The organism is Pseudomonas cremoris (assembly GCF_014230465.1).
Genome location: NZ_JAAXCY010000006.1, coordinates 1 through 56765 on the forward strand (window position 1 = coordinate 1; position 56765 = coordinate 56765).

The window sequence follows — 56765 nt, forward strand, 5'->3', positions numbered from 1 at the left end:
AGTAACTTGTGATGCTGATAATCTTGTTGACTATCAGTCTGACCCCACAAGCACCCACACGAATTGCTTGATTCAGTTGTTAAAGAGCGGTTGGTTAAGATCTTTCGTCTCAACCGAGGCGCGCATTCTACAGCAGCCTCATTTGCTGTCAAGTGATTATTTTCAGAAGTTTTCGAAGATTTCTTCAACAACTTCAACCACTTGCGCTTCCGATTACTCGTTAGCGGGAGGCGAATTCTACAGCGTTACACGCTGCTGTCAACACCTCTTTTTCAACTTCTTGCGGGCTTCGATGAACTGAAGCAACTGACTGCCGAAATCTACATAACTCATTGTTTACCAAGGAGTTTTCCGTTTCGACTGCGCCGGAAGTGGGGCGAATTATAGGCCTCCAGAATCTGCCGTCAACCTTTAATTCAGGTTTTCTATCAAACACTTCTGATTGATTAAAAAACGACCAACCCCAAGCCCCACGTATCTATATAGAAGGAACCACTCAGATAACGCCCGCAACCCTCAACGCATCAACACTCGCCACATCCAGCCCCAATACGCTCTGTAGCACCTGAACCGTATGCTCCCCCAACAAAGGTGGCGCACTACGGTATTCCACCGGCGTCTTCGACAACCGTATTGGACTAGCCACCTGGGGCACAGCCCCCGCCAGCGCATGAGGTAGCTCCATCGCAAGCCCGCGCGCCTTGACCTGCGGATCAGCAAACACCTGCGCCAGATCATTGATCGGCCCACACGGCACACCAACCTGCTCCAGCTGTGACACCCACTCAGCCGTTGTCTTGAACACCGTGGCCTGGCGTATCAGCGGAATCAACTCAGCGCGATTAGCCACCCGCACCTTATTAGTCGCGAAACGAGGATCGTCCGCCCAATGCGGCTGACCCGCCACCTCAGCGAACTTACGGAACTGCCCGTCATTACCTACCGTGAGGATGAAGTCGCCGTCGGCCGTAGGAAAGTCCTGATACGGCACAATATTCGGATGTGCATTGCCCAAGCGCTTGGGCGGCACTCCCGTCGTCAGGTAATTCATTGCCTGATTCGCCAGGCAAGCCACCTGCACGTCCAGTAATGCCATATCAATATGCTGCCCGCCCCCATCATGATCCCGATGAGCCAGCGCCGCCAAGATCGCCACGGTCGAGTAAAGCCCGGTGAGAATGTCAGTCAGCGCCACCCCCACCTTCACCGGCCCTGCACCCTCGTCACCCTCAGGCCGGCCAGTCAGGCTCATCAGCCCGCCTAACCCCTGGATCATAAAGTCATAGCCGGCACGTGCGGCATAGGGCCCTGTCTGACCAAACCCCGTGATCGAGCAATAGATCAACTCCGGGTTGATCTGCTTGAGCGACTCATAGTCCAGCCCATACGCCGCCAGACCACCGACTTTAAAATTCTCGATCAGGATGTCGGACTTGGCCGCGAGATCCCGCACCAGCTTCTGCCCCTCCGGTCGCGTGAAGTCGATTGTCACCGACTCTTTATTACGGTTGGCCGACAGGTAGTACGCCGCCTCGCTGGTGTTCTCGCCATAAGCGTCCTTGAGAAAGGGCGGCCCCCAGGCGCGCGTGTCATCACCACTCCCCGGTCGCTCGACCTTGATAACCTCGGCCCCAAGGTCTGCAAGTATCTGCCCGGACCAAGGCCCCGCCAGCACTCTCGACAAATCCAGTACTCGCAGATGCGAAAGTGCGCCCATGCCAGCTCTCCTATTAATAGAACGCTTGAAGACCGGTTTGCGCACGACCGAGAATCAAGGCGTGCACGTCATGGGTACCTTCGTAGGTATTGACCACCTCCAGGTTGACCAAATGACGCGCCACCCCGAACTCGTCAGAGATACCGTTACCACCGAGCATGTCGCGCGCCATCCGTGCGATATCCAGGGATTTGCCACACGAATTTCGCTTCATGATCGAGGTGATCTCGACCGCCGCCGTACCTTCATCCTTCATACGCCCCAGACGCAAGCAGCCTTGCAGGGCCAGGGTGATCTCGGTCTGCATGTCGGCCAGTTTTTTCTGGATCAACTGGGTAGCTGCCAACGGACGACCGAACTGCTGACGATCCAAGGTGTACTGGCGAGCGGTGTGCCAGCAGAATTCGGCAGCGCCCAGCGCGCCCCAGGAGATGCCGTAGCGCGCCGAGTTAAGGCAAGTGAATGGCCCTTTCAAGCCACGCACGTCCGGGAAGATGTTCTCTTCCGGCACAAAGACGTTATCCATCACGATCTCACCGGTAATGGACGCGCGCAGACCAACTTTGCCGTGAATCGCCGGAGCACTGAGACCCTTCCAGCCCTTCTCCAGGACAAACCCGCGAATATCACCGGCATCATCCTTGCCCCACACCACAAACACATCAGCGATCGGGCTATTGGTGATCCACATCTTCGCGCCGGTCAAGCTGTAGCCACCGTCTACTTTGCGCGCACGAGTAATCATCGCGCCCGGGTCCGAACCATGGTTAGGCTCGGTCAGACCGAAACAACCAATCCACTCACCCGAGGCCAGCTTCGGTAGATACTTTTGCTTCTGCGCTTCGGTACCAAACTCATTGATAGGCACCATTACCAGCGATGACTGCACACTCATCATCGAGCGATAACCGGAGTCAACGCGCTCGACTTCACGGGCAATCAGCCCATAACTGACGTAGTTCAAACCGCTGCCGCCGTACTGCTCGGGAATCATCGCGCCCAGCAGCCCGGTTTCGCCCATCTCGCGAAAGATCGCAGGGTCGGTCTTTTCATGACGGAAGGCTTCGAGCACACGCGGCGCCAGCTTGTCCTGGGCGAACTGCTCGGCGCTGTCACGCACCATGCGCTCTTCTTCGGTGAGCTGTTGATCCAGCAGCAGTGGATCGATCCAGTTGAAGCTTGCCTTGCCAGCCATGAATAAGTCCTCGCGAAGATAAATCAGATGTCGTGGATGCAGCCTAGGCCCGCTGACCGAGGAGGGCAAACGAGGTTTCCGCATAGGCTTGTGCTAATTTCTCACTTCGAAACATCCAAAAGCACCGCTGGTGCGCTTTATATGTGAGGACAAGGTACATGCGCAGAAAAATCCCCAGCACCACCGCCCTTGTCAGTTTTGAAGCGGCAGCCCGTCACGAGAGCTTTACCAAGGCGGCGCTTGAACTTTCCATCACCCAAGGCGCCATCTGTCGACAGATAGCCAGCCTTGAGGAGTTTTTAAGTGTCGAGCTGTTTCGCCGCTCACGGCGCGGCGTCAAACTGACGGAAGCAGGGCTGTCCTATAGCCGCCGTATCGCCACACAACTGGATGCGGTGGAGCGCGACACCCTGTCAGTAATGGGCCAGCAGGGCGCTAATGTGATCGAACTGGCGGTGGTCCCGACATTTGGTACCCAGTGGCTGATTCCGCGCCTCAAGGACTTCCAGCGCCAACACCCGGAAGTCACAGTCAACCTTACCAACCGCACGCGGCCCTTTCTGTTTGCCGACACTGAATTCGATGCGGCGATCTACTTTGGCGATGCCGACTGGTCAGGTACTGAATCCCACCGCCTTATGGGAGAAAACCCCGTCCCCGTATGTAGCCCGCGCTTACTCGGCAACCATGTGCAATTCAGCCCCCAGCAAATCGCGGAACTGCCACTGCTGCAGCAAACCACCCGCCCTTATGCCTGGCGCCAGTGGTTCAACGCCCAGCAACTGAATATCCCCCGCGACATGACGGGACCGCGCTACGAGCTATTCTCGATGTTGTCCCAGGCCGCCATGCATGACATGGGCGTCGCGCTGATTCCACCGTTCCTCATCCAGCGCGAACTGGAGGAGCACCAGTTGGTCATCGCGAGCCCCGAAGCGCTGACCAGCTCGAAGGCTTACTACTTGATGATTCCCGACAGAAAAGTCGAATCAGCCTCGCTGCATGCCTTCAGGGACTGGTTGATTGATCAGTCGCAGCGCTACAGCCCCAGCGTTTAAAGGCCAAAAGCCAATTGCTGACTTTGTAGTCAGTTAAATTAAGATCCTACAGATATACGTATATGTCGCATTTAAACAGACTGTACCTGTTGGCTAAAAATCAGCTTCAACGCCATGATTATCATGGCTTGTAGCGACTATCGCAGGTCAATGCACGACTATTCACATTGGCGATGACGAAAGACACCATAAATGCCTACAGCCCTTTAAATCTTTGTATTTGAAGAGGTTATTTCAGAGTGTTGCGACAATCAGTCACAGGGTGACTTGTAGTTAATTTTTCGTCACCCGTCATAATCCCTTGAAGGCCGTAAAGTTCGCCTGCAAAATGCCGCGCCCCGCTGTCATTTCAGCGGGATCGTGCTGATCGGCCGCCCCAGTTGCGCCACTCGCGGTGCACTGGCCTTTTTACAAAAAGATCAAAAGCAAAAAGATCATGCAGGAGATTTGACGTGCACATTGGTGTTCCTCTCGAAACCCAGACCGGTGAAACGCGGGTGGCTGCCACCCCGGAAACCATCAAGAAGCTGATCGGCCAGGGCCATAAGGTCACTGTACAAAGCGGAGCCGGCATCAAGGCCAGCATCACTGACAGTGCCTATGAAACGGCAGGCGCAACCATTGGCAGTGCCGACGATGCGTTTGGCGCCGAGCTGATTCTCAAAGTGGTAGCCCCCAGCGACAGCGAACTCACGCTGATCAAAAGCGGCACCGTCTTGGTGGGCATGCTCAACCCGTTCAGCAACGAAACCATCGCCAAGCTCGCCGAACGCGGCATCACCGCCTTTGCCCTCGAAGCCGCGCCGCGCACCTCGCGGGCCCAAAGCCTCGACGTGCTGTCGTCCCAGGCCAACATCGCCGGCTATAAAGCCGTACTGCTCGCCGCTCATCACTACCCGCGCTTTATGCCGATGCTGATGACAGCCGCTGGCACCGTTAAGGCTGCTCGCGTGCTGATCCTCGGCGCAGGCGTTGCTGGCCTGCAGGCCATCGCTACGGCGAAACGCCTGGGGGCAGTCATCGAAGCGTCCGACGTGCGTCCCGCCGTGAAAGAGCAAATCGAATCCCTCGGCGCCAAGTTCGTCGACGTGCCGTACGAAACCGATGAAGAACGCGAATGCGCCGTCGGTGTCGGTGGCTACGCCCGCCCGATGCCCACCAGCTGGATGCAGCGCCAGGCCCTGGCCGTGCACGAACGCGCCAAGCAAGCCGATATCGTCATCACCACCGCGCTGATCCCAGGCCGCAAGGCACCCACCTTGCTCAGCGCCGACACCGTCGCGCAGATGAAACCCGGCTCCGTGGTCATCGACCTCGCCGCCGCCCAAGGTGGCAACTGCCCGCTGACCGTCGCCGACCAGGTCGTTGTGGAAAACGGCGTGATCATCTGCGGCCCGACCAACCTCGCCGGCGCTGTCGCCGCCGACGCCTCGGCCTTGTATGCGCGCAACCTGCTGGACTTCCTGAAGCTGGTCTTCACCAAGGAAGGGCAGTTTGAAATCAACCTCGAAGACGACATCGTCGCCGCGTGCCTGATGTGCCGCGACGGCCAAGTCATCCGCAAAAACGCCTAAACAGGGATTCAGACGATGGAAGAGCTTATCTCCCCCGGTATCTACAACCTGATCATCTTTGTGCTGGCGATTTATGTCGGTTACCACGTGGTCTGGAACGTCACCCCCGCGCTGCACACGCCGCTGATGGCGGTGACCAACGCGATTTCCGCGATCGTGATCGTCGGCGCCATGCTGGCCGCCGCCCTCACCGTGACGCCGCTGGGCAAGACCATGGGCACCCTGGCCGTGGCCTTGGCGGCGGTGAACGTGTTCGGCGGTTTCCTGGTTACACGTAGGATGCTTGAGATGTTCAAGAAGAAAGCGCCCAAAGCTGTGAAAGAGGTGCAGAAGTAATGAGCATGAATCTGGTAACGACGCTCTACCTGATCGCGTCGATCTGCTTTATCCAGGCTCTCAAAGGCCTGTCGCACCCCACCACGTCGCGACGCGGCAACCTGTTCGGCATGCTCGGCATGGCGCTGGCGGTACTCACCACCGTGGGCCTCATCTATAAGCTCGGCGCTGAGCTCGCAACCGCCGGTATCGGTTATGTGATCGTGGGCCTGCTGGTCGGCGGCACCGCCGGTTCGATCATGGCCAAGCGCGTAGAAATGACCAAGATGCCGGAGCTGGTGGCGTTCATGCACAGCATGATCGGCCTGGCCGCGGTGTTCATTGCGATTGCCGCCGTGGTCGAGCCGCAGTCCCTGGGTATCGTTAAACACCTCGGTGATGCGATCCCTGCCGGTAACCGCCTGGAGCTGTTCCTCGGCGCAGCCATCGGCGCCATCACCTTCTCCGGTTCGGTGATCGCGTTCGGCAAGCTGTCGGGCAAGTACAAGTTCCGCCTGTTCCAGGGCGCACCGGTACAGTTTGGCGGCCAGCATAAATTGAACCTGGTGCTCGGCCTGCTGACGCTTGGCCTGGGCCTGGCATTCATGTTCACCGGCAACCTCACCGCCTTCGCGCTGATGCTGGCGCTGGCGTTCGTGCTCGGCGTGCTGATCATCATCCCTATCGGCGGCGCCGACATGCCGGTGGTGGTGTCGATGCTCAACAGCTACTCCGGCTGGGCAGCGGCGGGTATCGGCTTCTCGCTGAACAACTCGATGCTGATCATCGCCGGCTCCCTGGTGGGCTCCAGCGGCGCGATCCTGTCGTACATCATGTGCAAGGCGATGAACCGTTCCTTCTTTAATGTACTGCTCGGCGGTTTCGGCAATACGCCGGATGCAAGTGCCGCTGCCGGTTCCAAGGAAGCACGCCCGGTCAAATCCGGCTCGGCCGACGATGCGACCTTCCTGCTGACCAACGCTGACACCGTGATCATCGTTCCAGGCTACGGCTTGGCAGTGGCACGGGCGCAACATGCGCTCAAGGAACTGACCGAGAAGCTCACCCACCGCGGCGTCACCGTGAAGTACGCGATCCACCCGGTGGCGGGCCGTATGCCCGGCCACATGAACGTCCTGCTGGCCGAGGCCGAAGTGCCTTACGACCAGGTGTTCGAGATGGAAGACATCAACTCCGAGTTCGGCCAGGCCGACGTGGTGCTGGTGTTGGGCGCCAACGACGTGGTCAACCCGGCCGCCAAGAACGATCCCAACTCGCCGATTGCCGGCATGCCGATCCTCGAAGCCTTCAAGGCCAAGACCATCATCGTCAACAAGCGCTCAATGGCCAGCGGCTATGCCGGTTTGGACAACGAGTTGTTCTATCTGGACAAGACCATGATGGTCTTTGGTGACGCGAAGAAGGTCATCGAAGACATGGTCAAAGCCGTCGAGTAACACTGCTACAGCGCAATACTCGAAACCCCGGCCTCCCGTAGGCTGGGGTTTTTTATTACTCCATGAAACCCGACCAAAGGCTCTAAATCGCTGCCCGGCATTCGACCATGGTAGCGGGCCGAAATTTTTTGAAATCACTAAACTGCGCACCTTGCTTCCGTAGCCTGAGATAAGAATCCATGTACCGTGATCGCATCCGCTTGCCTTCGTTGTTGAACAAGGTCATGAGCGCGGCAGACGCCGCCGCACTGATCGAGGACGGCATGACCGTCGGCATGAGTGGCTTTACCCGTGCCGGTGAAGCCAAGGCCGTCCCCCACGCATTGGCCGAACGCGCCAAGACGTCACCGCTGAAAATCACCCTGATGACCGGTGCCAGCCTGGGCAACGACCTGGACAAGCAACTGACCGAAGCGGGCGTACTGTCCCGACGCATGCCGTTCCAGGTCGACAGCACCCTGCGCAAGGCGATTAACGCCGGCCAAGTCATGTTTATCGACCAGCATTTGTCGGAAACGGTTGAGCAACTGCGCAACAACCAGCTCAAGCTGCCGGACATCGCCGTCATCGAGGCAGTCGCAATCACCGAGCAGGGCCACATTGTGCCCACCACCTCCGTGGGCAACTCGGCCAGTTTCGCGATCTTCGCCAAGCAGGTCATCGTCGAGATCAACCTGGCGCACAACCCGAACCTGGAAGGGTTGCACGACATCTATATCCCAACTTACCGCCCGACCCGCACACCGATCCCGCTGGTGAAAGTCGACGACCGCATCGGCAGCACCGCGATCCCGATCCCACCGGAGAAGATCGTCGCCATCGTGATCACCAACCAGGCCGACTCTGCCTCCACGGTGACGCCGCCTGACAGCGACACCCAAGGCATCGCCAATCACCTGATCAACTTCCTCAAGCAGGAAGTGGACGCCGGGCGCATGACCAACAAGCTCGGCCCGTTGCAGGCCGGCATCGGCAACATCGCTAACGCGGTGATGTGCGGCTTGATCGAATCGCCGTTCGAAGACCTGACGATGTACTCTGAAGTGTTGCAGGACTCCACATTCGATCTGATCGACGCCGGCAAGCTCAGCTTCGCCTCGGGCAGCTCGATCACCCTGTCGGAGCGGCGCAATGCCGACGTGTTCGGCAACCTGGAACACTATAAGGACAAGCTGGTACTGCGCCCGCAAGAGATCTCCAACCACCCTGAGGTGGTGCGTCGCCTGGGTATTATCGGGATCAATACCGCGCTGGAGTTCGACATCTACGGCAACGTCAACTCCACCCACGTCTGCGGCACGCGGATGATGAACGGTATCGGCGGCTCAGGTGACTTCGCGCGCAACGCGCACCTGGCGATCTTCGTGACCAAGTCCATCGCCAAGGGCGGCGCGATCTCCAGCGTGGTACCGATGGTCAGCCACGTGGACCACACCGAGCATGACGTCGACATCCTGGTGACCGAAGTCGGGCTGGCCGACCTGCGCGGCCTGGCGCCACGCGAACGGGCGCGAGTGATCATCGACAACTGCGTGCACCCAGCGTATCGCGATGCGCTGAACACGTACTTCGATGCCGCGTGCGCCATCGGCGGGCACACACCGCACATCCTGCGCGAAGCACTGAGCTGGCACATCAACCTGGAAGAAACCGGGCATATGCTCAAGGCGTGATTGATACAGATCCGAGCTGATGCAAATACAGTTTCATCAGCTCGGCTGCACCTCTAAGCGTTTTGAAAAAAACTGTACTGCTGTACCGGTCATTTCTTACCGAAATATCCTACTCAACTCACCGAAAACGCCTATTTCGCACTGTTTCAGTGCGGACAGGTACAGTTGCCCCATTTCTGTACAGTACAGCACCCTTAAACAGTTAACTGGCCCCTCACAATACAGGTGAACTGTATCTAGAGAGTCTTGCGGCGGAGGAGGATCATTGGCATCAGTTAAACCACTACCTAATCCCGCCACAAGCGGAAGGATGTCATCATGGAACGTACACTCAGTTCCGATCTCTTCTTCGAAGAAAAAGCTGTAAACACCCAGGCCTCCCTGCCTTTGCGCGTTATCGCCAACCTGATGTTGTGGCAGCGCCGCATCTCCAGCCGCCACCAACTGGCTCGTCTGGATTCGCGTCTGCTGGCTGACGCTGGTATCAGCGAAGCTCAACGCTACGAAGAGCTGAGCAAGCCGTTCTGGCGCTAATTGGCGCTCGCTGGCCCTGACCTAACGGGTCCACCGCCAGCAACCAGATTCGTCAAAACAAAGCCCGCCCCGGGTAACCGGAGGCGGGCTTTGTTGTTTCTGGCATCCGGGTTTTGGACGGTCGAACAGAAGCCATTCATAGCGACAGGTACAGTTTAAAAAACAAAACAGTTAGACGGTACAATTTAGATCCGGTGTATCTGTATTGGTCATGGCGACTCCCCCAACATGGTGTTCCAGTAGCTCATGAAAGGTGCTCGCCATGGATACCCAACCCCCTCTCTATAGACGGTTACTAAACAAGACGGGCTGCACGCTGGCACGCTGGGCACGCCAAGCCCATGAGCGACGCCAGCTGGCTCAAATGGATCGTCGGGAATTATCCGACGTGGGCATCAGCCCCAGCGACCGTCTGAGCGAATTGTCCAAGCCCTTCTGGCGTGACTAGGCGGTCAAGAGGCTTTCCGAACGGATAAACGGCGGCTTAATATCCAGCCACTGCGTGGCGAACTGTTTAAAGCAGGCGTCTGATCCACATTGGCGGCCCTGCGCCACGTTATCCGTTCATTTAAAGGAGTCATCCCATGTCCCGTCTTCGCCTGCTGAGTGCCGCTGCCCTGTTGGCCGTGGCTGCCAACGCCAGCGCAACCAGCCTTATCGTGACCACTGACTCGATCGTCGGCGCACTCAAAGCCACCTCCGATGCGACCTCCGATGCCACATCGTCCCTGCGTGACAACAAGGTCGTACGCGCCGCCCGTGACGACGCTGCCAGCTTTGTCGCCAGCGAAGGCGCCATTCGTGGCGTGAAGCTGGAAAGCGCCCTGGCCCAGATCCGCCAACAAGCGCCACAACTCAATACCGCGACTGACGCACAGCTGGCCCAAGCGATCCTGGCTATCTGACAACGGGCCCGATACCCCGGCGCTGGCTCTCGCCCGGGCATTGCGCTAGCCTTGGCGCTCGTTTTCAGTTGTCGAGTCCCATGGCTTTTTCATACCGCCTGTTAATAGTCCCTGTTTTGTTTTGCGCTGGCTGGTCGCCATTGGCTTCGGCCTTTGACGTGACCACCCAGAGCACTGTCGCGAGCGCGTACGCCACCAGCAAGGTGACGTCTGCGCCCTTCGACCGCAAAGTGATCGTCGCTGCCCAGGATGATGCGGCCGCGTTCATTGCCACAGACGGCCAATGGCGGGGGGCAAGGCTTGAGTCGGCGCTGGATTACCTGCGCCGTACCCAGCCAAAACTTAACGCCAGCGACCGTGAACTGGCGCAAGCAATTCTCGTCCAATAATCATCTTTGTATTTCCATCTTTGTATTCGGAGTTATTCCATGCGTAGCCCGCTGATCGCCGCCACCCTTGGCCTGCTGTTGTTGGCCGACGTCGCCCAGGCACATACCCTGGTGGCCACCAGTAACATCATTGTTCGCGCCTCCGGTCGCACCATCGATTTCACCTCGGACACCACCACCTCCATCCGCGACTCCAAGGTCGTGCGTGAAGCCCACGATGATGCCGCCAGTTTCGTCGCCACCAACGGCGAGATCCGTGGCGCACAACTGGAAGCGGCTTTCGACACCATTCGTACGCGCATGCCGGAAACGCGTGACGCCAGCGACCAGAGCCTCGCCGAAGCTATCCTCGCTCTGTGAGGCGCCTCGCCGCCTGGCTCTTGGCGTGGGCTGTGCTGCTCTGTGCAGGCGCAGCCCAGGCCGGCCTGCAACTGCGGCTCAAGACCGATGGCTTGAGCCCGGCTGAACAACAGGCCAGCCAGGCATTGCTCGACGAGGCGATGCGCTCATTGCCGCCACGCTTTATCGAGCAGTTGGACCGGCGCATCGATGTCGGCTGGACCGACAAGATGCCCAGCAACGCCTACGGCCAGGCGTCCCTGGTCTCCGAGCTGGACCTCAACAGCAACCTGCTCGCCAGCCTCACTGATGGCAGCGCCGCCACCCAGAAAACCAATCGCCCCCACGGCACTGTGCGCCGGGAAATGCTCGCCACCGTGCTGCATGAACTGACCCACATCTATGACCGTGCGCGCCTGTGGTCCAAGGAAGACCGTGCGCTGATCAACCGCTGCAGCCGCCAGAACAACATCACCGGCCTGATCGGCCTGCCCGATCAATGCCGTGGCCAGAATGACCGCCGCTTCACCCTCAGCGACGACCCGCGCCTGCTGGACCTCGCCGGCTGGCCGCAATACGTCGGGCGCCGTGGCGAACGTGAACAGCACAACCATCAGGTCGCCCGCAGCCCGGACATCTACGAAACCACCAGCCCGCTGGAATTCGTGGCGGTCAACATGGAGTACTTCCTGCTCGACCCCAGCTACGGCTGCCGACGCCCCGCGCTGTTTCGTTATTACAAGGAACACTTCGGCTGGGCACCGCCCGAGCAGGACACCTGCGCCAAGACCTATGCCTTCCTGAACGCAGGCAACGACTTTGCCAAGACGCCGCTGGGCCAGATCGACCCGGAGCGCGTCTACGAAATCGACTACCTGCTGGCCGAAGCCAACCAGAATCTGGTCAGCCGCTGGGGTCACAGCATGCTGCGCCTGGTGATCTGCGCCCCCGGTCGCCCGCGTGGTCCGGATTGTCGCTTGGACCTGGACCAGCATCTGGTGCTGTCCTACCGCGCCTTCGTCGGTGACGTTCAGTTGTCGAGCTGGGATGGACTGGTGGGCAAGTACCCGTCGCGGCTGTTTGTGCTGCCACTGGCCCAGGTGATCGACGAATACACCAAGACCGAGCTGCGCGGCCTGGCCTCCGTGCCCTTGAAACTGACGCGCCAGGAAATCAACGACACCGTCGAGCACGCCGCCGAGATGCATTGGAGCTATGACGGCAACTACTTCTTCATTTCCAACAACTGCGCAGTAGAGAGCCTGAAGCTGTTGCGCAGCGGCAGCGCCAACCCGCAACTGACTGGCCTGGACAACATCACCCCCAACGGTTTGTTGGAAGTCCTCAGCGCTCGCGGCTTGGCCGATACCAGCGTGCTCGACGACAAACGCAATGCCCTGCGCCTGGGTTATCACTTCGACTCCTTCCGCGAGCGCTACCAGGCGATGTTTGAAGTGCTGCGCAAATACCTGCCAATCAAACAGACCCAGGTCGAAGACTGGCTGTCCTTAAGCGCCGCCGAACGCCGCCCCTGGTTCGACCAGGCCGACCTGCGTACCAGCGCCGCGTTGCTGCTGCTGGAGCAAGCCAGCTACCGCAAGCAGTTGATGCTGGCCCAGGACGAAGTCAAACAGCGCTACCTCGGTGCCCGCGAGCTGAAAAATGGCGGCATGGAGAAAGCCAATAACACCCTGCAACAAATCCTCGCCAACAGCGGCTTCCTCAGCCGCCCGGCAGAACTGCTGGACAGCGGTGGCTACGGCTTGCCGCAACCGTCGGAAGCCAAGCGCCTGGAATCGGAAAGTGCCGAGCGCCAGAAGCAACTGCAATCGCTGACTGGCGACTTGGATAAAGAGGTGAGGGCGCTGCTGGACCCGTCCCGTGCGGATGAAATTGCTGCGTGTGAGGCCAACCTCAAGCAGGTGGGCGAACACTTGCGCAAGCTTCACAAGGCGGCCGGCGGCCTCGAACTGCCCTGATAAGTCACTGCCAAACACAGTTCAACATGTGGCAGCGGGCTTGCTCGCGAAAGCGGTGTGTCAGTTGATGACGCGCCGACTGACACACCGCTTTCGCGAGCAAGCCCGCTCCCACAGTTGATCTGCGTGTACCTCAAGACCGTGCGTCTTCCCGTCATCACCTGTTTTCCCAGCGAAAGCTGGCTGAAAGCTTTCCCGTCTAGGATCGCCCCCAACTGCCGGCAACAGACCGGCTGTACACAACAACAATGGTGATTCCCGATGTCCGCTCGTACCCGCCTGTTCGCCCCAACTCCACCCGTACGCCTCGTGCCTTTCGTTCTGCGCTGAGCCCCACCCGGTTCGCCATTCCCTAGCCGCGCTACGCCTGGAGTATTCCTATGCTGACTTTCCTTGGCTTTGCCATGGTCATCACGTTCATGTTCCTGATCATGACCAAGCGCCTGTCCGCGCTGATCGCCTTGATCATCGTGCCAATCCTGTTCGCGCTGTTCGGCGGTTTCGCGCCGGAGATCGGCCCGATGATGCTTGCGGGCATCACCAAGCTGGCGCCGACCGGCGTGATGCTGATGTTCGCCATTCTCTACTTTGCCCTGATGATCGACTCCGGCCTGTTCGACCCGGCCGTGCGCAAGATCCTCAAGATGGTCAAGGGCGACCCGCTGAAGGTTTCGGTCGGTACTGCCGTGCTGGCCCTGGTCGTGTCCCTCGACGGTGACGGCGCCACCACCTACATGATCTGCGTGGCCGCGATGCTGCCGCTGTACCAGCGCATTGGCATGAGCCCGCGGATCATGGCAGGCCTGATCATTCTCGCCGGTGGTGTGATGAACATGACCCCTTGGGGTGGCCCGACGGCACGGGCCGCCAGTGCATTGCATGTGGACCCGTCGGACATTTTTGTACCAATGATCCCGGCGATGGCCGTCGGCGTCGTGGCGATCCTGGTGATTGCCTACATGTACGGCCTGCGTGAGCGCTCACGTCTGGGTGAACTGCACCTGCACGGCGATGAGATCGACCACAGCGAAATCAGCGTGTCGCAATTCCCGGACGCCCGCCGTCCAAAGCTGATCTGGTTCAACGGCGCGCTGACCTTCGCCCTGATGTGCACGCTGATCGCCGGCCTGTTGCCGCTGCCGGTGCTGTTCATGGTGGCGTTCAGTATCGCGATGATCGTCAACTACCCGTGCCTGCAGATGCAGAAAGACCGTATCGCCGCCCACTCCGGCAGCGTACTGGCGGTCACCGGCCTGATCTTCGCGGCGGGTATCTTCACCGGCATTCTGTCGGGTACCGGCATGGTCGATGCCATGTCCAAGAGCCTGCTGGCGGTCATTCCCGACGCACTGGGCCCGTACCTGGCGGTGATTACCGCGCTGGTGAGCATGCCGTTCACCTTCTTCATGTCCAACGATGCGTTCTACTACGGCGTACTGCCGGTGCTGGCCGAGGCCGCCAGCCACTACGGCATCACTGCTGTGGAAATGGCCCGCGCCTCTATCGTTGGCCAGCCCGTGCACTTGCTCAGCCCGCTGGTACCGTCCACCTACCTGTTGGTAGCCCTGGCTGGCATCGAATTCGGCGATCACCAGCGCTTCACCCTCAAGTGGGCAGTACTGGTGTGCCTGTGCATAATGTTCGCCGCGTTGCTGATGGGGATTTTTCCGCTGTTCAGCACTCTATAATCCTACCGACTCACCGCGCGGCGCTGCAGCTTGCGCGGTTTAACACTTGCTCAAAGGAATACACATGGAATGGCTGACCAATCCAGAAATCTGGATTGCCTTCTTCACCCTGACGGCCCTCGAGATCGTCCTGGGCATCGATAACATCATCATGATTTCGATCCTGGTCAGCCGCATGCCCAAGCATATGCAGGCGCGCACCCGGATCTTCGGCCTGGCGCTGGCCATGGTCACGCGCATCCTGTTGTTGCTGTCGATCACCTGGGTGATGCAACTGACCGCCGACCTGTTCGTGGTCTTCGGCCAAGGCATCTCCGGTCGCGACCTGATCCTGTTCTTTGGTGGCCTGTTCCTGCTGTGGAAAAGCTCCCAAGAGATGTACCACGCCCTGGAAGGTGAAGACGAAACCCACGATGAGCCGAAGGGCGCCGGTGGCAAGTTCATCTACACCATCATCCAAATCGCCATCATCGACATCGTGTTCTCCCTGGACTCGGTGATCACCGCCGTCGGCATGGTCTCCCATGTACCGGTCATGGTCGCGGCAATTGTCGTAGCCGTATTGGTGATGATGCTGGCAGCCGGCACCATCAGCGAATTCATCGACAAGCACCCGTCGCTGAAAATGCTCGCGCTGTCGTTCCTGCTGGTTGTGGGTACCGTGCTGATCGCCGAAGCCTTCGACGTGCATGTGCCTAAAGGCTACGTCTACTTCGCCATGGCGTTCTCCCTGGCGGTAGAAGCGGTGAACATCAAGATGCGCACCGCCATCGCGAAAAAGAAGAAACAGCAGGATCCTGTGAAACTGCGCAAGGACATTCCGGGTCAATAAACCCGAGCCAGACCAAAAAGGGGCTTAGACAAGCCCCTTTTTTGCATCCGCAAAAAGCTGATTTCATGACAGTTTTGTTTCAATCCCCACTTTAGCTATGCGATGCTGGCGCAGAGCCTATTCGCCAACTACAGCTTAACTACAAGACGTAGAGCGGCACGCGGCAATTCTTATTTGCTCTTCTTTGAGCTAACCCACACGGGGGGCCGAGCATGCTGACCTTGCTCAATCTGCTTTCCGCCGTGACCCTGCTTATCTGGGGCACGCACATCGTCCGAACCGGCATCCTGCGGGTCTACGGTTCCAACTTGCGCCAAGTCATCGGGCAGAACATGTCCAAGCGCTGGCTGGCCTTTGTCGCCGGTATCCTGGTGACGGCCATGGTGCAGAGCAGCAACGCCACGGCCATGCTGGTCACTTCATTCGTCGGCCAAGGCCTGATGGGGCTGACGCCCGCCCTGGCAACCATGCTCGGTGCCGATGTCGGCACGGCGCTGATGGCGCGGGTGCTGACGTTTGACCTGTCATGGCTGTCACCGCTGCTGATCTTTCTCGGCGTGATTTTTTTCCTGTCGCGCAAACAGACGCGGGCAGGGCAGATGGGCCGGGTCGGGATCGGCCTGGGCTTGATCATTCTGGCCCTGCAATTGATTGTCGAAGCCGCGGGCCCGATTACCCACGCCCAGGGGGTCAAAGTTATCTTCGCTTCGCTGACCGGCGATATCTTGCTGGATGCCTTGGTCGGTGCGCTGTTCGCGATGATTTCCTACTCCAGCCTGGCCGCCGTGCTGCTGACCGCCACGCTGGCCGGCGCCGGTGTAATCGGTTTACACGTGGCCATCGGCCTGGTGATCGGCGCCAACATCGGCAGCGGCGTGCTGGCGTTTCTTAGCACCAATATGCAAAACGCCGCCGGTCGCCAGGTTGCCCTCGGCAGCCTGCTGTACAAACTGATCGGCCTGCTGCTGATCATCCCGGTACTCGACCCCCTCGTACGCTGGATGGACGGTTTGGACTACAGCGCCCAAGGCATGGTCATTACCTTCCACCTGCTCTACAACGTCAGCCGCTGCCTGATCTTGCTGCCGAGCATCGGCCCGATGTCACGCCTGTGTGCCTGGCTGCTGCCAGAACAACAGGAAGCCAACGGCAAGGCCAAGCCGCGCCACCTGGACCCCACAGCACTCGACACACCAAGCCTGGCCCTGGCCAACGCCGCCCGGGAAACCCTGCGCCTGGGCGACCTGATCGACAACATGCTGACCTCGATGCAGGAAGTCCTGCGCGGCAAACAAACGGCCATCACCCAGGAAATGCGCAGTCTCAGCGACGACGTCGAAGCGCTCTACAGTGCGATCAAGCTCTACCTGGCGCAAATGCCCCGCGAAGACCTCAGTGAACAGGACAGCCGCCGCTGGGCCGAGATCATCGAGTTGTCGATCAACCTCAAACTGGCCGGTGACCTGATCGAACGCATGCTGCGCAAAGTCCAGCAGCAGAAAACCTCCCAACGCCGGCAATTCTCCGAGGTCGGCCTGGAAGAACTCAGCGGCCTGCACAGCCAATTGATCGCCAACCTGCGGCTGGGGCTGTCGGTATTCCTCAGTGCCGACCCGGAAAGCGCGCGCCAATTACTGCGCGAGAAACGCCGTTTCCGCGCCCAGGAACGGCGTCTGGCCCACGCCCACGTCAGCCGCCTGCAGCGCAAAATCGTCCAGAGCCTGGAGACCAGCTCCCTACACCTGGAACTGATTGCCGACATGAAACGCCTCAACTCGTTGTTTTGCAGCAGTGCTTATGTAGTGTTGGAAACGTCCGACACCGGCGCACTCTCCGCCGAAGATATTGCCGACATCACACATTCGCCCTGAACGGATGATGGCCCGTGAAGTCAGTTAAAACTGACCTCACTCGCCAGGAAGCTTGTTATGCGTCGCCTGTTATTCGCCTGCCTGCTCATGGGCTCTGCCCATGCCTTTGCCTTTGACCGCCTGCAAGTCGAGGGCTACACCTTGCCCAACGGTCTGCAATTGCTGCTCAAACCGGGCACCGAACGCGGGCATGTGGCGATCCGCCTGGTAGTCGGCGTAGGCCTCGACGACTTCCCATGTGAGGAAAAGGAGCTGCCGCACCTGCTTGAACACTTGCTGTTCAGCGGTATCGACGGCGGCGGCGAAGGCGACCTCGAAGACCGCATGCAAGCCCTCGGCGGCGAGTGGAACGCCTACACCAGCAATGCCGACACCACCTTCGTGATCGAGGCCCCGGCGCAAAACCAGCGCAAGGTGCTCGACTTGCTGCTGGCGATCATCACCCGCACCGAGCTGACCGACGCCAATATCAGCGCCGCCAAACAGGTGGTGCAGCGCGAAGACGGCGGCCATTATTCGCACCTGCAACGCCTGCTGGATCGCCAGGACCTGGGCCACACCGCCAGCAACCAACTGGCCGTCGAACTGGGCCTCAAATGCGCTGAACGCGCCGAAGTCGATCATCTGAGCCGCGACCAGCTGGAGACACTGCGCAAAAACTGGTACGCCCCCAACAACATGACGCTGATCATCGTCGGCGACCTCGACAAACTGCTGCCAGCCTACCTGGAGCGTACCTACGGCCAGCTCGATCCCGTCGACCCCACCGAGCACCTGCCGCTACCGGAAATCCAGCACGCCGCCGCCAGCCACCGCGAACTGATCCACGGCTGGGTAGGCAACAGCGCCAAACTGCACTGGCTATTTCCCGAACCGGTGCTGGACGATCAGCACGACGAAACCTACGACCTGCTCAAGGACTACCTCGATTGGGCGCTGTACCGTCAACTGCGCCTCAAGCACGCGTTGTCCTACGGGCCCTGGAGCGAACGCGAAGTACTCGGCGGCGTCGGTTTCCTCAGCTTGAACGCCGACCTTGAGCGCGAAAACCTGCCTGAAGCCGAGCAAGTGCTACAGGACCTGCGAGCCCAACTGCTCAAGACCGGTCTCGACCCCGCCGTGTTCGCCCGCTTGCAGCAAGCCGCCATCGCCCGCCAAGCCTGGGCCGTGCAGGGCAACAGCGCCCTGGCGGATTACTACTGGGGCGCTTCCGGCGACTACAACAATGGCCACTTCAGCGACCCGGTCAAACGCATCAAGGCGGTGAGCCTGGGCCAGACCAACCAGGCCCTGCGCCAAGTGTTCAAGCAACCCGGTTACTGGCGTATCGAGAAACCACTGCTGAGCTACGACGCCCTCAGTTGGATCGGCGCCGGGGTGCTCGGGCTGATCGCGATTGTATTGATCGGCGTGCGGGTTTATCGCAAACGGATCGCGTAATCGAACACCGGACCGAAGGCTAAGACGTTATTCTGTCGGGGATTTTTTCCTACAAAGACTGCGAACCGCCGAATGCAAAACCTGACCCGCATAATCACCCGCGTCCTCGAACTGATGAAGCGCTACCCAGGGGTGATTGCGCTCGGCGGCTTCATCTCGGGTGTGTGCAGTTTCATCCTGGTGGACCGTCAGCAGGGCATGGCCAGCTGGATTGCGGTGATCATGCTGGTGAGCTGGTTGTGGCTGATGCTCGAAAACAGCTTCACCCAGTTGTTCACCAAGGTCTTCAAACGGGAAATCCCCGAACCGCTGTTGCGTTATGCGACGCAGATGATCCACCAGGAAAGTCTGTTTTTTGTGCTGCCGTTCTTTTTCGTCACCACGGCCTGGAACAGCGGCCAATCGATTTTCACTGGCCTGCTCGGTGCGGCGGCGCTGGTGTCGATCACCGACCCGCTGTACTACAAGTGGCTGGCGCCCAAGCGCTCGCTGTTCCTCGCGCTGCACACCCTCACCCTGTTCGCCGCGCTGCTGACTGCGCTGCCGATCATCCTGCACCTGACCACCGCCGAAAGTTACAAACTCGCCCTTGGCGTGGCCATGGCATTGTCGATTCCGAGCCTGGCCGTAAGCCTGCCACTGCGCAGCGTCAAAGGCTGGGCGATGCTGCTGGGGGTTACCGCTGCGATTGGCTGTGCCGGCTGGTTCCTGCGCAGTTGGGTACCACCGGCTACCTTATGGATGACCGAAGTCGCCATCAGCACCACGCTGCAAGACCGCACGCCGGGGGATGACCTCAAGGAAGTCAGCGCCGCCCAACTGCGCAATGCCGGACTGTACGCCTACACCGCGATCAACGCGCCGCGGGGCCTGGATGAACGGATCTACCACGTGTGGAAATTCAACGGCAAAGAGGTCGACCGCATCGCCCTGGATATCCACGGCGGACGCAAGGAAGGCTACCGTGCCTGGACCCACAAGCAGAATTTCCCGCCTGACGCTGCAGGCCGCTGGCAAGTGCAGGTTTTGACCGAAGACGGACAAGTGATTGGCGTGCTGCGATTCAAAGTGACTGACACAGCACAATCGGACAACCCAAAGTAGGCTGTATCGTGCTATTACGTAGGAATTGTGGATAGCCAAACAAGCTCGGAGCTTATGACCAGTAGTTCAACGGCCGGCGCAGCCCACCTCGATACGTCCACTGTTCCTCCGTTACTCAGGATTACGGGGGACTGGACGCTTGCCCACTACGCAAGACTGAAAAAGCTGTCGGACAAACTCGACGGCCAATACGACGCCGGCGCCCGCATCGACCTCAATGGCCTCGGCGCGCTGGACACCGCCGGCGCCTCACTGCTGGTGGAACTGCTGGGGCCGACCCGCATAGAGCAGTCCGCCGAGCAGACCGATTGCAGCTTGTCCGCCGCCGACCGTGCGCTGCTCAAGACGGTCTACCGCTCCCTCAATGATTTCTGCGTACCCGAAAAAGCCCCCGAAGAGGCCACCGGCATCCAGGTGCTGGCGCGCATCGGCCGGGCTGTGGATAAAGTCTGGCAAGACAGCAAGCAACTGCTGGGCTTTATCGGCCTGATCCTCGAAACCTTCGCTCGCGGCATTTTCCGACCCAAACGCTGGCGCATCACGCCGATGGTCGCGCATATCGAACAAACCGGCCTCGACGCAGCGCCCATCGTGGCGTTGCTGACGTTTCTGGTGGGTGCCGTGGTGGCGTTTCTCGGCGCCACGGTGCTCAAGAGCTTTGGCGCGACGATTTTTACCGTCGACCTGGTGGCGTTCTCGTTCCTGCGGGAATTCGGTGTGTTACTTACCGCCATCCTGATCGCAGGCCGCACCGCCAGTGCGTTCACCGCGCAAATCGGCTCGATGAAAGCCAACGAAGAAATCGACGCCATCCGCACCCTGGGCCTGGACCCAATGGAACTGCTGGTATTACCCCGCGTGCTGGCGCTGCTGGTGTCGCTGCCGATGCTGACGTTTTTGGCGATGCTTTCGGGGATTGTCGGCGGTGGGGTGGTGTGCGCCGTGGCGCTGGATATTTCACCGGCGATGTTTTTATCGTTGCTGCAATCAGACATCGGGGTGCAGCACTTTCTGGTGGGCATGGTGAAAGCACCGATCTTCGCCTTCCTGATCGCCGCCATTGGTTGCCTGGAAGGCTTCAAGGTCAGCGGCAGTGCCGAATCGGTCGGCGCCCACACCACCTCCAGCGTGGTGCAATCGATCTTTGTGGTGATCGTGCTGGATGCCGTCGCCGCGATGTTCTTCATGGAGATGGGCTGGTGAGCCGTCTACACCGAGCGCCCACTGAGGCGGTGATTGAAGTGCGCGGCCTGTGCAATCGCTTTGGCAGCCAGAGCGTGCACGAGAATCTCGACCTGGATCTGTACAAAGGCGAGATCCTGGCAGTGGTCGGCGGCTCCGGCAGCGGCAAGTCGGTGCTGCTGCGCAGCATCGTCGGGTTGCGCAGGCCCAGCGAAGGCGAGGTTCGGGTGTTCGGCAAGAACCTGCCGAGCCTGTCGGAGCACGAGCGCTCACTGGTTGAACGGCGCTTCGGCGTGCTGTTCCAGAAGGGCGCGTTGTTTTCCTCGCTGACCGTCACCGAAAACGTCGCGCTTCCGTTGATCGAACACGCCGGCCTCAGCCGTCGCGATGCCGAGCACTTGGCAGCGGTCAAGCTGGCCCTGGCGGGGCTGCCGTTGTCGGCCGCCGACAAATACCCGGCCTCGCTGTCCGGCGGCATGATCAAGCGCGCCGCCCTGGCTCGCGCCCTGGCCTTGGACCCGGACATCCTGTTTCTTGACGAACCCACCGCCGGCCTCGATCCGATTGGCGCAGCGCAGTTCGACCAACTGATCCTGACCCTGCGCGATGCGTTGGGCTTGAGCGTGTTCCTGGTCACCCACGACCTGGACACGCTGTACACCATCACCGACCGCGTGGCGGTGCTGGCGCAGAAGAAAGTGCTGGTGGCAGATGCCATCGATGTCGTCTCGGAAACCGACGACGCCTGGATTCACGAATATTTCCACGGCCCCCGTGGCCGCGCGGCATTGGATGCCGCTCAACCGCTCAACGAGGTATGACATGGAAACCCGAGCCCATCATGTGATGATCGGTCTGTTCAGCGTAATCGTGGTGGTCGGCGCAATGCTGTTTGGCCTGTGGCTGGCCAAATCCAGCGTCGACAGTGCCTTCCAGGACTACGAAGTGGTGTTCAACGAAGCGGTCAGCGGCCTGTCCCAAGGCAGTTCGGTGCAGTACAGCGGGATCAAGGTGGGCGACGTCACCAGCCTGCGCCTGGACCCCAAGGACCCTCGCCGTGTACTGGCACGCATCCGCTTGTCGGGGCAGACACCGATCAAGGAAGACACCCAAGCCAAGCTCGCCCTGACCGGCATCACCGGTACCTCGATCATTCAGCTCAGCGGCGGCACGCCACAAAGCCCGGAGCTCAAGGGCAAGGACGGCAACCTGCCGGAAATCATCGCCTCGCCATCGCCCATCGCACGCCTGCTCAACAACAGCAACGACCTGATGACCAGCATCAACCTGCTGCTGCATAACGCCAACCGCATGTTCTCCCACGAGAACGTCGACCGTTTGAGCAACACCCTTGACAACCTGCAACAAACCACCGGCGCCATCGCCGAGCAGCGGGGCGATATCAAGGTGGTGATGCAGCAACTGATGCAAGTAAGCAAACAGGCCAGTGCGGCCCTGGAACAGACCACCGTGTTGATGCGCAACGCCAACGGCCTGCTCAACGACCAAGGCAAGCAGGCCTTCGGCAGCGCCGAGCAGGCCATGAAGTCCCTTGAACAAAGCACCGCCACCATCAACACCTTGCTGACCAATAACAAGGACTCGGTGAACAGCGGCATGCAGGGCCTCAACGAACTGGCGCCGGCCGTGCGCGAACTGCGTGAAACCCTCGGTTCGCTGCGCGCCATCTCCCGCCGCCTGGAAGCCAACCCCAGCGGTTACCTGCTGGGCAGCGACAAGAACAAGGAGTTCACGCCATGAAGCGTGCTTACCAAATGATCGCCCCTGTGGCACTGGTATTGATCAGTGCCTGCTCGATCCTGCCCAAGCCTGACCCGTCGGATGTGTACCGCCTGGCGTCGGCCCAGACCACAGGCCAAGGCACACCCGTAGCCTGGTCGCTGCGCGTGAACAAGCCACAGAGCAGCGAATTCCTCGACAGCCCGCGCATTGCCGTAGTGCCCAATGGCGACCTGATCAGCAGCTACGCGAATTCACGCTGGAGCGACCCGTCACCGGTGCTGTTGCGCAACCGCTTTATGGATGGCTTCCAGCGTGATGGGCGGGTGACGTTGCTGAGCACCGACGAGAGCAACCTGCAGGCCGACTATGAGTTGGGCGGGCAGTTGCAGGCGTTCCAGAGTGAATATCACGGCAGTGCCGTGGAGGTGGTGATTCGCTTGGACGCGCGACTGGTGCGCGGGAGTGATCAGCGGATTATTGCCAGCCGGCGGTTTGAAGTGCGTCAACCGGTGAGTGACACCAAGGTGCCAGCGGTGGTGGCTGGGTTTGGAGCGGCGGGGGATCAGTTGAATAAACAGGTGGTGGATTGGGTGGTGCAGCAGGGTAATGGTGCTGTGAAACGCTGAGGGCCTCTTCGCGAGCAAGCCCGCTCCCACATTCGACCGTGTTTCGTCAGGATAAACGCGGTCGAATGTGGGAGCGGGCTTGCTCGCGAATACGGTCTAAGCCTCAGCCAAAGAACCAGTAGCACACCGCAATAGCCGCCACCACGCCAGCCAACTCCGCCAACAACGCACACCCCACGGCATGCCTGGCCCGTTGAATCCCCACCGACCCAAAGTACACCGCCAACACATAGAAGGTGGTCTCGGTACTGCCCTGGATCGTCGCAGCCACCAGCGCCGGGAAGCTGTCCACACCCTGAGTCTGCATAGTCTCGATCAACATCGCCCGTGCGGCGCTACCGGAGAACGGCTTGACCATCGCGGTGGGCAAGGCATCAACAAAACGCGTGTCCATGCCGGTCCAGGCCACCACATGGCGAATGCCTTCCAGACCGAAATCCAGCGCGCCCGAAGCCCGCAGCACGCCGACGGCACACAGCATTGCCACCAGGTACGGCAGCAGGTTCTTGGCAACGTCGAAGCCCTCTTTGGCGCCTTCGACAAAAGCCTCGTACACCTTGACCTTGCGCAGCGCGCCGATCACCAGGAAGAGCATGATCAAGCCAAACAACGTCAGGTTGCCGAGGATCGAGGACAAACCAGCCAAGGCCGTGGCCGACAAGGTCGCCAACAGCGCCATGAAGCCCCCCAGCACCAACGCGCCAGGAATCAGATAGGCCAGCACCACCGGGTCCCACAGCCGCAGGCGCTGCATGATCGCCACCGACAGCAGGCCCACCAGGGTCGAGGCACTGGTGGCCAGCAGGATCGGCAGGAACACCAGCGTCGGGTCCGCGGCGCCTTGCTGGGCGCGGTACATGAAGATAGTCACCGGCAGCAGCGTCAGCGAGGACGCGTTGAGCACCAGGAACAGGATCTGCGCGTTACTCGCCGTGTTCGGGATGGGGTTGAGTTCCTGCAACGCCTTCATCGCCTTCAAGCCAATCGGCGTGGCTGCGTTATCCAGGCCCAAGCCGTTGGCCGCGAAGTTGAGGGTGATCAAGCCGATGGCCGGGTGACCGGCAGGCACTTCCGGCATCAAGCGGCGGAACAACGGCCCGAGGGCCTTGGCGAGCCAGTCGACGATCCCGGCTTTTTCGGCGATGCGCAAAAAGCCCAGCCATAAGGTCAGAGTGCCGAACAGCAGCACCATCACTTCCACCGAGAGTTTGGCCATGGCGAAAATGCTTTCCACCATCGCCGCAAAAATCCCGGCATTACCGCCCACCAGCCATTGCGCCAGTGCTGACACCATTGCCACGACAAAGAAGCCAAGCCAGAGGCCATTGAGCATCAGTTAAATCCCCCGAAAGATGGGGCGAATGATAGCGGGGCTGACAGAAACGACAAACCCCGGATTTCCCGGGGTTTGTTCAAATCACGCAAGCCTTAGCCGCGGCTGGTCTCGCCGGCTGGCAGTGCAGTCTTGGTGCGCCAGTGTGGCAGGGAGTTCCAGTAGCGCTCGCCCTTGGCGTCGTCGTACATGCCTTCCCAACGTGCGATAACCAACACGGCCAGGGCGTTGCCAATCACGTTCAGGGCAGTACGCGCCATGTCCATGACACGGTCGACGCCGGCGATGAACGCCAGGCCTTCCAGCGGAATGCCCACGCTGCCCAGGGTGGCCAACAGCACCACGAAGGACACACCCGGCACACCGGCGATGCCTTTGGAGGTGACCATCAGGGTCAGCACCAACATCAGTTGCTGGCCAATCGACAGGTCGATGCCATACAGCTGCGCGATGAAGATCGCGGCGATGCTCTGGTACAGGGTCGAGCCGTCGAGGTTGAACGAGTAGCCAGTCGGCACCACGAAGCTGCAGATCGCCTTCGGCGCGCCGTAGGCTTCCATCTTCTCGATCACGCGCGGCAGCACGGTCTCGGAGCTGGCGGTGGAGTAAGCCAATACCAGCTCATCCTTGAAGATGCGCATCAGCTTGATCACCGAGAAGCCGAACAGGCGCGCGATCAGACCCAGGACCACAAAGGCGAAGAACAGGATGGCGACGTAAACCAGGATCACCAGCTTGGCCAGTGGCAGCAAGGAGGCGAAACCGAAGTTGGCCACGGTCACCGCGATCAGAGCGAAGACGCCGATCGGGGCGTACTTCATGATCATGTGGGTGACTTTGAACATGCTCTCGGACACGCCCTGGAACATGTTCACCAGCGGCTCGCGCAGCTCAGGCTTGAGGCTCGACAGGCCCAGGCCGAACAGCACCGAGAAGAAGATGATCGGCAGCATTTCTCCACGGGCAACAGCGGCAAAAATGTTCGATGGGATCAGGTTGAGGATGGTCTGGATGAACGCATGCTCATGCTGCACTTCCGCCGCAGTAGCGGTGTACTTGGAAATATCGACGGTACCCAGGGTACTCATGTCGATGCCAGCGCCTGGGTGGAACAGGTTGGCCAACAACAAACCAACCACGATGGCGATGGTGGTGACCACTTCGAAGTAAAGGATGGTTTTGACGCCGATACGCCCGAGCTTCTTCGCGTCACCGACACCGGCAATGCCGACGATCAGCGAGGAGATCACAATCGGGATCACGATCATCTTGATCAGGCGGATAAAGATATCGCCCGCTGGCTGCAACACATTGCTGATCCACCAGGCCTTTTCAGCACTGAAATGGTTGAGCACTGCACCGATTGCGATCCCGAGCACCAAACCGATGAGGATCTGCCAGGCGAGGCTTAGCTTTGCCTTCTTCATGTCATTACCCTTACTTCAAGTGGACGTATGGCAAATGCGCCAGCTGCAACGCTCGAGAGCGAAAAAGTGTGTGCATCTGCCTCCATGGAAGGTCACCGCAGCGTGGCCGAAATGGCTTACTGGCAGGCGAAAAAAGGCGCAACTATTCCGATGCAAGAGGACGGCGTCTAATGCCGTAAACGCCTACCCTATGCCGAATCGGCATGGGTTTTTTTCATAATAACTGTCCGAACGGTCAGTTCAAATGCGACATATTGTCCGGCAAACATGCCGTGAACCTGCCAAACCCGGCTCGCTCAGAGAATCAGGACGTCTTGAAGATGCTGGCAGAAATGCCTGAGATAACAGCGACTTTGTGTCGGAAATGTCCTATAGCCAAGGCAAAATTTTATCGATAGATGGTCACCCCGACACACCAAGAAATGGTTGGAGATGAGCAAAAGTGAAATTTGAGGCTATAGGCGGTATGAAGCGCGGGAGATGAGAGTGTTAAGCCCGTCGCAAGTTCAGCAAGCCGTGGGCTTGTGAACCTGCGTCGCAGCTTTTCGCCTGACCCGGCCCTTGCGCAGGCACTCCCTGTGCCCGTAGGTCGCGCCGATCCCAATTGATCAGAGCAACCCGGCCCCTTGGTCATGCACCCCTCTTGGCGAGCGATGCAAACAGAAAGAAGCGAGGGGCTTCTTTCTATGGACGATGGGTTCGCAGGCGCTAGCCGCGTCGCACGAACCTTAGTACCAATTCGGATCTTTCTTCAGCTGCTCCATCAGCAGCTTTTGCATGCCTTCGTCGGGCTTACCGATAAACCGGTAGTCGGCGTGCCGCGTCGGGGACTTGTCTGCCGGCAAACCGGCCGGCACTTGCACCAACATGGCGTAGGCATCTTTCTTGTCGTAGCTGAACGCAACGATCAGGCGCTTGTTCAGGCACGTATCTGCGGTCTCGCAGAGCGGTCCAACCAAGTACTTGTCGCCGTCCTCTTCTACGGCATTCATCTGTTCGGCGGTGCCAGACAGGTTCATCACCCATTCCGGCAAGCGCTCTTCTTTCTTCACCACGCTTTGCCAGGCTTCGCGGTATTGCGGGTCCGCGCTGAGCAATTCGTTGGCCCGAGATTGGCCGTCGTTGGCAGCGATAACCAAGCCGCTGCCGCCTAGAAGCAGGGCGGCAGCTATGGTTTTAAACGACAGGGAGCTCATCTTCAGCCTCGGCCGCGACGGCCAAAGAAGAACGAAGCGATGAACATCACCAGGAAGACGACAAAGAGAATCTTGGCGATACCCGTGGCGGTGCCCGCGATACCACCGAAGCCCAGGACTGCAGCCACAATGGCGATGATCAGAAATGTGATTGCCCAACTCAACATGGTGATTCTCCTTACGCTTTTATAGGGGTAACAGCGGTAGTGCCTTTCGGGCGCCCAACATGAGCGACCTTTTGTTGCTCTTGCCTAGAACACCCAACGTTCTTGGGCTGGCAGCTCGCCCAGGGTGGAATCCTGGTCAGCTACTCTCAATTGCGGGGCCGCAGCATTGGCAGAAACACTGCCAATGGAGCTGAAATGGGTCTGGGTCATCATCGGACGTTCGAACTGCGGGGCTTGCTGCTGACTCTGCTGCCAATGCTGCATCTGCTGGCCGGCAATCAGCGTGACCATCAAGGCCAGGCTGGCAAACAGGCCCTGCTGCAAGCGCAGCGGTGATACACGCAGTTGGCTGAGGCTTTGGCGAGTCATGCTGTTGTTCTCCCGCATTCTGATTATTCGTTGGGAGAGATATTGCAGAGCGCATGCCAGCTTTTTTTCAAAATAAAACCTAATAAAATCAATACGTTATATATTTCAGATCGGCAGATCGCCCAGCATCCTGCACGATGCCCCCTTGGTAGCCGTGCGAAATGCACGATCGCCAGCGGTCGGATCGAAGGATCGAAAATGTTGAGTGAGTTGCCGAAGTGGCAAGACGGCATGAAAACGCTATCAGGCGGGGCTTTGTGGGAAAACATGCAGATACCTGCACGACACTGCCTTTTATCGATCAGAATAAACCATGCAACTTGCCCGATTATTCCGGGACTAAACACCATCATTCATATTAAGGAGCGTGGGACAGATGGAATCAGCCAAGGAACTTCAAGGCCGCATTCTTTTAGTGGATGACGAATCCGCGATCCTTCGCACCTTCCGCTATTGCCTGGAAGATGAAGGCTACACCGTAGCCACCGCTAACAGCGCGGCCCAGGCCGATGCGCTGATGCAACGCCAGGTGTTCGACCTGTGCTTCCTGGACCTGCGCCTGGGTGAAGACAATGGCCTGGATGTGCTTGCACAAATGCGCATCCAGGCGCCGTGGATGCGCGTGGTGATTGTCACCGCCCACTCAGCTGTCGACACCGCCGTGGATGCGATCCAGGCCGGCGCCGCCGACTACCTGGTAAAACCTTGCAGCCCGGACCAATTGCGCCTGGCCACCGCCAAGCAGTTGGAGGTACGCCAGCTATCCGCACGGCTTGAAGCACTGGAAGGCGAAGTACGCCAGCCCAAGGACGGCCTCGACTCCCACAGCCCCGCGATGATGGTGGTGCTGGAAACCGCGCGCCAGGTCGCTGGCACGGATGCCAACATCCTGATCCTGGGCGAGTCCGGTACGGGTAAGGGCGAGCTGGCCCGTGCCATTCACGGTTGGAGCAAGCGCTCGAAGAAGTCCTGCGTCACCATCAACTGCCCGTCGCTGACGGCAGAGCTGATGGAAAGCGAGCTGTTCGGCCATAGCCGTGGCGCCTTTACCGGCGCTAGCGAGAGCACCCTCGGCCGGGTCAACCAAGCAGATGGCGGCACGCTGTTTCTCGACGAGATCGGCGACTTTCCGCTCACCTTGCAACCTAAGTTGCTGCGGTTTATTCAGGACAAGGAATATGAGCGCGTGGGCGACCCGGTCACCCGTCGTGCCGACGTGCGTATCCTCGCCGCCACCAACCTGAACCTGGAAGATATGGTGCGCGAGGGTCGCTTCCGAGAAGACCTGCTGTACCGCCTCAACGTGATCACCCTGCACCTGCCTCCGTTGCGCGAGCGCAGCGAAGACATCCTGACCCTGGCCGATCGCTTCCTGGCGCGCTTCGTCAAGGAATACGCACGACCCGCACGTGGTTTCAGCGATGAAGCGCGCGAAGCGCTGCTCAACTATCGCTGGCCCGGTAATATCCGTGAATTGCGCAACGTGGTGGAGCGAGCGAGCATTATCTGCCCACAGGAAAAAGTCGAAATCACTCACCTCGGCATGGCCGAGCAGCCGACCAATAATGCCCCGCGTATCGGCGCAGCGCTGAGCCTGGATGAGCTGGAAAAAGCGCATATCGGCGCCGTGCTGGCCACCAGCGACACCTTGGACCAGGCCGCCCGAACCCTCGGTATCGACGCATCGACCCTGTACCGCAAACGCAAACAGTACAACCTGTGAGCTGTAGCCTATGAAGCTAGCGATGAAACTGCGCACTCGGCTGTTCCTGAGTATCTCAGCGCTGATCACCGTCGCCCTGCTGGGTTTGATCCTGGGCCTGGTCAGCGTCATGCAAATGGCGAAGAACCAGGAGTCCTTGATCCGTAGCAACTTCGTCACCCTGGATCTGGGGCTCAAGTTGCGCCAGAGCCTGGGCGACCAGTTGATGATGATGCTGGAAGAGAGCCCGGACCCGCAGGCCTTGCAGGCTTCGAAACAACGCTATTTCGAACTGCTGGATCAAGGCATAGCGCATGAGCAGAAAGACGGTGTTGGAACGGGGTTCAGCCGAGCCAAGGACGATTACCAAGACTTGCTCAAGGCGTTTGACGAATCCCAGCAAGCGACACCGCCCCCCGGCAGCAAAGAGCAACTCACCGAAGCCTTCAATGAACTGCGTAACGGCCTGATTACCGAACACAAGCTGGCCCTGCAGAACATCAGCAACAGCGAACACAAATCCCGCGAGCGGGCCCTGCTCATCGCCGGCTTGCTCGGATTGGTGGGGCTGGCGGTGCTGATCATCGGGTTTGTGACGGCCCATGGCATCGCCCGACGTTTTGGCGGGCCGATAGAAGCACTGGCCAAAGCGGCGGACAAGATCGGGCAGGGCGATTTCGAAGTGACACTGCCGATTTCTTCAGCCGCGGAAATGAACCAACTGACCCGTCGCTTCGGCATCATGGCCGAGGCACTGCGCCAGCATCAGGCAACCAACGTTGATGAGCTGCTGGCCGGTCAACAGCGCTTGCAAGCCGTGCTCGACAGCATCGACGACGGCCTGCTGATGATTGACCGCCAAGGCCGCCTGGAACACCTCAACCCAGTAGCACAACGCCAGTTGGGCTGGGACGAGGAGCGTCTAGGCCAGGGCCTTGGCGAAGCACTGGCGCGCCCGGAGCTGGATGAACAGCTGCAACTGGTCCTGCGGGGCGGCAACCTGGAACGTGCGCCCGACGACCTGGAAGTGGAAGTCGAAGGCGAACTGCGCCTGCTGACTTACAGCCTGACGCCTGTCAGCCATACCCAGGGGCACATTCTCGGCGCCGTGATGGTGTTGCATGACGTCACCGAGCAGCGCGCCTTTGAACGGGTACGCAGCGAATTCGTGTTACGCGCTTCCCATGAATTGCGCACGCCAGTGACCGGCATGCACATGGCGTTCGGCCTGTTCCGCGAACGCGCAAAGTTTCCGGCGGAGTCTCGCGAAGCGGACCTGCTGGACACGGTCAATGAAGAAATGCAGCGCCTGATGCAGTTGATAAATGACTTGCTCAATTTCTCGCGCTACCAAAACGGCCTGCAGAAACTCACGCTGGGGCCCTGTGATGTCACTGACTTGCTCGAACATGCCCGCGCGCGCTTTGCAGAACCGGCCAACGCGCAAAACATAGAGCTGCTAGTGGAGGCCCAACCCGATCTGCCCCGGTTGTATGCCGATCAGGTGCAGTTGGAGCGAGTACTCGACAACCTGTTGGGCAACGCCCTGCGCCACACCGCCGACGGCGGGCAGATTCGCCTGCAGGCACGTCGCCATGGTGAGCGGGTGATTATCAGCGTCGAGGACAACGGCGAAGGCATCGCCTACGGGCAACAGGGGCGCATCTTCGAACCCTTCGTGCAGGTAGGTCGCAAGAAGGGTGGCGCCGGCCTGGGGCTGGCGCTGTGCAAGGAGATCGTGCAGTTGCACGGTGGCCGCATGGGCGTGTATTCACGGCCGGGGCAGGGCACTCAATTCTATATGGCGCTGCCGCTTTAGCTGCGATTCAACGCGCGCAGAATCGCGGCACTCTCCGCGTCTGGCGTGCCATCGAACAACGACGGCCGGAAGTGCATCTGGAATGCCGCAATCACATGGCGCGTGGCGACATCCAGTTCACCGGTCTGCGGCGTCTGGTAACCCAAGCGCGCCAACTCTTCCTGGAACCAGGTGATGCTCGGCAACTCGCTGGCGTATTGCACCTGGAACCGCGCAACGGCTTGCGCATCCGGCCAAACGCCTAGCCCTTCAGCCGCCAGACGCTTCCACGGGAACAACGGGCCCGGGTCTAGCTTGCGCAACGGTGCGATGTCGCTGTGGCCAATGATGTTCTTGGGGTCGATGCCATTGCGTTTGCTGATGTCCTTGAGCAACACCACCAGCGACTGCACCTGCGACTCCGAGTACGGGTACCACACGCGGCCGGTCGGCGTATCACGGTAGCCTGGGTTGACGATTTCGATGCCGATGGAGCTGGAGTTGAGCCAGGTGCGGCCCATCCACTCGCTTTCCCCCGCGTGCCAGGCGCGCTGGCTCTCGTCGACCAGCTTGTAGATGGTGCCTGAGGCGTCGTCGCCGATCAGGTAATGGCTGCTGACTTGGCCGTGGGTGAGCAAGGCCAGGGAGCGTTCGAGGTTGGTGGAGGTGTAGTGGACGATAACGAACTGCACGCGGTTGTCATGGTTCACCGAGGGGTGGCTGGTGTCCAGGCGAGGACCGCTGGCGCAGCCGGCGAGCAGAAGAAACAAAAAGGCGAAGCAAAAGGATTTCATGGCGGGCGACGTTACACTGAAGACGATAATGCAACAGTGTAACGTACCGCCCGCGACCCGACGGTCAAATTACAAAATGGAACATCTTTTACGCCGCCTGCACCTGGTTGCGCCCCGCCGCCTTGGCTCGATACAACGCCGCATCCGCGCGTTTGAGCACTAGGTCACTGCGCTCTCCCGGCTGGAACTGCGCCACCCCCATGGACACCGTGATCGTCACCGGCTCGCCCTTGAAGTGAAACGGGCAGGCCTCAATCGCCGCACGCAGCACGTTGCCAACCGCCACGGCATCGGCCAGGGAAGAATTGGGCATCAGCAACACAAACTCTTCCCCGCCAAAGCGCGCGATAAAGTCCGTCGGGCGCAGGCGCTTGCGCAACACGTTGGCAATGATTTTCAGCACTTTGTCACCGGCCAGGTGACCGTATCCGTCGTTGATACGCTTGAAGTGATCCAGGTCCAACATCGCCAGTGACAGGTTGTTGCCGTGTTGGTGCCAGGCGTTGACCTCAAAGTCGAGGCGTTCGCTCCAGGCTGCACGGTTGGGCAGGCCGGTGAGCGGATCAATCAGGGCCTTTTGGCGCTGCACCTCCAAGTGCTCACGATAACCCTGTGCTTCCTGCTCCATATTGGCGACCCGTTCAGCCAGCCCTTTCAGGCGCGCCGCGACTTCCTGTTCACGCTGGTCACGTTGTTGCTGGTGCTCGTCCATGGTGCCGAGCAGGCCTTCAAGGTGGCTTTCCAAAACATGCTTGAGACTGTCCAGGTCGGCCGCCTCCTGGACGCTGCTTTGCAGGCCATCGACCTGTTCGCGAATCTGCGTGTCCAGTTCCCGAGCGGCGGAGCGGCTATCGGCGTGGCCGTCGCTGGCAACCTGCAAATGGCCCTGGAACGCTTCAAGGCGTTCGTTGAGCTGCTTGAGATAGGCTTCAAATTCATGCTGGCCGCTGTCGGTGATCGCCAACATCAACACCGCCAGGTCATCCAGGATCGGCAGCAACTCGTACCAGTTCAAACCGTGGGCCAGGCGTTCGCGCATGGCTTCGGCCTGGGGTCGGTGACGCTCGGGCAGTGACAGCTCCTCCAGCAGCCCGAGGAGCGTGTCTTCGATATGTTTGGCCACGGAGCTGTAGGACGGCTCCGGCGAATCCGGCAACGAATACGGGCCATCAGCTTGCAGCTCGTCGGGATCGGCCTCCTCGACCTCCAGCACGGGCGGCAGCGACAGGCTACCAATGAGCGTTTCGTCCGGCGTCTCGACCTGAGCCTGCGGCACTTCGACAAAGGCGGCGAGGGCGCTTTCCGGAGCAGGCTCGTCCACCTTAGGCTCGGCAGCGGCGGGCTCGATCCGCGCGACAGGCGTTGCAGGCGACGCCGCTGGAACAGGCGCCTCGTAGACGAATGTATCACTGGCCGCCTCGGCGAGTTTTGCTGGCACCAGGATTTCAGGTTGTGGCGCACTCGGCACTGGCACTTGCGGTGCAAAAGCGCGCAAGGCTTGTGTCAATTCCTCGGACTGCTCGGGCTCTTGGGGCTCTGCGACTGGCTTGGCCACAGCGGGCAAGGGTAGCGGGTTGGCAGGCGGCTCGCTGACCACCGCCTCATCCGCAACCTCCTTGGCTCCAAACAGACGCTGCAGCAGCCCCGGCCCAGGGCGCGGGGTTTCGCCGTCCGGCTCCAGGTTATCCAACGCCTGCCGTTGCAGGCTGCTGAGTTCACTGAGCAGCAGTGGGATCTCGCGGGCCTGGCTGACGCGTCCGTCCAACTGCTTGGCGAAGGTTTTCAGCGGACGCGCCACCTCACGGGGTAGCGGCAGTTTTTGCAACTGCGCCACCAGAGAGGTGAGTGCGCTGCTGATCTGATCAACCCGGGTTTCGCGACGCTGCTCCGAATCCAATACGGCCTTTTCCAGGCGTGGCAGCAGGGCGGCGAGGGCGGCATCCATATCGTCGGTACGGACGACGTCGCGCATTTCCTTCATGCATTGGTCGACCGCGCGGTCAGTGCCTTCAGCCGCCAGGGTGCTGCGCACCAGCCCCCGGCGCAACAGGTCGAGGCGGGCAGCCCAACGGCGTTCGAGCTTTTCTTGTTGCTCGATGCTTTTAAGGTATTTCTCTTTCCAGCGCTGGGCGTCGTCGCTCATGCAAGGGGTCCGCGAGGGCCTGGGCTCAACGCGGGTAATGCATCAGCCGTGAGCGAACCCGGCAGACGAATCTCTACCGCGACCGGCAGGTGATCGGAGATGGGCTGCGCCAGCACCTGCACACTCTCGAGTGTGAGGGTTGGACTGAGCAGGATATGGTCAAGACAACGTTGCGGACGCCAACTGGGAAACGTGGCTTCGGCTTGCGGCGCCAGTAGCCCGAGGTCGCGCAACGGGGAATTCTGCAGCAGGTCGCTGGCATGGGTGTTCATGTCACCCATCAGCACCTGATGCTTGTAAGTACCAATCAGCTCACGGATGTAAGCCAACTGCATGGTGCGGGTGCGCGCACCCAGCGCCAAGTGCATCATCACCACCACCAAGGCCTCAGGGCCTTCACCAAAGCGCACGAGGATCGCGCCACGCCCCTTGGGGCCTGGCAACGGGTGATCTTCGATAGCGGTTGGTTTCAAGCGGCTGAGCACGCCATTGCTGTGCTGCGCCAGGCGCCCGAGGTTGCGATTGAGTTGCTGATACCAGTAAGGGAAAGCACCTAGCTGGGCCAGATGCTCCACTTGGTTGATGTTGCCGGAGCGGATGCTGCCACCGTCAGCTTCCTGCAGGGCGACCAGGTCGAAATCATTCAACAGGTTGCCAATCTTTTGCAGGTTGCCGGCACGCCCGGTGTGGGGCAACAGGTGCTGCCAGCCACGGGTGAGGTAGTGCCGGTACTTCTCGGTACTGATGCCCACCTGGATGTTGAAGCTCAGCAGGCGCAGGCGGCTGTCCGCCGGCAGGCCTGTGGATTCCAGGTGGTGTTCGTTGACCTGCGGATCATGCAGGCTAACGACACGTTCGGTACCCCAGCGGCGCATGGTAGGCCCCTTACTTCGCTGCACGCTCTTTGGCAATCAGCTGGTCAGCCACGTTGAGGGTCGCTTCCGGACCACCGGTGGTGCCCAGGTCGAAACGGTACTTACCGTTGACGATCATGGTCGGTACGCCCTGCACGCCGTACTTCTGCGCCAGTTCCTTGGCCTGCTTGATCTGACCCTGGATCGCGAAGGAGTTGAAGGTGGCCAAGAACTTGTCCTTGTCGACACCCTGGGTGGCCACGAAGTCAGCCATTTCGTCCGGTTTGGTCAGGCGCTTGCCTTCTTTCTGGATCGCGTTGAACACGGCGTTGTGGACCTTGTGCTCTACACCCATGGCTTCCAGGGTCAGGAACAGTTGGCCGTGGGCATCCCAAGGGCCACCGAACATGGCGGGGATGCGCTTGAAGTTTACGTCGGAAGGCAGTTTTTCAACCCAAGGGTTGATGGTCGGCTCAAAAGCGTAGCAATGCGGGCAGCCGTACCAGAACAGCTCCACCACTTCGATCTTGCCAGGCACCGCAACCGGAACCGGGTTAGCCAGTTCGACGTAGGTTTTACCGGCTTCAAGCGGCACGTCGGCAGCTTGTGCAGTCATGCCGAAGAGGCTGGCAGTGACGAGAGCGGCGCTGAGGATCAGATTACGCATGCTTTACTCCTGGACAAATAAAGTCGCCTCACGCGACCTTTGTTGTGACAGGTCTACGCGGGCATGAGTTCGTTAGTGTAACGGCACCGGCCACAAAAAAGGGCGGCCTAAGCCACCCTTTTTATGCTTGCATCGATGGATTAATCGAGCGTTAACGTAGCGGCAGGCTTAGTGCAGGCCCTGGATGTACTGGGAAACCGCCTCGATGTCCTTGTTGCTCATTTTATTGGTGATGGTTTGCATGATTTTGGCATCGCCATCATTGGTGCGATTGCCTTCACGGAAGTCCGTCAACTGCTTGGCAACATACTGCGCATGTTGGCCGCTTAAGTGCGGAAAACCGGCAGCAGCGAGGCCTGCGCCGTTAGGCGAGTGGCAACCGATGCACGAAGGCATGCCTTTTTCCAGGTTGCCACCACGGAACAGTTCTTCACCGTGGGCCACGGTTTTAGGATCGGCGGCTCCCACGCTGCCTTTCTGGCTGGCAAAATACGCCGCGATGTCTGCCAGGTCCTGATCGCTGAGGTTGGTCAGCAGGCCGGTCATTTCCAGGACCGTGCGCTTTCCATCCTTGATGTCGTGCATCTGCTTGGTCAGGTAACGTTCACCCTGGCCGGCCAGTTTGGGGAAGTTCGGCGCCGGGCTGTTGCCATCCGGTCCATGGCAAGCACCACATACGGCGGCTTTCGCCTGGCCCGCTGTAGCGTCGCCTGCAGCATGGGCAACACCGGTGATGCCCAAGGTCAACAGCAGACTCACGATCAGTTTGTTCATCAGCTAATCCAACTACGGCTAAGGGGTTTAAGAGTTATCTACCGGGTTTACTCACCATCAACTCAATGACGGCCTGGTAATCCTCAGTACTGCAGTCCATGCACAAACCACGCGGCGGCATTGCCTTGAAACCCTGGGTCACGTGTTGGACCAACGTGTCCATGCCTTGCGCCAATCTTGGCGCCCAGGCTGCCTGGTCACCCCGCTTGGGGGCGTTGGGCAGCTGGCCAGCATGGCAAGCCACGCAAACTCGGTTGTACACCGCCTCCGGATCCTGTGTAGCCTGAGCGCTGTAAAGCGGAATCAGGACACCGATAGCGAGCAACCATCTGGTCATACGTCGACCATTTCAGGGTTTGAGAGCGTTTTGCGTTCTAATGCGCAATAAAGGTCTTTCGCTCCCGTGAATTTCGTCCTTCGCTGGGACAAAACACACACAAAATCTGCGGCATTATATACTGGCGCTACTGAAACGGAAACGACACCGCTTGCCGCACCCTTTCTCGGCATCGCCCACATCGGAAATCTCATGCAACTCAAGAATCCCATCCTTGGCCTGTGCCAACAGTCCACGTTCATGCTCAGCGCCGCCAAAGTTGACCAATGCCCCGATGACGAAGGCTTTGAAGTCGCCTTTGCCGGTCGTTCCAACGCTGGCAAGTCCAGCGCACTGAACACGCTGACCCACGCCAGCCTGGCACGCACCTCGAAAACCCCGGGCCGCACGCAACTCCTCAATTTCTTCAAGCTAGACGATGATCGGCGTCTGGTCGACCTGCCGGGCTACGGTTACGCAAAAGTACCTATCCCGTTGAAGCTGCACTGGCAGCGTCACCTGGAGGCTTACCTGGGTGGCCGCGAGAGTTTGAAGGGGTTGATCCTGATGATGGACATCCGTCATCCAATGACTGACTTCGACCTGTTGATGCTCGACTGGGCAGTCGCCAGCGGCATGCCGATGCACATCCTGCTGACCAAGGCCGACAAGCTTACCTACGGCGCAGCCAAGAACACCCTGCTCAAAGTACAGTCCGAAATCCGTAAGGGTTGGGGCGATGCAATTACCATCCAGCTGTTCTCGGCCCCCAAGCGCATGGGCCTGGAAGACGCTTACACCGTTCTGGCGGGCTGGATGGAATTGGCGGACAAGGGTGCGGAACTCGCGGAATAACTTTTCTGCAGGCAAAAAAAACCCCGGACTTCTTATGGGGAGGGGAAGTTCGGGGTTCAAGTACTGGACCGCTAGGGCGGGGTCCAGATATCTGCCAACACTTAACACAACATAGGAGCATTGAAGGGCTTCACCACCCATTCAGTAACTCTGAGTAGCACTTCACGGGTTAAGTTCCGGCAGGTTCAAAAAACTATTGGAAATAACTGACGGCGATATCTGATCTAAAGCACTCTGCCACCACCCACAGCGATGGCAGAGCCCACGGAATCAGTGCGCTTCGTCCCAGTTGTCACCAACGCCAACGTCCACCACCAAAGGCACATCCAGTTTGGCGGCCGCACTCATGTGCTCGCGAATCTTCTCGCTGACCTCTGCCACCAGATCCTCACGCACCTCAAGCACCAGTTCGTCGTGCACCTGCAGGATCACCTTGGCGTCCAGGCCAGACTCGGCCAGCCAGTTATCCACCAACACCATCGCCTTCTTGATGATATCCGCCGCCGTACCCTGCATCGGCGCGTTGATCGCCGTGCGTTCTGCCGCAGCGCGCTCCTGAGGTTTGTTGGAGTTGATATCCGGCAAATACAGCCGACGCCCGAAGAAGGTTTCGACATAACCCTGATCAGCAGCCTGGGCGCGCGTGCGCTCCATGTACTCACGCACACCGGGGTAGCGAGCGAAGTAAACATCGATATAAGCCTTGGCCGTCTTGGTGTCGACGCCGATGTCCTTGCCCAGCTTCTGGGCGCCCATGCCATAGATCAGGCCAAAGTTGATCGCCTTGGCGCTGCGACGCTGATTGGAAGTAACCTCAGCCAGCTCAACCTTGAACACTTCGGCCGCCGTCGCCGTATGCACGTCGAGGTCGTTGCGAAAGGCATTCATCAACCCTTCGTCCTTGGACAAGTGCGCCATGATCCGCAGCTCAATCTGCGAATAGTCCGCTGCCAGCAGTTTGTAGCCCTTGGGCGCGACAAACGCCTGGCGAATCCGCCGCCCTTCAGCGGTACGCACCGGGATGTTCTGCAGGTTCGGATCACTGGACGACAAGCGCCCAGTCGCCGCCACGGCCTGGTGATAAGACGTGTGGATACGCCCGGTCCGCGGGTTTATCTGCTCCGGCAGCCGATCGGTGTAAGTGCTTTTCAACTTGCTCATGCTGCGGTACTGCATCAGCACCTTGGGCAGTGGATAGTCATCTTCGGCCAGCTTGGCCAGCACTTCCTCAGCGGTAGACGCCTGGCCCTTGCCGGTTTTTTTCAGCACTGGCAAACCGAGCTTTTCGTAAAGTATCGCGCCGAGCTGCTTGGGCGACCCCAGGTTGAATTCCTCACCGGCGATCTCGAACGCCTGGCGCTCCAGCTCGACCATCTTGTTTCCCAACTCAATGCTCTGAATGCCGAGTAACGCCGCATCCACCAGCGCACCCTGGCGTTCAATGCGCGCCAGCACCGGCACCAACGGCATCTCGATGTCGGTCAGCACACTGGCCAGGCTCGGGATGGCGGTCAGTTGCGCGAACAGTTCCTGGTGCAGACGCAAGGTCACGTCCGCATCCTCAGCCGCATACGGGCCGGCTTGTTCAAGGGCGATCTGGTCGAAGGTCAGTTGCTTGGCACCCTTGCCAGCGATGTCCTGGAAGCTGACGGTGTCGTGGTCCAGGTACTTCTTGGCCAGGCTGTCCATGTCATGTCGGGTTGCGGTGGAGTTCAGCACGTAGGATTCGAGCATGGTGTCGAATGCGATGCCGCGCACGGTAATGCCCTGCGCCGGGTCGCCGCCGATCGCGCAGTTGGCCAGGATATTCATGTCGAACTTGGCGTGCTGGCCGACCTTGAGCTTGGCCGGGTCTTCCAGCAGCGGTTTCAGGGCCAGTAACACCGTGTCGCGGTCCAACTGATCCGGCGCACCGATGTAGGAATGGGTCAGCGGAATGTAGGCCGCTTCGTGTGGCTGTACGGCGAAGGAAACACCGACCAATTGCGCCTGTTGCGCGTCGATACCGGTGGTTTCGGTGTCGAATGCGAACAACTTCGCGTCGTTGAGTTTCTTCAACCAAAGATCGAACGTGGCCTGGTCGAGAATGGTGGTGTAAGCCGTCTCAACCGGAGCCGCGGGAACCGCCTCGGCAACTTCTTCGGCAGGCGCTACCTTGAGCTCAACACGCTTGGCATCGCGCTGAACCTCATCGATCCAGCTCTTGAACTCCAGCAGCGAGTACAGTTCCAGCAACTTTTCGCGATCCGGCTCGATCAGGTGCAGGTCATCCAAACCCACGTCCAGCGGCACATCGCATTTGATCGTCGCCAACTGGTAGGAAAGAAACGCCATCTCCCGATGTTCTTCGAGCTTGGCCGGCAGCGTCTTGGCGCCGCGAATCGGCAACGTCGGCACGATGTCCAACTGCTCATAAAGCTCTTTGATGCCGCCGTTCACGCCGACGAGCAAGCCGGACGCAGTCTTGGGGCCAATGCCCGGAACGCCCGGGATGTTGTCGGACGAATCGCCCATCAACGCCAGATAGTCGATGATCTGCTCCGGAGCGACGCCAAATTTCTCCTTTACGCCTTCGATGTCCATCGCGCTACCGGTCATGGTGTTGACCAAGGTAATGTGCCCGTCCACCAGCTGCGCCATGTCCTTGTCACCGGTGGAGATCACCACCGGGCGATTGGCAGCCGCGCTGCTGCGGGCTAGGGTGCCGATCACGTCATCGGCCTCGACGCCTTCGACGCACAACAACGGGAAACCCAGCGCGATCACGCTTTGATGCAGCGGCTCGATTTGCACGCGCATGTCATCGGGCATGCTGGGGCGGTTGGCCTTGTACTCGGCGTACATATCGTCGCGAAAGGTCCCACCCTTGGCGTCGAACACTACCGCGAACGGACTGTCCGGGTACTGCTTGCGCAGGCTTTTGAGCATGTTCAACACGCCCTTGACCGCACCGGTAGGCAGGCCTTTGGAGGTGGTCAGCGGAGGCAGCGCGTGGAAGGCGCGATACAGATAAGAAGAACCGTCCACCAGGACGAGGGGGGCTTGGCTCATGAGCAGGATCAACCTTTTCGGCGGGTCAGGCGCTAGAATAGCCGGACCAATGACGACAAAGGGACAAGGTTATCATGCGTACAGTAAATCGCCTGTTGTTGACCGGCTTGATTGCACTCACTCCGATCGTGGCCTTGGCGGCAGATACTGCGCCCTCGGGCGACCCGGAAGTTACCATTCGCACGGAAGGCGACAAGACCATTCAGGAATACCGCCAGAATGGCTTCCTGTACGCGATCAAGGTGACGCAGAAAGGCTTTCCACCGTACTTCCTGGTGCGCGCGGACGGAACCGATGCGAACTTCATCCGCTCTGACCAGCCGGATATGCTGATCCCGTCATGGAAGATCTTCGAATGGAAATGACTTCTTAACTTCAATTGGCGCCGCGCACCGCGGCGCCCGTACTGGCAGTTTTAACCATGTCTGTGTTCACCCCCCTGGCTCGGCCCGAGCTGGAAACCTTTCTCGCCCCTTACGGGCTCGGCCGCCTGCTTGATTTCCAGGGAATTGCCGCCGGTAGCGAAAACACCAACTTCTTCATCAGCCTGGAACAGGGCGAGTTTGTCCTGACCCTGGTTGAGCGCGGCCCCGTCGCCGAAATGCCGTTCTTCATCGAACTGCTCGACGTGCTCCACGACGCCGACCTGCCCGTGCCCTACGCCCTGCGCACCACCGACGGCGTAGCTTTGCGCGAGCTGAAAGGCAAGCCGGCGCTACTGCAACCGCGCCTGGCCGGCAAACACATCAAGGACGCCAATGCGCAACACTGCGCCCAGGTTGGCGACCTGCTGGGCCATCTGCACCTGGCAACACAAGGCGAAAAAGTACTGGAGCGCAAGACCGATCGCGGGTTGGACTGGATGCTCAGCGAAGGCGCGCAGCTGATTTCGCACCTGGCAGAAGCACCGCAACGCCTGCTGCAAAACGCACTGGACGAAATTGAGGTCCACAAGGCGCAGATCCTCGCCCTGCCACGTGCCAACATCCATGCCGACCTGTTTCGCGACAATGCGATGTTCGAAGGCACGCACCTGACAGGCCTGATCGACTTCTACAACGCCTGCTCTGGCCCGATGCTGTACGACGTGGCAATTGCCCTGAACGACTGGTGCTCGGACGCCGATGGCGTGATCGATGGCCAGCGTGCCCGTGCATTGCTCGGTGCCTATGCGGGCCTGCGGCCGTTTACTGCGAAGGAGGCCGAGTTGTGGCCGACCATGCTGCGCGTGGCCTGTGTGCGGTTCTGGCTGTCACGCTTGATCGCGGCTGAATCGTTTGCCGGACAGGATGTGTTGATCCATGACCCTGCGGAGTTTGAACACCGCTTGGCGCAACGCCAGCAGGTCACGGTCCAACTGCCGTTCGCCCTCTAAAAAAGTGGGAGCGGGCTTGCTCGCGAATGCGGTGGACCAGTCGACTCATGTATGACTGACACATCGCATTCGCGAGCAAGCCCGCTCCCACATGGGTTTTGTGTTGAGTGTCAGAGCGACTCCAGGCACCCGGCAAGATCATTCCCGAGCTTCTCCAACACCTGCTCATACCCCTGAGCCGTAGCCGGTGTGTACCCGCCCAACGCATCCAACTCCGCCAGCTTCACTGGCAGGCCAGCCACCAGCGTTTCCGCCAAGCGCGGACGCAACGGCGGCTCACTGAACACGCACGTCTTGCCCACTTCCTGCAAACGCGTACGCATGGCGGCCACATGCTGGGCGCCAGGCTGCACTTCGGCGGCAACACTGAACACGCCGGTGTGCTTGAGCCCGTAGGCATCTTCGAAGTAATCGAAGGCTTCATGGAACACGAAGTAAGGCTTGTCCCCAATCGACGCCAGGCGCGCCTTCAAACGCGCATCCAATGCATCCAGACGCTCATCGAAGGCCTTCACGTTGCTCTGGTAACGCGCAGCATTGGCCGGGTCGGCAGCGCTGAGGTCGGAGGCCATGCGCGCGGCGATCACCCGGGCATTGACCGTCGAGAGCCACAAGTGTGCATCCAGGCTGCCTGGGCGGTGATCGTGGTCATGTTCGTCGGCTTCATCGGCGTGGGAGTGGCTATCTTCGGCGAAACGACGCAGCTTCATCCCCGCAAGGTCCTGAACCGCCACGGTCGGCAAGTTACGCCCCTTGAGCACGCGGGGCAGGAAGCTTTCCATGTCCGGGCCGATCCAATACAGCAGGTCTGCCGACTGTACGCGCCGTACGTCGGACGGACGCAACGCGTAGTTATGCGGCGATGCGCCAGGCGGCAGCAGCACCTCCGGAATGGCCACGCCGTCCTGCACAGCAGCGGCAATCAACTGCAGAGGCTTGATGCTCGTGAGTACCTTGACCTCGGCCTGAGCGGCACCTGCGATGAACAAACTGGTGATGAATACGACAAAAACCGGAAAAAGTCGGGACACGATGACCACTCGATGGTGTAGGAACGGGTAACATAATAACGTCTCTATCAAATATCTGTCGCCGCTCATGCCTAAAACACCGCTTGCCAGCCGTCCCCACGACCACTCTCACTGCGTGCATACCGCGCTGTCGGAAGCCGACACCCTGTGCGCACAGAAAGGCCTGCGCTTGACCGCGTTGCGTCGCCGCGTGCTGGAGCTGGTGTGGCAAAGCCACAAGCCGCTGGGCGCCTACGACATCCTCGGCGTGCTCAGCGAGCAAGACGGCCGTCGCGCCGCGCCGCCAACCGTGTACCGCGCGCTGGACTTCCTGCTGGAAAACGGCCTGGTGCACCGCATCGCCTCGCTCAACGCCTTCGTCGGCTGCAGCCACCCGGAACACGCGCACCAGGGTCAGTTCCTGATCTGCCGCGAGTGCCACGCCGCCATCGAGCTTGAACAAAAAAGCATCAGCGACGCCATTATCAAGAGCTCCGCCGACGTCGGCTTCAAAGTCGAAGGGCAAACGGTCGAAGTGGTCGGCCTATGCTCCGGTTGCCAGGGGGCTTGATGAGCAACGCGTTAATCCGGCTGGAACAGGTTGGAGTCACGTTCGCCGGGCAAGCCGTGCTGGATAACATCGTCCTGAGCGTTGAGCCTGGGCAGATCGTTACCCTGATCGGCCCAAACGGCGCCGGCAAGACTACCCTCGTACGCGCCGTACTCGGCCTGCTCAAGCCAGACAGCGGCAGCGTTTGGCGCAAGCCCAAGCTGCGCGTCGGCTACATGCCGCAGAAACTGCACGTCGATCCGACGCTGCCATTGTCCGTGCTGCGGTTCCTGCGCCTGGTGCCCGGCGTGGACCGCGCCCGCGCCCAGGCGGCACTCAAGGAGGTCGGCGCCGAACAGGTGATCGACAGCCCGGTGCAAAGCATCTCGGGCGGCGAAATGCAGCGCGTATTACTGGCCCGCGCCCTGTTGCGCGAACCGGAACTGCTGGTGCTGGATGAACCCGTGCAAGGCGTCGACGTTGCTGGCCAAGCCGAGCTTTACAGCCTGATCACCCGCCTGCGCGACCGCCACGGCTGCGGCGTGCTGATGGTCTCCCACGACCTGCACCTGGTCATGAGCACCACCGACCAGGTGGTGTGCCTCAACCGCCACGTGTGCTGCTCCGGCCACCCGGAACAAGTCAGCGGCGACCCCGCGTTCGTCGAACTGTTCGGCAAGAACGCCCAGAGCCTGGCGATCTACCACCACCATCACGACCACGCCCACGACCTGCATGGCGCCGTGGTCGATGATCCCGCCGCACCTCATACACATGTTCATGGAGATAGCTGCAAGCATGGCTGATTTTCTGCTCTACGCCCTGCTGGCAGGCTTGGCTCTGGCGTTGGTGGCGGGCCCACTGGGCTCGTTCGTAGTCTGGCGGCGCATGGCCTATTTTGGCGACACGCTGTCGCATGCCGCGCTTTTGGGCGTGGCCATGGGCTTCCTGCTGGATGTAAGCCCGACCATCGCCGTGACCGTGGGCTGCCTGCTGCTGGCGGTGCTGTTGGTGACCCTGCAACAGCGCCAGCCGCTGGCGTCAGACACCTTGCTCGGCATCCTGGCGCCCAGCACCCTGTCCCTGGGCCTGGTGGTACTGAGCTTCATGCATGAGGTGCGCATCGACCTGATGGCCTACCTATTCGGCGACCTGCTGGCGATCAGCACCACGGACCTTGCCTGGATCCTCGGCGGTAGCGCCGTGGTGCTGGTTTTACTGGTCGCACTGTGGCGCCCACTGCTGGCGATTACCGTGCATGAAGAGCTGGCCACCGTGGAAGGGTTGCCCGTGCCGACCCTGCGCATGGCGCTGATGCTGTTGATCGCGGTGGTGATTGCTGTCGCGATGAAGATTGTCGGCGTATTGTTGATCACGTCGCTGTTGATCATTCCCGCAGCCGCTGCCCAGCGCCATGCTCGCTCACCGGAGCAGATGGCCATCGGCGCCAGCCTGTTGGGGATGCTCGCAGTATGCGGGGGCTTGGCGCTGTCCTGGTTCAAGGACACGCCGGCCGGGCCATCGATTGTGGTCACGGCCGCCGCCCTGTTTCTGCTGAGTTTTGTCCTGCCCCGTCGAGGGGTGTAGACTTGCTCGCTTTTTGCGCAAATAGAGAGTCGCAGGAATGAAGCCGTTCACCTCCCGTTATCTGCTCCTTGCCGCATTTTCCCTGCTGCTGGGCGCCTGTCAAAGCACACCGCCCGCTGCCACCGAGGCACCGGACGCCCGCGCTGCGGCCATCGCGCAGCTGGAACAAAACCTGGCCAGCAGCGAGTTGGCCACCGCCGAGGACGAGCTTGCCGCCTTGCAGGCCCAGTCGCCCAACGACCCGACGCTGGAGCCTTACCAGCGCCAACTGGCCGAAGCCTACCTGCAGCGCAGCCAGATCGTGCTGCAAAAAGGTGATGTCAACGCCGCAGCCACCGCCCTGAGCCGTGCCCGCGCACTGATGCCCAAGGCCCCAGCACTCACCGGCGGCGTCAACAGCGCCATCAGCCACGCACGCAAAGCCGAGCTGGATAAAGCCGAGGCCGCCTTGAAAGCGGCGGAATCGAAGCCGGTTGCCAAGGTCATCGACCCTGCGGCTGAAAGCACCACCGTGGCACTGAACCTCACCCATATCGAAGAACTGCGCCATCAGTTGGATGCGATTGCCACCGACGTGGTGAATTACCAGTGCGATGTGAGCATCCAGGCGCCGCGCACAGAGGATTACCCATGGCTGGCGACCTTGCTGACCAAGCGGGTGAAGCGCATTGATTCGGCGTATGACCTGAAGATTCACCGGCAGATCTTGAAGAATATCCCGGCGCAAATTGTGCTGATTCCGCGCAAGGCTGAGTGACGCCATTCGCGAGCAAGCCCGCTCCCACATTTTGATTTGTGAATACATTTCAAAATGTGGGAGCGGGCTTGCTCGCGAAAGCGGTCTAACAGCCAACCCGTGATTTAAGCCGGAATCGCTTTGGCCTTAGGCTCACGATCCCAAACCCGATGCTGCCCAATCGCGGCAAAGAACGCCTTGAATGCTTTCGCATCCGATCCCACGATCAACCCCGCATCCGCCTCAAGCTTGAGCAAGTCCAGCAACGACTTCGCCTCACTGGCGACGGCAATCGCCTTAAGGTGCTTGTACGCTTCAAGGACGTAATGCAACGCGACCCCGTCGCCGCTCAGCGCTTTCACCGACTCCTTGCCCCCCGGGATGAACACCGCATCAAACGCAATGGACGGCAATCCTTCCATCGATGCATCCACCGGCAAGCTCTTGCCATCCGCCGTTGTTACGGGTGCCGATGTCGGCCCGAGCAATTTGGCATGCGCACCCTCAGCTTCCAGTGCCTTCTTCAATGCGGCGATAGCCACACCGTCCACGCCATTCGCCGCCAGGATCGCCACCTTGCGCGTTTTGATATCCGCCGGTAGCAAGTTTGCCTGGCTCAACGCAGGCGAGCGTGCCAACGAGGTCTTGTACTCCGCCACCGTGCCTTTTTTCGGCACTGGCAAACCGAGGTTTTCAGCCACGCGCTTGGCCAGTTCCAGGTCAATATTGGCCAGAATCTCGTTCACCTGCCGTGCACGAATAAACTCGCGCTCTACCTTGCCCAGCTCAAAGCTGTAGGCCGCAATGATGTGCTCTTGCTCGTGCTTGCTCATGCTGCGGAAAAACAGGCGAGCCTGGGAGAAGTGGTCACCGAACGATTCACTGCGCTCACGCACCTTGTGGGCATCGATGCGCTCGTAGTACGACTCGAACCCACCGTCTTGCGCTGCCGGCGGCGTTTCTTTCGGCCAGCCGCCATCAATCGAATTGGGCTCATACGCGGCGCGGCCTTTATCGATCACAGTGCGGTGCATGGCATCGCGCTGACCATTATGAAACGGTACTACCGGCCGGTTGATCGGCAACTCGTGGAAGTTAGGGCCACCGAGGCGACTGATTTGGGTGTCGGTGTAGGAAAACAGGCGCCCCTGCAACAGCGGGTCATTGGAGAAGTCGATGCCCGGCACTATATGCCCAGGACAGAACGCCACCTGCTCGACCTCGGCGAAGAAGTTGTCCGGGTTGCGGTTCAGCACCATTTTGCCGAGCGGGGTAATCGGAACCAACTCCTCTGGAATCAGCTTGGTCGGGTCCAGAATGTCAAACTCGAATGCGTGCTCCTTATCCTCAGGAATCACCTGCACGCCCAGCTCCCATTCAGGGTAATCGCCGGTTTCGATGGACTCCCACAGGTCGCGACGGTGGTAGTCGGTATCTTTACCCGCGAGCTTTTGCGCTTCGTCCCACACCAGGGAACAGGTTCCTGCTGTCGGACGCCAGTGGAACTTGACGAAATTGGAGACGCCTTCGGCATTGATAAAGCGAAAGGTATGTACGCCAAAGCCCTGCATGCTGCGCAGGCTTTTCGGGATGGCACGGTCAGACATGGCCCAGATGACCATGTGCGCCGACTCCGGCTGCAGCGAGACAAAATCCCAGAACGTATCGTGGGCCGAACCGCCCGTAGGAATTTCGTTGTGCGGCTCAGGCTTTACCGCATGCACAAAGTCAGGAAACTTGATTGCGTCCTGAATAAAAAACACCGGCATGTTGTTGCCCACCAAGTCGAAGTTGCCTTCGTCGGTGAAGAACTTCACGGCAAAACCACGCACGTCGCGCACGGTATCGCCGGAGCCGCGCGGCCCCTGCACGGTAGAAAAACGCACAAATACCGGCGTCTTATGCCCAGGGTCACGCAGGAAGCCGGCCTTGGTCAGTGCCGAATGGTTTTCATAACTTTGGAAATAGCCATGGGCGCCCGTGCCACGCGCATGCACGATGCGCTCGGGGATCCGCTCATGGTCAAAGTGCGTGATCTTTTCACGCATGATGAAATCTTCCAGCAGCGAGGGCCCGCGTGCGCCGACCTTCAAGCTGTTCTGGTTGTCGGAAATCTTAACGCCTTGGTTAGTGCGCAAGGCTTGGCCTGTGGCGTCCGAGCGGAACTCTTCCAGGGCTTGCAACTTGGCGTTGGTGTTCTCACGGTCCAGGGTGTCGGTTCCGGCAAGTTCGCTCTTTGGCTTTTTCGTGCTCATCAGTCAAAACTCCTTATTCAGACCCAGGCACGGCACCTGGGAAATCGAGTTGCCTAAGTAGTGACTGATGGGGGTTTGGGCCGTTCCTTTTTTATGACCTTTGATCGCGTTATTGCCAAATCGCTGGTGAGATGAGAAATAAATGCTAAATAACGCTATACGGACAGGCTAAAATGCGCGCCCGGCTAACCGCTGATCCCTTTTCCATGCGCCCCACAAGGTTCGCTACGTGATCGAGTTTCATAACGTCCATAAAACCTACCGCGTCGCCGGTAAGGATATCCCCGCGCTGCACCCCACCAGCCTGACCGTCGAAAACGGCCAGGTGTTTGGCCTTATCGGTCATTCGGGCGCGGGCAAAAGCACCCTGCTGCGCCTGATCAACCGCCTCGAAGAACCGAGTGGCGGCCAGATCACGGTTGATGGCGAGGAAGTCACCGCGCTGGACGCCAACGGCCTGCGCCGTTTCCGCCAGCAGGTCGGGATGATCTTCCAGCACTTCAATCTGCTGGCGTCCAAGACCGTCGCCGACAACGTGGCGCTGCCACTGACCCTGGCTGGCGAACTGTCGCGCAAGGACATCGACCTGCGCGTGGCTGAACTGCTCGCCCGTGTTGGCTTGTCCGACCACGCCAAGAAGTACCCGGCGCAGTTATCTGGCGGCCAGAAGCAGCGCGTCGGCATCGCCCGCGCCTTGGCGACCAAGCCCAAGATTTTGCTGTGCGACGAAGCCACCAGCGCCCTCGACCCGCAAACCACCGCCTCGGTGCTGCAACTGCTGGCCGAGATCAACCGCGAGTTGAAGCTGACCATCGTGCTGATCACCCATGAAATGGACGTGATCCGCCGTGTCTGCGACCAGGTAGCGGTAATGGATGCGGGTGTGATCGTCGAGCAAGGCTCGGTGGCCGACGTATTCCTGCACCCCAAGCACCCGACCACCAAGCGCTTCGTGCAAGAGTCCGAGCAGGTCGACGAAAACGAGCAACGCGACGATTTCGCCCACGTGCCGGGTCGCATCGTGCGCCTGACGTTCCAGGGCGAAGCGACCTACGCGCCGCTGCTGGGTACCGTCGCCCGTGAAACGGGTGTGGACTACAGCATCCTCGCCGGTCGTATCGACCGCATCAAAGACATCCCCTACGGGCAACTGACCCTCGCCGTCACCGGTGGCGACATGGAGGCGGCGTTTGCCCGCTTCACCGCCGCTGACGTCCACATGGAGGTCCTGCGCTAATGGAAGTCCTGTTGAGTTTCTTCGCCAATATCGACTGGTCGGAAATCTGGCTCGCCACCGGCGACACCATGACCATGCTGTTCGGCTCACTGTTTTTCACCGTGGTGCTGGGCCTGCCTTTGGGCGTGCTGCTGTTCCTAACGAGCCCACGCCAACTGTTCGAACAGAAAGGCCTGTACGCGCTGCTGTCGCTGATCGTGAACATCCTGCGTTCGCTGCCGTTCATCATCCTGCTGATCGTGATGATTCCGTTCACCGTGCTCATCACCGGCACCTCGCTGGGTGTGGCGGGCGCGATACCGCCGCTGGTCGTAGGCGCTACGCCATTCTTTGCCCGCCTAGTGGAAACCGCCCTGCGTGAAGTGGATCGCGGCATCATCGAAGCCACGCAATCGATGGGTGCCAGCACGCGCCAGATCATCACCAACGCCCTATTGCCCGAAGCCCGCCCCGGCATTTTCGCGGCGATTACGGTAACGGCGATTACACTGGTGTCCTACACGGCCATGGCCGGTGTCGTTGGCGCTGGTGGCCTGGGTGACCTGGCGATTCGTTTCGGCTACCAGCGCTTCCAGACCGATGTGATGGTAGTCACGGTCGTGATGCTGCTGGTGCTGGTGCAAATTCTGCAAACCGTCGGCGACAAGCTGGTGGTGCATTTTTCTCGAAAATAACGGCCATTGCCGGCCACAAGCCGGCACATGCCCGAACAAGGAGCTTGTTGGATGAAAAAACTACTGGTTGCTTTTGCCGCCGTTGCTGCGTTTTCCGCCCACGCCGAGACCCTCACGGTCGCCGCTTCGCCGGTACCGCACGCGGAAATCCTGGAGTTCGTGAAACCTGCCCTGGCCAAAGAAGGCGTGGACCTGCAGGTCAAAGTCTTCACCGACTACGTGCAGCCCAACGTACAGGTGACTGAAAAGCGCCTGGACGCCAACTTCTTCCAACATCAGCCGTACCTGGATGAGTTCAACAAAGCCAAGGGCACTCACCTGGTGAGCGTCGGTGCCGTGCACCTGGAGCCCCTGGGCGCCTACTCCAGCAAGTTCAAGAAGCTGGAAGACCTGCCAAGCGGTGCCAACGTAGTCATCCCGAACGACGCCACCAACGGCGGCCGTGCGTTGCTGCTGCTGGCCAAGCACAACCTGATCACCCTGAAGGACCCGACCAACATCCTGTCGACCATCAAGGACATCACCGCCAACCCTAAAGGCCTGAAGTTCCGCGAGCTGGAAGCCGCCACCCTGCCGCGCGTACTGACCCAGGTCGACCTGGCGCTGATCAACACCAACTACGCCCTGGAAGCCAAGCTGGACCCTTCCAAGGACGCACTGGTGATCGAAGGCAACGACTCGCCTTACGTGAACATCCTGGTAACCCGCGAAGACAACAAAGACTCGGACGCCGTGAAGAAGCTGGTAGCAGCCCTGCACACCCCGCAAGTGAAAGCGTTCATTCTTGAGAAGTACAAAGGCGCGATTCTGCCGGCGTTCTGATGCAACTCGATCTCCCAAACACCGGAGATCAAAAAATGTGGGAGCGGGCTTGCTCGCGAATGCAGAGTGTCAGTCGATAGATCCATGACTGAGACACCGCATTCGCGAGCAAGCCCGCTCCCACATTTGTTTTGTGTGGCTAGCTACTTGCGCTGCAGCAACCCAGGCAACTGCGCCACCAGCTTCTGGTTATTCAACGGCGCCCGGATAAACCCACGCTGCGTCCCATCCGGCCCGATCACCGCCAGGTTGCCGCTGTGGTCCACGGTGTAGTTCGGCTTGCTGGTATCGGCCGGGATAAACGGAATGCTCACCGCATTCGAGACCTTCTGCACATCGTCCACATTAGCGCCAGTCAGGCCTTCAAATTGTGGGTCGAAGTAACCCAGGTACTGCTTGAGCTGGGTCGGCGTATCGCGATGCGGATCGACGCTGACCAGGATCACCTGCAACTTATCCACAACGTCCTTGGGCAACTCGCTCTTGATCTGACGCAGCTGGGCGAGGGTGGTTGGGCAAATGTCCGGGCAGAAGGTGTAGCCGAAGAACAGCAGGCTCCACTTGCCCTTCAACTCGTTGACCACCACGGGCTGGCCGTCCTGGTTCGTCATGGTCACCGGCGGCAGCTGGCGACTTTGCGGCAGCAGGATGATGCCAGCGTCGATCAACGCAGTGGGGTCACCCTGGCCTTTGCCACTGAGTACTTTGTTGACGGTCAGGCCCATGATCAACGCGACGATGGCCACCAGGATAAAGACGGTTTTTTGAGTTCGGGTCATAGGTTCAACAATAAGTAGTGGTCTACGAGCAGCGCGATAAACAGCAACAGCAGGTACCAGATAGAGTACTTGAAGGTGTTGATCGCCGCGTGCGGCTGAGCGCCACGGTACAACACCCAGGCCCATTGCAGAAAGCGCGCGCCCAATACCAGTGCACACGCCAGGTAGAGCAGGCCGCTCATGTGGATGACATAGGGCATCAGGCTCACCGCCAGCAGGGCGAAGGTGTAGAGCAGGATATGCACCTTGGTGTAGTGCTCGCCGTGGGTGACCGGCAGCATGGGAATATCGGCCTTGGCGTATTCCTCCTTGCGATGAATGGCCAGCGCCCAGAAGTGCGGCGGTGTCCAGGCGAAGATGATCAGCACCAGCAACAACGGCTCGGCGCTGACATGGCCGGTGACCGCGACCCAGCCCAACAACGGCGGCGCCGCACCGGCCAGGCCGCCGATGACGATATTCTGCGGCGTCGCTCGCTTGAGAAAGCCGGTGTAGATCACCGCATAGCCCAGCAACGAAGCCAACGTGAGCCACGCCGCCAAGGGGTTGGTGAACGCCAGCAGCAGGGCTAGCCCCGCAACCGCCAGAAACAACGCGAACGCCAACGCTGCCAGAGGTGACACACGCCCCTCAGCCAGTGGCCGCTTGTGTGTACGTGCCATCACTGCATCGATGCGCCGATCCACCACATGATTTACCGCCGCCGCGCCCCCGGCACACAGGGCAATCCCCAGGTTGCCGAACACCAGCACCGTCCACGGCACCCCGGCGCGGGTCGCGAGGAACATGCCGACCAGAGAGGTGATGAGCATCAGCACCACCACTTTCGGCTTGGTCAGCTCCAGGTAATCGCGCCACAGCGCCTGGCGATGACGCGCGCCGATCAAGGCCGCCATGGCATCTCTCCTTTAAGGGTAATCAGGCCCGATACGTGTTTGCGAGGGATAAAGCGCCAGCCAAACGGCAGCTGGTTGCGCACCCGGACCAAGCTGGTACGGGCGTGGTAATTGACCAGCACCAACGTCAATAACAAGGTTGCGCCGCCGGCGTTATGCGCGACCGCCACCGGCAGTGGCAGATGGAAATACACGTTGCTCAGGCCCAGGCAAATTTGTGCAGCCAAGGCGATCAGCAGCAAGCCCGCCAAGCGCGTCATGCCGACCACCTTGAGCTGCCAGGCCAGGCCGAGCAACACCAGCGAGACGATGACGGCGCCAACGCGATGGGTCAGGTGAATTGCCGTCCGCGCCTCGCTGTCCAACTGCCCGCCCAGGTAGTTGGGGCCTATGTGCTGGGTGAGATGAAAGCCATTGGCAAAATCCGCCGCCGGCCACCACTCGCCATGGCAGGTCGGCAGATCGATACACGCCACCGCCGCATAGTTCGAACTGACCCAGCCCCCCAGCGCAATCTGCCCGATCACCAGCACCAAGCCGGCCGTCGCCCAATACTGCAGGCGCTTGGGCACAATCAACGCAGGCAATACGCCGGACAAGCGCAACGTCAGCAGAAACAACAGGCTCAAGGTGGCAAAACCGCCCAACAAATGGCCCGTGACCACTTGCGGCCACAGCTTCAACGTCACCGTCCACATGCCGAAGGCAGCTTGGGCAAACACAACCGCCAACACGAACAGCGGCAACTTCACCGGCTGGCCCGGATCACGCCGATGGCTCCACGAACGCGCGGCTAACAGCACGATCAGCAGCCCCAATGTGCCGGCAAAGTAGCGATGCGTCATCTCTGCCCAGCCTTTGTCGGCCTCCACCGGCGTGTCAGGAAAATGCAGCTCGGCATGCGCCAGCTGGGCTTCGCTTTGCGGCACGCTGATAAAACCGTAGCAACCCGGCCAGTCCGGGCAACCCAGGCCCGCATGGGTCAGACGGGTATAGGCACCCAACAGCACGACAATCAGCGCCAGCAAGGTGGCAAACAACGCGAGGCGAAATCCAGGTTTGGCCATGACGATGCCCTTATCCGATGTTCGACAGTTTCAACAGCAAGCGCAGGTCGTTGAGCAGGTCCTTGCCTTTCACCTTCGCGTCATAGCGCAACACCAAGTTGCCATGAGGGTCGACGATCCACAGTTGCGCATCACCCGGCGCAGCGGCGTTCTTGGTGAAGGTCGTCAGGTCGAGCGGGTAGCGTTGTAGCTGCGGGTATTCAGCCTTGAGCTTGGCCTCGTACTCCGTGCTCACCGGCTGGGCGCTGGCCAATGCATGACTGGCGCGGGACGCATCACGGCCCAGGCTGATTTGCAGTTGACGCGCCAAGTACACCAATTGCTGGCAATCGGCGGCGCACGCGGTGGGCGCGGTCACCAGCAACTGCCAGCGATCCTCATCGGCCTGAACGCCGATGTCGGCGCGGGTCTGGCCATTACCAATCATCTCGCCGTGATAGCTGCGGCTGTCCGGTACCCAGAACTGCAATTTGTACATGAAGGTGGCCAGCGCCATTGGGCCGATCACCATCATCAGGATCAAGATCAACTGCCAACGGCCTTTGCGCCGGTCGGGCACCTCAGACACGTTGAGTGGATTCATGGCCGCTCCCATGGGGCTTCTCCTTTTTTGTGGTGTGCCATCCGAGGTAGAGGTAAAGCGCCAACAGCGCCAGCGACATGGCGAACCACTGCACGGCATACCCCAGGTGTTTTTCCGGGCCCATCGCAACCACGGCCCAGTCGGTGTCGTACGTACCGGGGCCGGGCTCGGCGCGCAGCTCATAGGTAAAACCGCTGCGGCCCAGCTCAGCCCACAGGGCAGCGGGATGCAGTGCAGTAAGCAAACGCGGCCATTGCGCGGTGACCGGATCGGCGTGCAACTGGAAGGTTTCGCCGGGGGCCACGTAGACCCAGGCATCGAGATTCAACGGCTGCTCAGGCGTTGTGAAAGCGGGCGGGGTGCGCCGGTCTGGCCAAGGTAACCAGCCGCGGTTGAGCAACAGCCACAGGCCACTGGCCTGGTCGTGAAATGGTTGCAGCAGCTCGACGCCCGCCTTGCCATCGCGCATGCGATTGTCGAGCAGCACACTGTGTTCGGCGTCGAACTGCCCACGCAGACGGACGCGGCGGAAGGCCGGATCAGCCATCTCATCAAGTTGCGTGCTATTGACCGGCTCAGCCACACGCCGCTGCGCATAGCTGTCCACCAGCAGCTGTTTTTCATGGCCACGGGACAGCTGCCAGAAGCCCAGGCCAACCATCAGTGGCAGCAGCACCAACACCACCAGCGTCGGCGCAAGCCCTGGGCGAAAGCGTTTTGTGGCGCTGGCTATACTTGTTTTCATTGCCTCGCCCTCCCGATAAAAAACCCCCGGAGCCAGACCATGCTCAAAGCCGCCATTGCCCTGATGCTGATCGCGACCGTCGTGAGCCTGTTCAGTGGCTTGTTCTTCCTGGTCAAGGACGAGGGCAACTCCAACCGCCTCGTCAACGCCCTGACCGTGCGCGTGGTACTGGCCGTGATCACCCTGGCACTGATCGCCTGGGGCTTTTTCAGCGGCCAGTTGGTGTCTCACGCCCCCTGGTAACCCCCCTCACAACACATATACGAAGAAAAACAGCCCGATCCACACCACATCCACAAAGTGCCAATACCAACTGGCGGCCTCGAACCCGAACTGGTGCTCCGCATTGAAATGCCCGCGCAGGATGCGCATCAGCATCACAAACAAAATGATGGTGCCTATGGTCACGTGGGCGCCGTGGAACCCGGTGAGCATGAAGAACGTCGCGCCGTACACACCCGAACCCAAGGTGAGGCCCAGCTCCTTGTAGGCATGGATGTATTCCTCGGCCTGAAAGCCCAGGAACGCCCAACCCAGCAACACCGTCAGCGCCAGCCAGATTTTCAGCGCGCCACGATGGCCTTTGCGCAATGCATGGTGGGCGATGGTGATGGTCACGCTGGAGCTGACCAGCAAAATCGTGTTGATCAGCGGCAGGCCCCACGGACTGATGGTGCCTTCCGGTGGCGGATACAGTTTGGGATCGGGGTTGTTGAGCAGCGGCCAGGTGAACTGGAAGTCCGGCCACAGCATGTGGGCGATGCCTTTATGACCTTCACCTCCCAGCCACGGGCCGGACATGTGCCGGACATAAAAAAGTGCACCAAAGAATGCGATAAAGAACATCACCTCGGAAAAGATGAACCAGGTCATGCCCCAGCGAAACGAGCGGTCCATCTGCGGGCTGTACAAACCGGCACGGCTTTCCTTGATCACCGCGCCGAACCAGCCGAACAGCATGTAGGCCAGCAGCAGCCCCCCGACGAAAAAGATCCACGGGCCGTGTGATTCCGGGCGCGCCGCCTTGAGGTCGTTGAACCACACGCCCAGGCCGTACACCGTGATCAACATGCCAAACGTGGCAATTATTGGCCATTTGCTTTGCGCTGGTACGTAGTACGTATCATGAGACGACATGTATTCGCTCTCCTGATTAAGGGGCCAAACAGTAGCTAGCCGCCGGTGTGGACGGCCACCGGCGGTTGGCGCGCAGTGATATCAAACAGCGTGTACGCCAGGGTCAAATGCTTCACATCCTTGGGCATCGCCCGGTCGACGATGAAGCGCACAGGCATCTCGATACGCTGGCCGGGTTGCAACACTTGCTGGGTGAAGCAAAAACATTCGGTCTTGTGGAAATACATCGCCGCTTCGGCCGGGGA

The 56765-nt window shown here is 60.0% G+C and carries 56 protein-coding genes (1 of these 56 running past the window's edge); 33 read left to right on the top strand and 23 right to left on the bottom strand.

The features are described from left to right. Positions 1–496: 496 nt before the first annotated feature. Both HF257_RS15985 and HF257_RS15990 read right to left on the bottom strand, forming a co-directional pair. Positions 497–1717 carry a CaiB/BaiF CoA transferase family protein gene (locus tag HF257_RS15985; RefSeq protein ID WP_185709708.1) on the bottom strand — a complete coding sequence of 407 codons (1221 nt, stop codon included), beginning with the start codon at positions 1715–1717 and terminating at the stop codon, positions 497–499. A gap of 13 nt (positions 1718–1730) precedes the next feature. Next, positions 1731–2912: an acyl-CoA dehydrogenase gene (locus HF257_RS15990; RefSeq protein ID WP_003187423.1), complete on the bottom strand. Its 1182-nt coding sequence runs from the start codon at positions 2910–2912 to the stop codon at positions 1731–1733. Between the two features lie 158 nt (positions 2913–3070). On the opposite strand from HF257_RS15990, the gene HF257_RS15995 reads away from it, so the two are divergent. The 20 genes from HF257_RS15995 to HF257_RS16090 all read left to right on the top strand — a co-directional run bounded on the left by HF257_RS15995 (position 3071) and on the right by HF257_RS16090 (position 23621). Continuing rightward, a complete protein-coding gene (locus HF257_RS15995) occupies positions 3071–3970 on the top strand; it encodes a LysR family transcriptional regulator (RefSeq protein WP_185709707.1) in 900 nt (299 codons plus the stop codon). 452 nt (positions 3971–4422) lie between these two features. Further along, positions 4423–5544, top strand: a complete 1122-nt coding sequence (locus tag HF257_RS16000; RefSeq protein ID WP_185709706.1) for a Re/Si-specific NAD(P)(+) transhydrogenase subunit alpha — start codon at positions 4423–4425, stop codon at positions 5542–5544. Between the two features lie 15 nt (positions 5545–5559). Continuing rightward, positions 5560–5880 (top strand): NAD(P) transhydrogenase subunit alpha, encoded by a 321-nt coding sequence (locus HF257_RS16005; RefSeq protein WP_057432530.1) that lies wholly within the window; start codon positions 5560–5562, stop codon positions 5878–5880. Beyond that, positions 5880–7316 carry an NAD(P)(+) transhydrogenase (Re/Si-specific) subunit beta gene (locus HF257_RS16010; RefSeq protein ID WP_185709705.1) on the top strand — a complete coding sequence of 479 codons (1437 nt, stop codon included), beginning with the start codon at positions 5880–5882 and terminating at the stop codon, positions 7314–7316. Before HF257_RS16005 ends, HF257_RS16010 begins: the two co-directional genes overlap by 1 nt. Before the next feature lie 179 nt (positions 7317–7495). Then, a complete protein-coding gene (locus HF257_RS16015) occupies positions 7496–8989 on the top strand; it encodes an acetyl-CoA hydrolase/transferase family protein (protein ID WP_185709704.1) in 1494 nt (497 codons plus the stop codon). A gap of 318 nt (positions 8990–9307) precedes the next feature. Beyond that, positions 9308–9523, top strand: coding sequence for a DUF1127 domain-containing protein (locus HF257_RS16020; RefSeq protein ID WP_010168694.1), 216 nt, complete (start codon positions 9308–9310; stop codon positions 9521–9523). Positions 9524–9785: 262 nt separating this feature from the next. Further along, positions 9786–9971: a DUF1127 domain-containing protein gene (locus tag HF257_RS16025; protein ID WP_185709703.1), complete on the top strand. Its 186-nt coding sequence runs from the start codon at positions 9786–9788 to the stop codon at positions 9969–9971. A gap of 136 nt (positions 9972–10107) precedes the next feature. Further along, entirely contained in the window at positions 10108–10428 is a 321-nt protein-coding gene (locus HF257_RS16030) for a DUF2388 domain-containing protein (protein ID WP_032862677.1), read from the top strand. Between the two features lie 80 nt (positions 10429–10508). Further along, the gene (locus HF257_RS16035; RefSeq protein WP_185709702.1) at positions 10509–10817 is read left to right on the top strand and encodes a DUF2388 domain-containing protein; all 309 of its coding nucleotides are present in this window, start codon (positions 10509–10511) and stop codon (positions 10815–10817) included. A gap of 39 nt (positions 10818–10856) precedes the next feature. Further along, complete coding sequence (locus HF257_RS16040) at positions 10857–11177, top strand: DUF2388 domain-containing protein (protein WP_185709701.1); 321 nt, start codon at positions 10857–10859, stop codon at positions 11175–11177. Beyond that, positions 11174–13135: a DUF7844 domain-containing protein gene (locus HF257_RS16045; RefSeq protein WP_185709700.1), complete on the top strand. Its 1962-nt coding sequence runs from the start codon at positions 11174–11176 to the stop codon at positions 13133–13135. Before HF257_RS16040 ends, HF257_RS16045 begins: the two co-directional genes overlap by 4 nt. 380 nt (positions 13136–13515) lie before the next feature. Next, a complete protein-coding gene (locus HF257_RS16050; RefSeq protein WP_185709699.1) occupies positions 13516–14823 on the top strand; it encodes a CitMHS family transporter in 1308 nt (435 codons plus the stop codon). Between the two features lie 64 nt (positions 14824–14887). Beyond that, a complete protein-coding gene (locus HF257_RS16055) occupies positions 14888–15655 on the top strand; it encodes a TerC family protein (protein ID WP_105699069.1) in 768 nt (255 codons plus the stop codon). A 212-nt stretch (positions 15656–15867) separates the two neighbouring features. Next, on the top strand, positions 15868–17526 hold the full coding sequence (locus HF257_RS16060) for a Na/Pi cotransporter family protein (RefSeq protein WP_185709698.1): 1659 nt from the start codon (positions 15868–15870) through the stop codon (positions 17524–17526). Positions 17527–17583: 57 nt separating this feature from the next. Continuing rightward, positions 17584–18966, top strand: a complete 1383-nt coding sequence (locus HF257_RS16065) for a M16 family metallopeptidase (RefSeq protein ID WP_185709697.1) — start codon at positions 17584–17586, stop codon at positions 18964–18966. Positions 18967–19038: 72 nt separating this feature from the next. Further along, positions 19039–20070, top strand: a complete 1032-nt coding sequence (locus HF257_RS16070; protein ID WP_185709696.1) for a DUF5924 family protein — start codon at positions 19039–19041, stop codon at positions 20068–20070. Between the two features lie 54 nt (positions 20071–20124). Continuing rightward, the gene (locus tag HF257_RS16075) at positions 20125–21273 is read left to right on the top strand and encodes an ABC transporter permease (RefSeq protein WP_185709695.1); all 1149 of its coding nucleotides are present in this window, start codon (positions 20125–20127) and stop codon (positions 21271–21273) included. Beyond that, a complete protein-coding gene (locus tag HF257_RS16080) occupies positions 21270–22073 on the top strand; it encodes an ABC transporter ATP-binding protein (RefSeq protein WP_124527098.1) in 804 nt (267 codons plus the stop codon). Before HF257_RS16075 ends, HF257_RS16080 begins: the two co-directional genes overlap by 4 nt. Before the next feature lies 1 nt (position 22074). Continuing rightward, positions 22075–23013 carry an MlaD family protein gene (locus HF257_RS16085; protein ID WP_185709694.1) on the top strand — a complete coding sequence of 313 codons (939 nt, stop codon included), beginning with the start codon at positions 22075–22077 and terminating at the stop codon, positions 23011–23013. Further along, a complete protein-coding gene (locus tag HF257_RS16090) occupies positions 23010–23621 on the top strand; it encodes an ABC-type transport auxiliary lipoprotein family protein (RefSeq protein WP_185709693.1) in 612 nt (203 codons plus the stop codon). The genes HF257_RS16085 and HF257_RS16090 overlap by 4 nt, the downstream gene beginning before the upstream one ends. Positions 23622–23724: 103 nt before the next feature. Here the strand turns inward: HF257_RS16090 and HF257_RS16095 are convergent, their stop codons facing one another. From HF257_RS16095 to HF257_RS16115, 5 genes are all read right to left on the bottom strand, one after another. After that, positions 23725–24954 (bottom strand): nucleoside recognition domain-containing protein, encoded by a 1230-nt coding sequence (locus tag HF257_RS16095; protein WP_016978801.1) that lies wholly within the window; start codon positions 24952–24954, stop codon positions 23725–23727. A 95-nt stretch (positions 24955–25049) separates the two neighbouring features. Continuing rightward, positions 25050–26381, bottom strand: a complete 1332-nt coding sequence (gltP, locus tag HF257_RS16100) for a glutamate/aspartate:proton symporter GltP (RefSeq protein ID WP_185709692.1) — start codon at positions 26379–26381, stop codon at positions 25050–25052. 728 nt (positions 26382–27109) lie between these two features. Then, complete coding sequence (locus tag HF257_RS16105; RefSeq protein ID WP_185709691.1) at positions 27110–27577, bottom strand: inhibitor of vertebrate lysozyme family protein; 468 nt, start codon at positions 27575–27577, stop codon at positions 27110–27112. A 2-nt stretch (positions 27578–27579) separates the two neighbouring features. After that, positions 27580–27744 (bottom strand): DUF1328 domain-containing protein, encoded by a 165-nt coding sequence (locus HF257_RS16110; protein WP_003170804.1) that lies wholly within the window; start codon positions 27742–27744, stop codon positions 27580–27582. Between the two features lie 84 nt (positions 27745–27828). Further along, complete coding sequence (locus HF257_RS16115) at positions 27829–28113, bottom strand: hypothetical protein (RefSeq protein ID WP_185709690.1); 285 nt, start codon at positions 28111–28113, stop codon at positions 27829–27831. A 376-nt stretch (positions 28114–28489) separates the two neighbouring features. Between HF257_RS16115 and algB the strand changes: the two genes are divergently transcribed. After that, positions 28490–29836, top strand: coding sequence for a sigma-54-dependent response regulator transcription factor AlgB (algB, locus tag HF257_RS16120; protein ID WP_185709689.1), 1347 nt, complete (start codon positions 28490–28492; stop codon positions 29834–29836). A 10-nt stretch (positions 29837–29846) separates the two neighbouring features. Next, a complete protein-coding gene (locus tag HF257_RS16125; protein ID WP_185709688.1) occupies positions 29847–31634 on the top strand; it encodes a KinB sensor domain-containing domain in 1788 nt (595 codons plus the stop codon). Here HF257_RS16125 and HF257_RS16130 read toward each other — a convergent pair. The 6 genes from HF257_RS16130 to HF257_RS16155 form a co-directional block, all read right to left on the bottom strand. Beyond that, positions 31631–32407, bottom strand: coding sequence for an N-acetylmuramoyl-L-alanine amidase (locus HF257_RS16130; RefSeq protein ID WP_185709687.1), 777 nt, complete (start codon positions 32405–32407; stop codon positions 31631–31633). The genes HF257_RS16125 and HF257_RS16130 overlap by 4 nt on opposite strands. 88 nt (positions 32408–32495) lie before the next feature. Beyond that, complete coding sequence (locus tag HF257_RS16135) at positions 32496–34550, bottom strand: diguanylate cyclase (protein WP_185709686.1); 2055 nt, start codon at positions 34548–34550, stop codon at positions 32496–32498. Next, positions 34547–35425, bottom strand: coding sequence for an endonuclease/exonuclease/phosphatase family protein (locus HF257_RS16140; RefSeq protein WP_185709685.1), 879 nt, complete (start codon positions 35423–35425; stop codon positions 34547–34549). The genes HF257_RS16135 and HF257_RS16140 overlap by 4 nt, the downstream gene beginning before the upstream one ends. A 10-nt stretch (positions 35426–35435) precedes the next feature. Then, entirely contained in the window at positions 35436–36071 is a 636-nt protein-coding gene (gene dsbA, locus HF257_RS16145; protein WP_185709684.1) for a thiol:disulfide interchange protein DsbA, read from the bottom strand. Positions 36072–36239: 168 nt separating this feature from the next. Beyond that, positions 36240–36845: a c-type cytochrome gene (locus HF257_RS16150; protein WP_185709683.1), complete on the bottom strand. Its 606-nt coding sequence runs from the start codon at positions 36843–36845 to the stop codon at positions 36240–36242. Positions 36846–36879: 34 nt separating this feature from the next. Further along, positions 36880–37182, bottom strand: coding sequence for a c-type cytochrome (locus HF257_RS16155; RefSeq protein ID WP_185709682.1), 303 nt, complete (start codon positions 37180–37182; stop codon positions 36880–36882). A gap of 192 nt (positions 37183–37374) precedes the next feature. On the opposite strand from HF257_RS16155, the gene yihA reads away from it, so the two are divergent. Beyond that, on the top strand, positions 37375–38016 hold the full coding sequence (yihA, locus tag HF257_RS16160) for a ribosome biogenesis GTP-binding protein YihA/YsxC (RefSeq protein ID WP_076952232.1): 642 nt from the start codon (positions 37375–37377) through the stop codon (positions 38014–38016). A 270-nt stretch (positions 38017–38286) separates the two neighbouring features. Here the strand turns inward: yihA and polA are convergent, their stop codons facing one another. Next, entirely contained in the window at positions 38287–41067 is a 2781-nt protein-coding gene (gene polA, locus HF257_RS16165; RefSeq protein WP_185709681.1) for a DNA polymerase I, read from the bottom strand. A gap of 74 nt (positions 41068–41141) precedes the next feature. Between polA and HF257_RS16170 the strand changes: the two genes are divergently transcribed. Then, entirely contained in the window at positions 41142–41432 is a 291-nt protein-coding gene (locus tag HF257_RS16170; protein WP_185709680.1) for a DUF2782 domain-containing protein, read from the top strand. Positions 41433–41488: 56 nt separating this feature from the next. Then, complete coding sequence (locus HF257_RS16175; protein WP_185709679.1) at positions 41489–42442, top strand: homoserine kinase; 954 nt, start codon at positions 41489–41491, stop codon at positions 42440–42442. Between the two features lie 110 nt (positions 42443–42552). Here the strand turns inward: HF257_RS16175 and HF257_RS16180 are convergent, their stop codons facing one another. Continuing rightward, positions 42553–43473, bottom strand: coding sequence for a zinc ABC transporter substrate-binding protein (locus tag HF257_RS16180; protein WP_332872241.1), 921 nt, complete (start codon positions 43471–43473; stop codon positions 42553–42555). A gap of 67 nt (positions 43474–43540) precedes the next feature. On the opposite strand from HF257_RS16180, the gene HF257_RS16185 reads away from it, so the two are divergent. From HF257_RS16185 to HF257_RS16200, 4 genes are read left to right on the top strand one after another with little or no spacing between them, the layout of a single operon-like run. After that, the gene (locus tag HF257_RS16185; protein ID WP_017139098.1) at positions 43541–44023 is read left to right on the top strand and encodes a Fur family transcriptional regulator; all 483 of its coding nucleotides are present in this window, start codon (positions 43541–43543) and stop codon (positions 44021–44023) included. Beyond that, positions 44023–44808: a zinc ABC transporter ATP-binding protein ZnuC gene (znuC, locus tag HF257_RS16190; protein ID WP_185709677.1), complete on the top strand. Its 786-nt coding sequence runs from the start codon at positions 44023–44025 to the stop codon at positions 44806–44808. Before HF257_RS16185 ends, znuC begins: the two co-directional genes overlap by 1 nt. Beyond that, on the top strand, positions 44801–45589 hold the full coding sequence (gene znuB / locus HF257_RS16195; protein WP_185709676.1) for a zinc ABC transporter permease subunit ZnuB: 789 nt from the start codon (positions 44801–44803) through the stop codon (positions 45587–45589). The genes znuC and znuB overlap by 8 nt, the downstream gene beginning before the upstream one ends. 37 nt (positions 45590–45626) lie before the next feature. Further along, on the top strand, positions 45627–46346 hold the full coding sequence (locus tag HF257_RS16200; RefSeq protein ID WP_185709675.1) for a PA5502 family lipoprotein: 720 nt from the start codon (positions 45627–45629) through the stop codon (positions 46344–46346). Positions 46347–46450: 104 nt separating this feature from the next. Here the strand turns inward: HF257_RS16200 and katE are convergent, their stop codons facing one another. Further along, positions 46451–48580, bottom strand: coding sequence for a catalase HPII (katE, locus tag HF257_RS16205; protein ID WP_185709674.1), 2130 nt, complete (start codon positions 48578–48580; stop codon positions 46451–46453). A gap of 229 nt (positions 48581–48809) precedes the next feature. Between katE and HF257_RS16210 the strand changes: the two genes are divergently transcribed. Genes HF257_RS16210 through HF257_RS16220 form a run of 3 tightly spaced genes read left to right on the top strand, consistent with a single transcriptional unit; the run spans position 48810 to position 51313 of the window. Next, positions 48810–49817 (top strand): methionine ABC transporter ATP-binding protein, encoded by a 1008-nt coding sequence (locus tag HF257_RS16210; protein WP_185709673.1) that lies wholly within the window; start codon positions 48810–48812, stop codon positions 49815–49817. Then, complete coding sequence (locus tag HF257_RS16215; protein ID WP_065902799.1) at positions 49817–50491, top strand: methionine ABC transporter permease; 675 nt, start codon at positions 49817–49819, stop codon at positions 50489–50491. Before HF257_RS16210 ends, HF257_RS16215 begins: the two co-directional genes overlap by 1 nt. A gap of 51 nt (positions 50492–50542) precedes the next feature. Beyond that, a complete protein-coding gene (locus HF257_RS16220; protein WP_185709672.1) occupies positions 50543–51313 on the top strand; it encodes a MetQ/NlpA family ABC transporter substrate-binding protein in 771 nt (256 codons plus the stop codon). Between the two features lie 143 nt (positions 51314–51456). Here the strand turns inward: HF257_RS16220 and HF257_RS16225 are convergent, their stop codons facing one another. The 5 genes from HF257_RS16225 to HF257_RS16245 are packed head-to-tail and all read right to left on the bottom strand — an operon-like array spanning position 51457 to position 55383. Continuing rightward, positions 51457–52092: an SCO family protein gene (locus HF257_RS16225; protein ID WP_185709671.1), complete on the bottom strand. Its 636-nt coding sequence runs from the start codon at positions 52090–52092 to the stop codon at positions 51457–51459. After that, positions 52089–52988 (bottom strand): heme o synthase, encoded by a 900-nt coding sequence (cyoE, locus tag HF257_RS16230; protein ID WP_185709670.1) that lies wholly within the window; start codon positions 52986–52988, stop codon positions 52089–52091. The genes HF257_RS16225 and cyoE overlap by 4 nt, the downstream gene beginning before the upstream one ends. Then, positions 52976–54055: a COX15/CtaA family protein gene (locus HF257_RS16235; RefSeq protein WP_185709669.1), complete on the bottom strand. Its 1080-nt coding sequence runs from the start codon at positions 54053–54055 to the stop codon at positions 52976–52978. The genes cyoE and HF257_RS16235 overlap by 13 nt, the downstream gene beginning before the upstream one ends. A 10-nt stretch (positions 54056–54065) precedes the next feature. Then, positions 54066–54650: a hypothetical protein gene (locus HF257_RS16240; RefSeq protein ID WP_185709668.1), complete on the bottom strand. Its 585-nt coding sequence runs from the start codon at positions 54648–54650 to the stop codon at positions 54066–54068. Next, the gene (locus HF257_RS16245) at positions 54616–55383 is read right to left on the bottom strand and encodes an SURF1 family protein (protein WP_185709667.1); all 768 of its coding nucleotides are present in this window, start codon (positions 55381–55383) and stop codon (positions 54616–54618) included. Before HF257_RS16245 ends, HF257_RS16240 begins: the two co-directional genes overlap by 35 nt. A gap of 39 nt (positions 55384–55422) precedes the next feature. Here HF257_RS16245 and HF257_RS16250 point away from each other — a divergent pair, with 39 nt between their 5' ends. Next, complete coding sequence (locus HF257_RS16250; protein WP_135309325.1) at positions 55423–55626, top strand: twin transmembrane helix small protein; 204 nt, start codon at positions 55423–55425, stop codon at positions 55624–55626. A gap of 6 nt (positions 55627–55632) precedes the next feature. On the opposite strand, the gene HF257_RS16255 is transcribed toward HF257_RS16250, so the two are convergent. Next, complete coding sequence (locus HF257_RS16255) at positions 55633–56520, bottom strand: cytochrome c oxidase subunit 3 (protein WP_185709666.1); 888 nt, start codon at positions 56518–56520, stop codon at positions 55633–55635. Between the two features lie 35 nt (positions 56521–56555). Continuing rightward, a protein-coding gene (locus tag HF257_RS16260; RefSeq protein WP_185709665.1) for a cytochrome c oxidase assembly protein crosses the window boundary here: on the bottom strand, positions 56556–56765 show its 3' portion. It continues 342 nt past the right edge of the window; only the last 210 of its 552 coding nucleotides appear in the window; the start codon falls outside the window, past its right edge; its stop codon occupies positions 56556–56558.

Bases quoted from the DNA above. Each gene is read 5' to 3' on its own strand.
- HF257_RS15985 (WP_185709708.1), bottom strand. From the start codon at position 1,717: ATGGGCGCACTTTCGCATCTGCGAGTACTGGATTTGTCGAGAGTGCTG.
- HF257_RS15990 (WP_003187423.1), bottom strand. From the start codon at position 2,912: ATGGCTGGCAAGGCAAGCTTCAACTGGATCGATCCACTGCTGCTGGAT.
- HF257_RS15995 (WP_185709707.1), top strand. From the start codon at position 3,071: ATGCGCAGAAAAATCCCCAGCACCACCGCCCTTGTCAGTTTTGAAGCG.
- HF257_RS16005 (WP_057432530.1), top strand. From the start codon at position 5,560: ATGGAAGAGCTTATCTCCCCCGGTATCTACAACCTGATCATCTTTGTG.
- HF257_RS16010 (WP_185709705.1), top strand. From the start codon at position 5,880: ATGAGCATGAATCTGGTAACGACGCTCTACCTGATCGCGTCGATCTGC.
- HF257_RS16015 (WP_185709704.1), top strand. From the start codon at position 7,496: ATGTACCGTGATCGCATCCGCTTGCCTTCGTTGTTGAACAAGGTCATG.
- HF257_RS16020 (WP_010168694.1), top strand. From the start codon at position 9,308: ATGGAACGTACACTCAGTTCCGATCTCTTCTTCGAAGAAAAAGCTGTA.
- HF257_RS16025 (WP_185709703.1), top strand. From the start codon at position 9,786: ATGGATACCCAACCCCCTCTCTATAGACGGTTACTAAACAAGACGGGC.
- HF257_RS16030 (WP_032862677.1), top strand. From the start codon at position 10,108: ATGTCCCGTCTTCGCCTGCTGAGTGCCGCTGCCCTGTTGGCCGTGGCT.
- HF257_RS16035 (WP_185709702.1), top strand. From the start codon at position 10,509: ATGGCTTTTTCATACCGCCTGTTAATAGTCCCTGTTTTGTTTTGCGCT.
- HF257_RS16040 (WP_185709701.1), top strand. From the start codon at position 10,857: ATGCGTAGCCCGCTGATCGCCGCCACCCTTGGCCTGCTGTTGTTGGCC.
- HF257_RS16050 (WP_185709699.1), top strand. From the start codon at position 13,516: ATGCTGACTTTCCTTGGCTTTGCCATGGTCATCACGTTCATGTTCCTG.
- HF257_RS16055 (WP_105699069.1), top strand. From the start codon at position 14,888: ATGGAATGGCTGACCAATCCAGAAATCTGGATTGCCTTCTTCACCCTG.
- HF257_RS16060 (WP_185709698.1), top strand. From the start codon at position 15,868: ATGCTGACCTTGCTCAATCTGCTTTCCGCCGTGACCCTGCTTATCTGG.
- HF257_RS16065 (WP_185709697.1), top strand. From the start codon at position 17,584: ATGCGTCGCCTGTTATTCGCCTGCCTGCTCATGGGCTCTGCCCATGCC.
- HF257_RS16070 (WP_185709696.1), top strand. From the start codon at position 19,039: ATGCAAAACCTGACCCGCATAATCACCCGCGTCCTCGAACTGATGAAG.
- HF257_RS16075 (WP_185709695.1), top strand. From the start codon at position 20,125: ATGACCAGTAGTTCAACGGCCGGCGCAGCCCACCTCGATACGTCCACT.
- HF257_RS16085 (WP_185709694.1), top strand. From the start codon at position 22,075: ATGGAAACCCGAGCCCATCATGTGATGATCGGTCTGTTCAGCGTAATC.
- HF257_RS16090 (WP_185709693.1), top strand. From the start codon at position 23,010: ATGAAGCGTGCTTACCAAATGATCGCCCCTGTGGCACTGGTATTGATC.
- HF257_RS16095 (WP_016978801.1), bottom strand. From the start codon at position 24,954: ATGCTCAATGGCCTCTGGCTTGGCTTCTTTGTCGTGGCAATGGTGTCA.
- gltP (WP_185709692.1), bottom strand. From the start codon at position 26,381: ATGAAGAAGGCAAAGCTAAGCCTCGCCTGGCAGATCCTCATCGGTTTG.
- HF257_RS16105 (WP_185709691.1), bottom strand. From the start codon at position 27,577: ATGAGCTCCCTGTCGTTTAAAACCATAGCTGCCGCCCTGCTTCTAGGC.
- HF257_RS16110 (WP_003170804.1), bottom strand. From the start codon at position 27,744: ATGTTGAGTTGGGCAATCACATTTCTGATCATCGCCATTGTGGCTGCA.
- HF257_RS16115 (WP_185709690.1), bottom strand. From the start codon at position 28,113: ATGACTCGCCAAAGCCTCAGCCAACTGCGTGTATCACCGCTGCGCTTG.
- algB (WP_185709689.1), top strand. From the start codon at position 28,490: ATGGAATCAGCCAAGGAACTTCAAGGCCGCATTCTTTTAGTGGATGAC.
- HF257_RS16125 (WP_185709688.1), top strand. From the start codon at position 29,847: ATGAAGCTAGCGATGAAACTGCGCACTCGGCTGTTCCTGAGTATCTCA.
- HF257_RS16130 (WP_185709687.1), bottom strand. From the start codon at position 32,407: ATGAAATCCTTTTGCTTCGCCTTTTTGTTTCTTCTGCTCGCCGGCTGC.
- HF257_RS16135 (WP_185709686.1), bottom strand. From the start codon at position 34,550: ATGAGCGACGACGCCCAGCGCTGGAAAGAGAAATACCTTAAAAGCATC.
- HF257_RS16140 (WP_185709685.1), bottom strand. From the start codon at position 35,425: ATGCGCCGCTGGGGTACCGAACGTGTCGTTAGCCTGCATGATCCGCAG.
- dsbA (WP_185709684.1), bottom strand. From the start codon at position 36,071: ATGCGTAATCTGATCCTCAGCGCCGCTCTCGTCACTGCCAGCCTCTTC.
- HF257_RS16150 (WP_185709683.1), bottom strand. From the start codon at position 36,845: ATGAACAAACTGATCGTGAGTCTGCTGTTGACCTTGGGCATCACCGGT.
- HF257_RS16155 (WP_185709682.1), bottom strand. From the start codon at position 37,182: ATGACCAGATGGTTGCTCGCTATCGGTGTCCTGATTCCGCTTTACAGC.
- yihA (WP_076952232.1), top strand. From the start codon at position 37,375: ATGCAACTCAAGAATCCCATCCTTGGCCTGTGCCAACAGTCCACGTTC.
- polA (WP_185709681.1), bottom strand. From the start codon at position 41,067: ATGAGCCAAGCCCCCCTCGTCCTGGTGGACGGTTCTTCTTATCTGTAT.
- HF257_RS16170 (WP_185709680.1), top strand. From the start codon at position 41,142: ATGCGTACAGTAAATCGCCTGTTGTTGACCGGCTTGATTGCACTCACT.
- HF257_RS16175 (WP_185709679.1), top strand. From the start codon at position 41,489: ATGTCTGTGTTCACCCCCCTGGCTCGGCCCGAGCTGGAAACCTTTCTC.
- HF257_RS16185 (WP_017139098.1), top strand. From the start codon at position 43,541: ATGCCTAAAACACCGCTTGCCAGCCGTCCCCACGACCACTCTCACTGC.
- znuC (WP_185709677.1), top strand. From the start codon at position 44,023: ATGAGCAACGCGTTAATCCGGCTGGAACAGGTTGGAGTCACGTTCGCC.
- znuB (WP_185709676.1), top strand. From the start codon at position 44,801: ATGGCTGATTTTCTGCTCTACGCCCTGCTGGCAGGCTTGGCTCTGGCG.
- HF257_RS16200 (WP_185709675.1), top strand. From the start codon at position 45,627: ATGAAGCCGTTCACCTCCCGTTATCTGCTCCTTGCCGCATTTTCCCTG.
- katE (WP_185709674.1), bottom strand. From the start codon at position 48,580: ATGAGCACGAAAAAGCCAAAGAGCGAACTTGCCGGAACCGACACCCTG.
- HF257_RS16215 (WP_065902799.1), top strand. From the start codon at position 49,817: ATGGAAGTCCTGTTGAGTTTCTTCGCCAATATCGACTGGTCGGAAATC.
- HF257_RS16220 (WP_185709672.1), top strand. From the start codon at position 50,543: ATGAAAAAACTACTGGTTGCTTTTGCCGCCGTTGCTGCGTTTTCCGCC.
- HF257_RS16225 (WP_185709671.1), bottom strand. From the start codon at position 52,092: ATGACCCGAACTCAAAAAACCGTCTTTATCCTGGTGGCCATCGTCGCG.
- cyoE (WP_185709670.1), bottom strand. From the start codon at position 52,988: ATGGCGGCCTTGATCGGCGCGCGTCATCGCCAGGCGCTGTGGCGCGAT.
- HF257_RS16235 (WP_185709669.1), bottom strand. From the start codon at position 54,055: ATGGCCAAACCTGGATTTCGCCTCGCGTTGTTTGCCACCTTGCTGGCG.
- HF257_RS16240 (WP_185709668.1), bottom strand. From the start codon at position 54,650: ATGGGAGCGGCCATGAATCCACTCAACGTGTCTGAGGTGCCCGACCGG.
- HF257_RS16245 (WP_185709667.1), bottom strand. From the start codon at position 55,383: ATGAAAACAAGTATAGCCAGCGCCACAAAACGCTTTCGCCCAGGGCTT.
- HF257_RS16250 (WP_135309325.1), top strand. From the start codon at position 55,423: ATGCTCAAAGCCGCCATTGCCCTGATGCTGATCGCGACCGTCGTGAGC.
- HF257_RS16255 (WP_185709666.1), bottom strand. From the start codon at position 56,520: ATGTCGTCTCATGATACGTACTACGTACCAGCGCAAAGCAAATGGCCA.